4 protein-coding genes and 1 pseudogene are annotated in these 46,215 nt (G+C 74.6%); all 5 read right to left on the bottom strand.

Annotation, left to right across the window (positions count from 1 at the left end; all coding sequences use genetic code 11):
• The coding region (locus M4J07_RS18090) for a type I polyketide synthase (protein WP_255973122.1) at positions 1 to 7,229 on the bottom strand (7,229 nt) is incomplete at its 3' end.
• Positions 7,230 to 7,279: 50 nt separating this feature from the next.
• A pseudogene (locus M4J07_RS18085) lies at positions 7,280 to 12,808 on the bottom strand (SDR family NAD(P)-dependent oxidoreductase); the annotation flags it as partial.
• Positions 12,809 to 12,994: 186 nt separating this feature from the next.
• On the bottom strand, positions 12,995 to 23,890 hold the full coding sequence (locus M4J07_RS18080) for a type I polyketide synthase (protein WP_255973118.1): 10,896 nt from the start codon (positions 23,888 to 23,890) through the stop codon (positions 12,995 to 12,997).
• Positions 23,891 to 23,922: 32 nt separating this feature from the next.
• Positions 23,923 to 34,878 (bottom strand): type I polyketide synthase, encoded by a 10,956-nt coding sequence (locus tag M4J07_RS18075; protein WP_255973116.1) that lies wholly within the window; start codon positions 34,876 to 34,878, stop codon positions 23,923 to 23,925.
• Positions 34,879 to 34,910: 32 nt separating this feature from the next.
• Entirely contained in the window at positions 34,911 to 46,214 is an 11,304-nt protein-coding gene (locus M4J07_RS18070) for a type I polyketide synthase (protein ID WP_255973114.1), read from the bottom strand.
• Position 46,215 lies beyond the last annotated feature (1 nt).

The raw sequence follows: 46,215 nt of genomic DNA, 5'->3' as shown, positions 1-46,215 counted from the left end.
GCGAAGCTCGCGGGCTGCACCACGTCCACGCGCTCCAGCAGCTCAGAAGCCGCCTCCCCGCGCAGCACGTCCACCAACGACCAGTCGACATACGGCTCAAGCGCAGCCGCACACGCGGCGATCCGGTCCGCGAACACCGGCGACGAGTCGATCAACTCCCGCCCCATGCCCGCCCATTGGGACCCCTGCCCGGGGAACACCCACACGACCTTCCCCGGACCACCGGAGACGCCGACCCGGCCTGTGACCAGCCCGGACGGGGCCTCGCCGCGCGTCAGGGCCCGCAGTCCCGTGGCCGCCTCCTCGGCGGAGTCGGCGACCAGCACCGCGCGCTCCGCCAGCAGCGCCCGGTTCGCGACCAGTGCTCCAGAGACCGCCGCGAGCGACGTGTCCGCGTCGGCGTTCTCCAGCAGGGCCGCGAGCCGCTCGGCCTGCCCCGTCAGGGACGCCTCACTGTGCGCCGACACGACCAACGGCACCGGGCCGTCGGCCTCATACGACTCGGGCCGGGCCGTCGCCGGTCCGTCGTCGGGGGCCTCTTCCAGGATCAGGTGGGCGTTCGTGCCGCTGATGCCGAACGAGGACACGCCCGCCCGGCGCGGACGGTACTCGCGCGGCCAGTCGCGTGCCTCGGTCAGCAGTTCCACCGCACCCGCCGACCAGTCCACCTGGGACGAGGGTGCGTCCACGTGGAGGGTGGGCGGCAGCACGCCGTGGCGCAGTGCCTGCACCATCTTGATGACGCTGGCGACGCCCGCGGCGGCCTGGGTGTGGCCGATGTTCGACTTCAACGAGCCGAGCCACAAAGGCTGTTGGGGGTCGCGGTTCTTGCCGTACGTGGCGAGCAGGGCCTGCGCCTCGATCGGGTCGCCGAGCGCCGTACCGGTGCCGTGGCCCTCCACGACGTCGACGTCGGTCGTGGTGAGTCCGGCGCCGGCCAGGGCCTTGCGGATGACGCGCTGCTGGGACGGGCCGTTGGGGGCCGTGAGGCCGTTGGAGGCGCCGTCCTGGTTGACCGCGCTGCCGCGCAGGACCGCGAGGACCTTGTGGCCTCGTTCGCGGGCCACGGACAGGCGTTCCAGGACGACCAGGCCCACGCCCTCGGCCCAGCCGGTGCCGTCCGCGCCGTCCGCGTACGCCTTGCAGCGGCCGTCGCCCGCCAGGCCGCGCTGGCGCGAGAACTCCACGAAGCTGACGGGGGTCGCCATGACGGTGACTCCGCCGGCCAGTGCCATCGAGCACTCGCCCTGCCGCAGCGACTGCGCGGCCAGGTGCATGGCGACCAGCGACGACGAGCAGGCCGTGTCGACGGTGACGGCCGGGCCCTCGAAGCCGAAGACGTACGAGATGCGGCCGGACGCCACGCTCGACGCGGTGCCCGTGCTGGCGAAGCCCTCCAGTTCCGGGGCGGTGACCCCGGCTCCGTACCCCTGGTTGGAGACGCCGGAGAACACGCCGACGTCGGTGCCCTTCAGGGAGCCGGGGTCGACTCCCGCGCCTTCCAGGGCCTCCCACGAGGTCTCCAGGAGGAGGCGCTGCTGCGGGTCCATGGCGAGGGCCTCGCGCGGCGAGATCCCGAAGAAGCCGGGGTCGAAGGAGCCCGCGCCGCTGACGAAGCCGCCCTGACGGGCGTACGACGTGCCGACGCTGTCCGGGTCGGCGTCGAACAGGCCGTCCAGGTCCCAGCCGCGGTCGTCGGGGAAGTCCGACATGCCCTCGCGGCCCTCGTGCACCAGGCGCCACAGCGACTCGGGGCCGGTCACACCGCCGGGCAGCCGGCACGCCATGCCGACGATCGCGACCGGCTCGTCCGGGTCCGCGACCGCCGTCGCCTGCGTCGTCCTCGCCGTCGTGGCGGCGGCGCCGGACGTCGCCGTGTCCGCGAACTCGTCGCGCAGGTAACCGGCGAGGGCCTGCGGGGTCGGGTAGTCGAAGATCAGGGTCGCCGGGAGCTTGAGGCCGGTCGCCTCGCGCAGCCGGTTGCGCAGTTCGACGGAGGTCAGCGAGTCGAATCCGGCCTCGTTGAACGCCGTGTCCGCCCGTACGCTCCCGGCGCCGCTGTGGCCGAGCACGAGCGCGGCCTGGGTGCGCACGAGGTCGAGGAGCAGTGCCTCGCGCTCGGCCTCGGAGAGGCCGGCGAGGCGGCGCGGCAGGTCGGTGTCCTTGCCGGCCGCGGCCCGCGCCTGTTGGCGGCCCGCCGGCACGAGGGTGCGCAGCAGGTGCGGGACCGGGGTGCCGGAGGCCGCGCCCGCCCGCGCGCCGCGCAGGTCCATCTTGATCGGGACGAGCAGGGGCGGGCCGGACGCGAGGGAGGTGTCGAGCAGTTCCATGCCCTCGGCCGCCGAGATCGCCAGGACGCCGCCGCGGTCGGCGCGCGCCTGGTCGGCGTCGCCGAGGTGGGCGGTCATGCCGGCGTCCTGCTCCCACAGGCCCCAGGCCAGGGAGACGCCGGGCAGTCCGGCCGCGCGGCGGGCGCTCATCAGGCCGTCGAGGAAGGCGTTGGCGGCGGCGTAGTTGCCCTGTCCCGCCGAGCCGAACACGCCCGAGGCGGACGAGAACACGGCGAACGCGTCGAGGTCCAGGTCCCGGGTGAGCGCGTCGAGGTGGCGTACGGCGTCGACCTTCGGCGCGAACACCTTCGCCAGGCGCTCCGGGGTGAGCGCTCCGATCACTCCGTCGTCGAGCACGCCCGCCGTGTGGATGACGCCGCGCAGCGGGTGGGCGGCGGGTATCGAGGCCAGCAGGGCGCTCGCCTGGTCGCGGTCGGAGACGTCGCAGGCCGCGACGGACACGGTCGCGCCGAGGCCGGTCAGTTCGGCGGCCAGTTCCTGGGCGTGGGCGGCGGCCGGGCCGCGGCGGCTGGCGAGGACCAGGTGGCGTACGCCGTGCCGGGTGACGAGGTGGCGGGCCACGAGGGCGCCGAGGGAGCCGGTGCCGCCGGTGACGAGGACCGTGCCGTCCGGGGTGAACCGCGGTGCGTCGGAGGCGGGTCGGGCGGTGGTGCGGGTGAGGCGGGGCGCGGAGAGCGTCCTGCCGCGCACCGCGATCTGCGGTTCGCCGAGGGCGAGGGCGAGGCCGAGCACCGGTACGGCGCCGTCGTCGGCGGCCGGGTCGGTGTCGATCAGGGTGATCCGGTCCGGGTTCTCGGACTGGGCGGCGCGGACCAGGCCCCAGACCGCGGCGCCGGCCGGGTCGGTCACCACGCCGTCGCCGGCGGGCACCGCGCCCCGGGTCGCCACCACGAGCCGCGCCTCGTCCAGACCGTCGGCCGCGAGCCAGGCCTGCACCACGGCCAACACCCGTGAGGCGAGGGCGAGTACGGCATCGTCACCGTCACCGGCCACCGCCTCCAGGACCGCCACCGCCGGTACGTCGGCATCTGCGGCGGCGCCCAGGGCTGTCACGTCCTCGGGTCCGTCCACCGGCACCCACGTCGGTGCGTCGGATGCCAACACCCGCTGATCCAGGGGCAGTTCGGTCCAGTCCACCTGGAACAGGGAGTCGGTCGCCGCCGGGTCCGCCGCCGTCTCCAGCTGTTCGGCGGAGACCGGGCGGGACACCAGGGAGTCCAGGGTGACGACGAGGCCGCCGGTCTCGTCGGCCGCCTCCAGCGCCACGGCGCCGGGCCCGGCGGTGGTCAGCCGGATCCGCAGGGCGGGGGCGCCCGCGGCGTGCAGCTGGAGGCCGTTCCACGCGAACGGCAGGACCGGTGCTCCGGCCGCCCCGTCCTCGTCCTCCGTGTCCGCCGCGTCCGCCTCGGCACCGAACATTCCGGCGTGCAGGGCGGCGTCGAGGAGCGCCGGGTGCAGGCCGAACCGGTCGGCGCTGTCGCGGTGTTCCTCGGGCAGGGCGGCCTCGGCGAAGACCTCGTCGCCGCGCCGCCACACCGCGCGCAGCCCCTGGAAGGAGGGGCCGTAGCCGTAGCCGCGCTCCGAAAGGCCCGGGTAGAAGTCGTCGGTCCCGACGCGCCGGGCGCCGGGCGGCGGCCAGGCGGTGAAGTCGAAGTCGGCGGTGCGGTGGGGCGCGTGGGCGGACAGGGTGCCCGCCGCGTGCCGGGTCCAGGTCTCCTCGTCGCCTGGGGCGTCCTCGCGCAGGGAGTGCACCTCGACGAGGCGGGCGCCGGTGTCGTCCGGGGCGCCCACGGTGACCAGGACGCGTACGCCGCCGCGCTCCGGCACCACCAGCGGCGCCTCGACGACGAGTTCCTCCAGGATCCCGCAGCCGGCCTCGTCACCGGCGCGGACCGCCAGCTCGACGAGTCCCGTGCCGGGGACGAGGACGACGCCGCCGACGGCGTGGTCGGCCAGCCACGGGTGCGTCTTCAGGGACAGCCTTGAGGTGAACAACAGGGTGTCGGCCTGCGGGAGCCGGACCACCGCGCCGAGCAGCGGGTGATCGGCCGCCGTCTGCCCGAGGGAGGCCGCGTCGGTGGCCGCGTCCGCCGTCCTGAGCCAGTAGTGCTCGTGGTCGAAGGCGTACGTCGGCAGGTCGAGGCGCGTGGCAGGTGCGGCGCTCGCGGGCAGGAGGCCGTCCCAGTCCACGGGGGTGCCCCGCACGAACAGTTCGGCGAGCGCGGCGAGCAGGCTCTGCTCCTCCGGGCGGCCGTCGCGCAGCGCCGCCACGCAGGTCGCGTCGGCGCCCGCGGCGGTGGCCGTCTCCTCGACGAGGCCGGTCAGGGCGGCGCCCGGGCCCAGCTCCACGAACAGGGTGCCGCCGAGGCCGACCGCGGCCGCGATGCCGTCGGCGAACCGCACCGGCCTGCGCACGTGGCCCGCCCAGTACTCCGGCGTCGCCAGTTCGCCGGGTTCGGCGAGGCGGCCGGTCACGTTCGAGACGACCGGGATCTGCGGGTCGTGCCACTCCAGCCCGGCCAGTTCCGCGGTGAAGTCGGCCAGCATCGGTTCCATCCGCAGGGAGTGGAACGCGTGCGAGACGGTCAGGCGCTTCGTCTTGCGGCCCTGGTCGCGCAGCTGCTCCGCGGCGGCGACGACGGCGTCCTCGTCGCCGGAGAGGACCACCGACGACGGGCCGTTGACCGCGGCGACCTCGACGCCGTCGCCGAGCAGCCCGGCGACCTCCGCCTCGCTCGCCGCGACCGCGACCATCGCGCCGCCCGGCGGCAGGGCCTGCATCATCCGGCCCCGGGCCGCGACCAGCCGCGCCGCGTCGGCCAGCGACAGGACGCCGGCCGCGTGCGCGGCGGAGATCTCGCCGATGGAGTGGCCGACGACCGCGTCGGGGCGCACGCCCCAGGACTCCACGAGCCGGAACAGGGCGGTCTCGACGGCGAACAGGCCCGCCTGGGTGAAGACCGTCTGGTCCAGGAGCGCCGCGCTGCCGCCCAGCCGGCCGAGGACGACGTCCCGCACCGGGTGGTCGACGCGCCCGGCGAGCGCCGCGTCCAGGTGGGCGCACGCCTCGTCCAGGGCGCGGGCGAACACCGGGTGGCGTTCGTACAGTTCGCTGCCCATGCCGACGCGCTGCGAGCCCTGCCCGGGGAACACCCAGACCGTCTTGCCGGGGCCGCCCGAGCCGGCCGCCCTGCCGGTGACGACACCGGCCGGGCGCTCGCCCCTGGCCAGCGCCGCGAGACCGGTGCGGGCCTCCTCGTCGGAACCGGCCAGGACCACCGCGCGCTCGGGCAGCAGGGCCCGTTGCGCGAGCAGGGCCCGGGCCACGCGCGGCAGCGGCAGCGGCGCCCCCGCAACATCCTCGCCGTGGCTCTCGATGTAGGTGGCGAGCCGCTCGGCCTGTCCGGCCAGGGAGCGCTCGCTGCGCGCGGACACCACCAGGGGCACCACGCCCGTGGGCGCCGGCTCCCCGGAGACCGGCTCCGGAGCGGGTGCCGGCTGCTCGGGGGCCTCTTCCAGGATCAGGTGGGCGTTCGTGCCGCTGATGCCGAACGAGGAGACGCCCGCGCGGCGCGGACGGCCCTCGCTCGGCCAGTCCTTGGCCTCGTTGAGGAGTTCCACCGCGCCGGCCGTCCAGTCGACCTCGGTCGTCGGGACGGCGGCGTGCAGCGTCGGGGGCAGTACGCGGTGCCGCAGCGCCTCGACCATCTTGATGACGCTGGAGACGCCCGCGGCGGCCTGGGTGTGGCCGATGTTCGACTTCAGCGAGCCGAGGTACAGCGGCTTGTGCGGGTCGCGGCCCCGCCCGTACGTGGCGAGCAGCGCCTGCGCCTCGATGGGATCGCCGAGCGCCGTGCCGGTGCCGTGGGCCTCGACGACGTCCACGTCCGCCGGGACCAGTCCCGCGCCGGTCAGCGCCTTGCGGATGACGCGCTGCTGGGACGGACCGTTGGGCGCGGTCAGGCCGTTGGAGGCGCCGTCCTGGTTGACCGCGCTGCCGCGCAGCACCGCGAGGATCTCGTGACCCCGCTCCTGCGCCACCGACAGGCGCTCCAGGACCACCACGCCGGCGCCCTCGGACAGGCCCATGCCGTCCGCGCCGTCCGCGAACGCCTTGCAGCGGCCGTCGGACGCCATGCCCTGCTGCCGGGAGAAGACCACGAACGTGCCGGGGGTCGCCATCACCATCGCGCCGCCGGCCAGGGCCATGGAGCAGTCGCCCTGGCGCAGCGCCTGCGCGGCCAGGTGGATGGCGACCAGCGAGGAGGAGCAGGCGGTGTCCACGGAGACGGCCGGACCCTCGAAGCCGAGGACGTACGAGACGCGGCCCGACGCCACGCTCGACGCCACGCCGGTGCCGGTGAAGCTCTCCAGCTCGGGCGCGACGCCGCCGCTCCCGGACCCGTACCCCTGGCTGGACACCCCGGTGAACACGCCCACGTCGGTGCCCTTGAGCGAGACGGGGTCGATGCCCGCGTGCTCCAGGGCCTCCCAGGAGGTCTCCAGGAGGAGCCGCTGCTGCGGGTCGACGGCGAGGGCCTCGCGCGGCGAGATCCCGAAGAAGCCGGGGTCGAACTCGCCCGCGCCGCGCAGGAATCCGCCCTGGTCGGTGTAGGAGGTACCGGGGTGGTCGGGGTCCGGGTCGAACAGGCCGTCCAGCTCCCAGCCGCGGTCGTCGGGGAACCCGGACACCGCGTCGCCGCCCTCGCGCACCAGCCGCCACAGGTCCGCGGGGCCCGTCACGCCGCCCGGCAGCCGGCAGGCCATGCCCACGACGGCGATCGGCTCGCCCGCGTGCGAGGCCCCCTGCTTGCGCAGGTTGTGCAGTTCGGTGGTGACGCGCTTGAGGGTGTTGAGGAGTTGTTCGTCCGTGGCCATGCGTCAGTCCTCACGAGAATGTTGATGGAGCCGGATGCCCTGTACCGGATTCACACGAGCCCGAGTTCCTCATGGATGAAGTCGAGGACTTCGTCGGCCGACGCGGATTCCAGCTTCTCGGCCACGGTGGAGACGCCCGCCTGCTCGACGACCCCATTACAACGGGCCACCAGGCCCTGAAGACGGAGCGCGATAGTCGCGCTCATGGATTCGTCGAGGCTCACGGAAGCAATCAGCGACTCGACGTCTTCTATCTTTCCGGTGACGCGGGCCAGCACGTCGTCGCCGATGCCGAGTTCACCGCGCAGGTAGCGGGTGAGCACGACCGGGGTCGGCTGGTCGAAGACGAGCGTCGCGGGCAGTTTGAGGCCGGTCGCCTCGCGCAGCCGGTTGCGCAGCTCCACCGACGTGAGCGAGTCGAAGCCGACGTCCTTGAACGCGGTGTCCGGGCGGACGCTCTCCGGACCGCTGTGCCCGAGCACGACCGCGGCCTGGGTGCGCACCAGGTCGAGCAGCAGCGCCTCCTGCTCGTCGTCGGCGAGCCCGGACAGCCTGCGCAGCAGACCGCCGTCCTGCGCGCCGGCCGCGCGGGCCTGCTGCCGGCCGGCCGGTACGAGGGTGCGCAGCAGCGGCGGCACCGTGCCGCCGGCCGACGCGTCGGCGCGCACCGCCCGCAGGTCCAGCTTGACCGGCACGAGCAGCGACTCCGCGGACCCGACGGCCGCGTCGAACAGCTCCATGCCCTCGCCGGGTTCGAGGGCGACGACGCCGTCACGGCTCGTACGGCGGCTCATGCTCACCTGGTCGTCGCTGCTGAGGTGGCTCGTCATGTTGGTGGCGTACGCCCACGTGCCCCAGGACAGGGACAGACCGGGCAGTCCGGCGGCGCGGCGCTTGGCCATCAGGCCGTCCAGGAAGGCGTTGGCGGCGCCGTAGCCGCTGCTGCCCGCGCCCAGGAAGACGGACGAGGCGGAGGAGTAGACGATGAACGCGTCCAGGTCGAGGCCGCGCGTCAGCTCGTCGTAGTGGCGCACGGCGTCGACCTTCGGCGCGAAGACCCGGGCCAGCCGCTCCGGGGTGAGGGTGCCGATGAGCCCCGCCTCGAACACTCCGGCCGTGTGCACCAGAGCGGTCAGCGGGTGCGCCTCCGGAACCGAGGCGAGCAGGGACCGCACCTGGTCACGGTCGGAGACGTCGCAGGCCACGACGGAGACCGTCGCGCCGTGTCCGGTCAGCTCGGCGACCAGGTCCTGCACGCCGTCGGCGTCAGGTCCGCGGCGGCTGGCCAGCACGAGGTGGCGCACGCCGTGTCCGACGACGAGGTGCCGGGCGATGAGCTCGCCGAGCGAGCCGCCGCCCGAGACGAGGACGGTGCCGTCCGCCTTGAAGGGCTTCCCGAACGCCGCGCCGTCGTCGGCGAGTTGAGGAGTCGGGGCGGGGGTGACCCGGGTGAGCCGGGGCACGGAGAGGGTCGTGCCGCGGGCCGCGAGCTGCGGTTCACCGGTGGCGAGGGCCGCGCCCAGAACCCCGTCGACGCCACCTTCATCACCGGTATCGGTGTCGGTGTCGAGCAGGACGATGCGGTCCGGGTTCTCGGCCTGCGCGGCGCGGACGAGACCCCACACCGCCGAACCGGCCGGATCGGTCACCGTGCCGTCGCCCGCGGGCACCGCGCCCCGGGTCACGACGACGAGCCGCGATTCCGCCGGGCCGTCCGCGTCGAGCCAGGCCTGGACGACGCCCAGCACCCGTGCGGACAGGTCGAGCACGGCGCTCGCGCCGTCCCCGCCGACGGCGTCCACGACGGCGACCGCCGGTACCTCGGCGGCCGACGCCGCGACGTCGCCCGCGGTGGCCACCGGCACCCACACCGGGGCATCCGACACACCCTGGGCCTGCGGCAGTTCGGTCCACTCCACGCGGAACAGCGAGTCGGTGGCAGCCGAGTCCGCCGCGGTCTCCAACTGCTCCGCGGACACCGCCCGCGACACCAGCGAGTCCATCGTGACGACCAGCGAGCCCGTCTCGTCCGCCGCGTCGACCGACAGGGCGTCCTGACCGCTCGGCGCGACCCGCACCCGCAGCGCGGAGGCGCCCGAGGCGTGCAGGACCAGACCGTTCCAGGAGAACGCGAGCAGCGGCCGTCCGGCCTCGCCGTCCGCCGCGGCATCGCTCACGGCCCGGAACGAACCGGTCTGCAGCGCCGCGTCGAGGAGGGCGGGGTGGATGCCGAACCGCTCGGCCTCCTTGCGCTGTTCGTCGGGCAGGACGACCTCGGCGAAGACCTCGTCGCCGCGCCGCCACACCGCGCGTACGCCCTGGAAGGAAGGGCCGTAGCCGACGCCGCGTGCGCGCAGCTCGTCGTAGAAGCCGTCGACCTCGGCCGGCTCGGCGCCGGGCGGCGGCCAGGCGGCGAAGTCGAAGTCGGTGGGCGGGTTCGGGGCCGTGGCGGCGAGCGTGGCGGTGGCGTGCCGGGTCCACGGCTGCTCCTCGCCCGCGTCCTCGCGCTGGGAGAAGACCTCGACGGTGCGCGTACCGTGCTCGCCGGGGGCGCCGACGGCGACCTGCAGCCGCACGCCGCCCTGCTCCGGCACCACGAGCGGCGCCTCGATCACGAGTTCCTCCAGGACGCTGCACCCGGCCTCGTCACCGGCGCGCACGGCCAGTTCGACCAGGCCGGTGCCCGGCAGGAGCGGCAGGCCGCCGATGGTGTGGTCGGCGAGCCAGGGATGCGACTTGAGCGACAGCCGCGAGGTGAACACCAGGCCGCCGGACTGCGGCAGGCGGACCAGCGCGCCGAGCAGCGGGTGATCGGTCCCGGCGAGCCCGAGCGAGGCCGCGTCTCCGTCGGTCGCGGTGCCCTGGAGCCAGTAGTGCTGGTGGTCGAAGGCGTACGTGGGGAGGTCGACGCCGACGGTCGTGGTTCCGGCGGGCAGGGTCCCGGTCCAGTCGACGGGGACGCCGCGCACGAACACCTCGGCCATCGAGGCGAGCAGCCGGCGCAGGCCACCGTCGTCGCGGCGCAGCGAGCCGGTCACGACCGTTTCCGTGCCGCTCTCGTCGAGGATCTCGGTGACCGGCTGGACCAGCACCGGGTGGGCGCTGATCTCGATGAAGGTGCGGTGGCCCTGGTCGACCAGGTCGGCGACGGCCGGGCCGAACTTCACCTGGCCGCGCAGATTCCCGTACCAGTAGCCGCCGTTGAGGACGCCTGCGTCCTCGATCCAGCCGCTGGTGACGGTGGAGTAGAAGGGGGTGGTGGGGGCTTGGGCCTCGATGCCGGACAGGGTCTCGGCGAGAGTGGCCTCGATGTCCTCGACGTGGCGGGTGTGGGAGGCGTAGTCCACCGCCACGCGGCGTACGCGAATACCGTCCGCCGTCAGAGAGGCGAGCGCCTCGTCCAGTGCCTCGGCGTCACCCGCGACGACCACGGAGCTCGGGCCGTTGACCGCCGCGACCTCCACCCGGTCCGCCCAGCGTGCGAGACGGCCGACCGCCTCGCCCTCGCTCAGCGCGACCGACGCCATACCGCCGCGACCGGCCAACCGCTCACCGATCGCCTGGCTGCGCAACGCCACCACGCGGGCCGCGTCCTCCAACGACAGCGCACCGGACACGCACGCCGCGGCGATCTCACCCTGCGAGTGGCCCAGCACCGCGTCGAACTCGACACCCGCGGACGCCCAGACCGCGGCAAGGCCCACCATCACGGCGAAGCTCGCGGGCTGGACGACGTCCACGCGCTCCAGCAGCTCGGGAGCCGCCTCCCCGCGCAGCACGTCCACCAGGGACCAGTCGACGTAGGGGGCCAGCGCGGTCGCGCACTCGGCGATCCGCTCCGCGAACACCGGCGACGAATCGAGCAACTCCCGTCCCATGCCAACCCATTGGGACCCCTGCCCGGGGAACACGCCGACGACCTTGCCGGGGCCGGCCGAACCGACGCTTCCGGAGACCAGGTTGGCGCCGCTCTCGCCGCGGGCCAGCGCGCGGAAGGCGGTGAGGGCCTCCTCCTGCGAGTCGGCGACGACCACCGCGCGTTCGGCGAGGACCGCGCGGCCCTTCGCCAGGACGCCCGCGACGTCCGGCAGGGACACCCCGTCGGCGCCCTCGGTGAAGGCCGCGAGCCGCTCGGCCTGGCCCGTGAGCGAGGCGGCGTTGTGCGCGGACACCACGAGCGGCACCATGCCGCCCCGGTCCGCGGCGGGCTCCGGCGCCTCTTCGTCCGGTGCCTCCTCCAGGATCAGGTGGGCGTTCGTGCCGCTCACGCCGAACGAGGAGACACCGGCCCGGCGCGGGCGGCCCGCGCGCGGCCAGTCCCGGGCCTCGGTCAGCAGCTCGACGGCGCCCGCCGACCAGTCGACCTCGGTCGTGGGGACGTCCACGTGCAGCGTGGCCGGCATCGTGCCGTGCCGCAGCACCTCGACCATCTTGATGACGCTGCCGACGCCCGCGGCGGCCTGGGTGTGACCGATGTTCGACTTCAACGAGCCGAGCCACAGAGGCTGTTGGGGGTCACGGTCCTTGCCGTACGTCGCGATGAGCGCCTGCGCCTCGATCGGGTCGCCCAGGGCCGTGCCGGTGCCGTGCGCCTCGACGACGTCGACGTCGGCGGGCGAGAGGCCCGCGTTCGCCAGCGCCTTGCGGATGACGCGCTGCTGCGAAGGCCCGTTCGGCGCCGTCAGACCATTGGACGCGCCGTCCTGGTTCACCGCGCTGCCGCGCAGGACCGCAAGCACCTTGTGGCCTCGTTCGCGCGCCGCGGAAAGGCGTTCCAGGAGGATGACGCCGACGCCTTCGGCGAGGCCCATGCCGTCGGCGCCGTCCGCGAACGCCTTGCAGCGGCCGTCGGCGGCGAGGCCGCGCTGGCGCGAGAACGCCACGAAGTTGCCGGGCGTCGACATCACCATCGCGCCGCCCGCGAGCGCCATGGAGCACTCGCCCTGCCGCAGCGCCTGCGCGGCCAGGTGGATGGCCACCAGGGACGACGAGCACGCCGTGTCCAGGGAGACCGCCGGGCCTTCGAGGCCGAGGACGTACGAGACGCGGCCCGAGGCGACGCTGGTCGAGGCGCCGGTGCCCGCGAAGCCCTCGGACTCCGGGGTGACCACCCCGGCGCCGGCGCCGTAGCCCTGGCCGGAGAGACCGGAGAAGACGCCCACGTCGGTGCCCTTGAGGGAGACCGGGTCGATGCCCGCGCGCTCCAGTGCCTCCCAGGAGGTCTCCAGGAGGAGCCGCTGCTGCGGGTCCATCGCCATCGCCTCGCGCGGCGAGATCCCGAAGAACCCGGCGTCGAACTCGCCGGCGCCGCGCAGGAATCCGCCCTGCGTGACGTACGAGGTGCCGGCCTGGTCCGGGTCGGCGTCGAACAGGGCCTCCAGGTCCCAGCCGCGGTCCTCCGGGAAGGCGTCGACGGCGTCGCCGCCGTCGGCGACCAGTCGCCACAGGTCCTCGGGCGAGGCCACGCCGCCCGGGTACCGGCACGCCATCGCGACGACGGCGATCGGCTCGCGCGCCTGGTCCTGGACCTCGCGCAGCCGCCTGCGGGCGGTGCGGGCGTCGGCGATGGCCCTCTTGAGATAGTCGCGGAGTTCTGCCTCGTCGGCCACTGGATTCAACCCCCAGGAGTGGATGCGTGCGATTGCCGTGAATGGGTGTCCGCACCGTCCGTGCGGGGTCGTACAGGGGTGGTGCGAAGTCGTGCGTGCGTGGGTCCGTGCGGGCGGGCGAGCCACGGTCGGCCCGCCCACCCGCACGGACGCGGCTCAGTCGAGCCGCTCGAAGAGCGCGAACAGCTCCTCGTCGCTGGCGTTCTCCAGGTCCCCCTCGTCGGAGGCGTCGGCACCCGCCGGGCCGTCGGCCGCCTCCTCGGCGGCCCTCAGCAGTTCGCGCAGCCGCGCGGTGATCCGGTCGCGGGCCTCCGCGTCGGGACCCGCGGACTCGATGGCCGCCTCCAGGCCGGCGAGCCCGGCGAGGACCGTGTCGGCGGGCGACGCCTCGTCGACGGCGATCTCGGTCCGCAGGTAGCGGGCGAGCGCCTGCGGCGTCGGGTGGTCGAAGACGAGCGTCGCGGGGAGCTTCAGGCCCGTCGCCTCGCGGAGCCGGTTGCGCAGTTCCACCGAGGTGAGCGAGTCGAACCCGGCCTCGTTGAACGCGGTGTCGGGGCGGACGCTCTCCGGACCGCTGTGCCCGAGCACGACCGCGGCCTGCGCCCGCACCACGTCGAGGAGCAGGGCCTCCTGCTTCGCCGCGGAGAGCCCGGCGAGCCGGTCGGCCAGCTGCCGCCGCTCGCCGCCACCGGCGCCGGCCGACTGCGCCTGCTGCCGGCCGGCGCGGACCAGGCCGCGCAGCAGGTGGGGCACTCCCCCGCCCGCCGCCGCGTCGGCGCGCACCGCGCGCAGGTCCAGCTTGAGCGGGACGAGGAGCGCGTGCCCGGAGCCCAGTGCGGCGTCGAACAGCTCCATGCCCTCGGCGGACGGGAGCGCCAGGACTCCGCCGCGTCCCTCACGCCGGCCCATCCGGGTCCTGGTGACGTCGTCGATGTTCCCCGCCATACCGGTGACCTGCTCCCACGGCCCCCAGGACAGCGAGAGTCCGGGCAGTCCGGCCGCGCGGCGGTGGGCCATGAGGCCGTCGAGGAAGGCGTTGGCGGCGGCGTAGTTGCCGCTGCCCGCGCCCATGAAGACGGACGACGCGGAGGAGTAGACGACGAACGCGTCGAGGTCCAGGTCCCGGGTGAGCGCGTCGAGGTGGCGTACGGCGTCGACCTTCGGCGCGAACACCGTGGCGAGGCGCTCCGGGGTCAGCGCCCCGATCACCCCCGGGTCGAACACGCCGGCCGTGTGCACGACGCCGCGCAGCGGCCGGTCGTGCGCGATCGCGGCCAGCAGCGCCTCGACCTGGGTGCGGTCGGAGACGTCGCAGGCCACGGCGGAGACCGTCGCGCCGAGCCCGGTGAGGTCGGCGACGAGTTCCGGCACGCCGTCCGCGTCGGGTCCGCGGCGGCTGGCGAGGACGAGGTGGCGCACGCCGTTGCGGGCGACCAGTTGCCGGGCCGCGAGGGCGCCGAGCGAGCCGCCGCCCGAGACCAGCACGGTCCCGTCGGTCCTGAACACCTCTGCCGTACGGGCGTCCTCGGCGGCGACCCGGGCGAGCCGGGGCACCGAGAGGACGGTGCCGCGCACCGCGACCTGCGGTTCGCCGCCGGCCAGCACGTCGGCGAGCACGGCGTCGAGCGCCGGTTCCACGCCGCCGTCGGCAGCGGGGTCGGTGTCGAGCAGGACGATCCGGTCCGGGTTCTCGGACTGGGCGGCGCGGACCAGACCCCACACCGCCGAGCCTGCCGGGTCGGTCACCGTGCCGTCGCCCGCGGCCACCGCGCCCCGGGTCACGACCACCAGGCGCGACTCCTCGGCGCCGGAGGCGCCCAGCCATGCCTGGACCACGGCCAACACCCGTGAGGTCAGGGCGAGTACGGCGTCGTCGCCGTCCCCGCCGACGGCCTCCAGGACCACGGCGGCGGGGACGCCGCCGCCCGCGGTCAGGGCGGTCGTGTCGTCGGCCGAGGTCACCGGCACCCACGGCGGCGCGGGCTCGGGGCCCGCTGCCGTGGGCAGTTCGGTCCACTCGACCGCGAACAGCGAGTCCCGGTTCTCCCGCGCGGCCGTGGCGCCCAGCTGCTCGATGGACACGGCGCGCATGACCAGGGCGTCCATCGTCAGGACGGGGCTGCCGGTGTCGTCGGCCGCCGCGACCGTCAGCGCGTCCGCGCCGTCCGGTGCGACCCGCACGCGCAGCGCCGAGGCGCCCGCGGCGTGCAGGACGAGACCGTTCCAGGAGAAGGGCATCACGGGCTGCCCGGCCGACTCGTCGTCGGGGGCGTCGGCCGTGGCGAACGTCCCGGCCTGGAGGGCCGCGTCGAGCAGTGCGGGGTGCAGGCCGAAGCCGCCGGCCTGCTTGCGCTCGTCGTCGGGCAGGGCGACCTCGGCGAAGAGTTCGTCGCCGCGCCGCCACACGGCGCGTACGCCCTGGAAGACGGGACCGTAGGCGTAGCCGCGCTCCAGGAGCCCTTCGTACAACTCGGCGGTGTCCAGCTCCACTTGCTCGGCGCCGGGCGGGGGCCAGGCGGCGAAGTCGAAGTCCGTGGGCGGGTTGCCGGCCGTGGCCGAGAGGAGTCCGGTGGCGTGCCGGGTCCACGTCTCGCCGCTGCCGTCACCGTCGGGGGCGTCCTCGCGCTGCGAGTAGATCTCCAGGGTGCGCGTGCCGTTCTCGTCCGGGCCGCCGACGGCGACCTGGACGCGTACGCCGCCCTGTTCCGGCACCACGAGGGGCGCCTCGGTCACCAGCTCGTCGAGCACCCCGCACCCGGCCTCGTCACCGGCCCGCACGGCGAGTTCCACCAGGCCGGTGGCCGGGATCAGGACCAGACCGCCGACCACGTGATCGCCCAGCCACGGATGCGACTTGAGCGACAGCCGCGAGGTGAAGACCAGGCCGTCGGACTGCGGCAGCCGGACCATCGCGCCGAGCAGCGGGTGGTCGGTCCCGGCGAGTCCGAGGGACTTCGCGTCGGTCTGGTCGGGGGTCGTGTGCAGCCAGAAGTGCTGGTGGTCGAAGGCGTACGTCGGCAGGTCGAGCCGCGCCTGCCCGGCCGGGAGCACACCGCTCCAGTCCACGGGGACGCCGTGCACGAACAGCTCGGCCATCGAGGCGAGCAGCCTGCGCAGACCGCCCTCCTGGCGGCGCAGCGAACCGGTCACGACGGTGCCGGCGTCCGCGTCCGTGCCGTCGAGGATCTCGTTGACCGGCTGGACCAGCACCGGGTGGGAGCTGATCTCGACGAACGCGCCGTGCCCCTGCCCGACCAGGTCCGCGACGGCCGGGCCGAACTTCACCTGGCCGCGCAGGTTCCGGTACCAGTAGCCGCCGTCCAGGACGCCGGCCTCGTCCACCCAGCCGCTGGTGACGGTGGAGTAGAAGGGCACGAGCGGTGCCTGGGCGCTGATCGCCGACAGGGTCTCGGCGAGAGTGCTCTGGATGTCTTCGACGTGGCGGGTGTGCGAGGCGTAGTCCACGGCGATGCGGCGGACGCGGACACCGTCCGCCGTCAGGGCGGCCAGGGCCTCGTCCAGGGCTTCGGCGTCACCGGCGACGACCACGGAGGTCGGGCCGTTGACGGCCGCGACCTCGACCCGGTCCGCCCAGCGCACGAGCCGGGCCACCGCCTCGTCCTCGCTCAGCGCCACCGACGCCATGCCACCCCGACCTGCCAACCGCTCACCGATCGCCTGGCTGCGCAGCGCCACCACCCGGGCCGCGTCCTCCAGCGACAACGCACCGGACACGCACGCCGCAGCGATCTCGCCCTGCGAGTGACCGACCACGGCGTCCGGCAGGACACCCACCGACGACCACACAGCCGCCAGACCGACCATCACGGCGAAGCTCGCGGGCTGCAGCACGTCCACGCGCTCCAGCAGCTCGGGAGCCGCCTCCCCACGCAGCACGTCCACCAGCGACCAGTCGACGTACGGGCTGAGCGCGGTCGCGCACTCGGCGATCCGCTCCGCGAACACCGGCGACGAATCGAGCAACTCCCTGCCCATACCGGCCCATTGAGACCCCTGACCGGGGAAGACCCACACGACCTTCCCCGCAGCCCCGGACGCGGAACCGGACCCCGCCCCGGCCACGACCCCGGCCGCGCTCTCGCCGCGAGCCAGCGCCCGCAACCCGGCCAGCGCCTCCTCGCCAGAGCCGGCCACGACCACGGCCCGCTCCCCCAGCAGGGTGCGCCCGGAGACGAGCGACCCGGCCAGCGACGCGAGGGATGCCTCGCCCGCGTCGGACTCCACGAAGGCTGCGAGGCGCTCGGCCTGGCCCGCCAGCGAGGCGGCGCTGCGCGCCGACACCACGAGCGGCACCACGTCCGCGGACACCAGCGGCTGCGAGGTCTCCTCGGTGGCCGTCGCGTCGTCGTCCGGGGCCTCCTCCAGGATGAGGTGGGCGTTCGTGCCGCTGACGCCGAAGGACGACACGCCGGCCCGGCGGAGCGTGCCGGTGCGCGGCCAGTCGCGCGCCTCGGTCAGCAGCTCCACCGCGCCCGCGGTCCAGTCGACCTGCGCCGTGCGCCGGTCGGCGTGGAGCGTCGGCGGCAGGACGCCGTGCCGCAGCGCCTGCACCATCTTGATGACGCTGGCGACGCCGGACGCGGCCTGCGCGTGCCCGATGTTCGACTTCAACGAGCCGAGCCACAGAGGCTGTTGGGGGTCGCGGTCCTTGCCGTATGTGGCGAGCAGTGCCTGCGCCTCGATGGGATCGCCGAGCGCCGTGCCGGTGCCGTGTCCCTCGACGACGTCGACGTCGGCGGGCGACAGGCCCGCGTTCGCCAGCGCCTTGCGGATCACGCGCTGCTGGGACGGGCCGTTCGGCGCCGTCAGACCGTTGGAGGCGCCATCCTGGTTCACCGCGCTGCCGCGCAGCACCGCGAGCACCTTGTGGCCTCGCTCCCGGGCCACGGACAGGCGCTCCAGGAGCACGACGCCGACGCCCTCGGACAGGCCCATGCCGTCCGCGCCGTCCGCGAACGCCTTGGACCGGCCGTCACCGGCCAGGCCGCGCTGGCGCGAGAACGCCATGAACGTGGCGGGGGTCGCCATCACCATCGCCCCGCCGGCCAGCGCCATCGAGCACTCTCCCTGGCGCAGCGCCTGCGCGGCCAGGTGCATCGCCACGAGCGAGGACGAGCAGGCGGTGTCGATCGACACGGCCGGGCCCTCGAAGCCGAAGACGTACGAGACCCGGCCCGACGCCACGCTCGACGCGAGGCCCGTGCCCGCGAAACCCTCCACCTCGGGGGCGATGGTGCCGGTGCCGTAGCCCTGTCCCGAGACGCCGGAGAACACGCCGACGTCCGTGCCCTTGAGCGCGAACGGGTCGATGCCCGCGCCCTCCATGGCCTCCCACGACGTCTCCAGGAGGAGCCGCTGCTGCGGGTCCATGGCGAGGGCCTCGCGCGGCGAGATCCCGAAGAAGCCGGGGTCGAACAGGCCCGCGCCGCGCAGGAATCCGCCCTGGCTGACGTACGAGGTCCCGGCGTGGTCCGGGTCCGGGTCGAACAGGCCGTCCAGGTCCCAGCCGCGGTCCTCGGGGAAGTCGGAGATCGCGTCGACCCCGTCGACGACGAGCTTCCACAGCTCGTCCGGCGAGGTGACGCCGCCCGGCAGCCGGCAGGCCATGCCGACGACGGCCAGCGGCTCGTCCGTGTCGACGGTGCCGGTGACGGCGGGCCGCGCCTCGGGCTCGGGCGCCGCGACCTCGTCGAACTCGCCGCGCAGATAGCGGGCGAGGACCAGCGGGCTCGGGTAGTCGAAGACGAGCGTCGGGGGCAGTTTGAGGCCGGTCGCCTCGCGCAGCCGGTTGCGCAGTTCCACCGAGGTCAGCGAGTCGAACCCGGCCTCGTTGAACGCGGTGTCCGGGCGGATGGCGCCCGCGCCGCTGTGGCCGAGGACGACGGCGGCCTGGGTGCGCACCAGGTCGAGCAGCAGTTCCTCCTGCGCGGCGGCCGTGAGCCCGGCCAGCCGGTCGGACAGCTGCCGCTCCCCCGCACCGCTCGCGGCGCGGGCCTGCTGCCGGCCGGCCTTGACCAGACCGCGCAGCAGGTGCGGCACCGTGGCGCCGGCCGACGCGTCGGCCCGTACGCCCTTCAGGTCGAGCTTGACCGGGACGAGGAGTGCCTGGTCGGAGGCGAGGGAGAGGTCGAACAGGTCCATGCCCTCGGCCGCGGATATCTCCAGGACACCGCTGCGGCCGGCCCGTGCCTGGTCGACGGCGCTGAGGTGGCCCGCCATGCCGAGGGACTGCTCCCACAGGCCCCAGGCCAGGGACAGTCCGGGCAGTCCCGCGGCGCGGCGGGCGCTCATCAGGCCGTCCAGGAAGGCGTTGGCGCCCGAGTAGTTGCCCTGGCCCGCTCCGCCGGAGAGCCCGGCCACGGACGAGTAGACGACGAACGCGTCGAGGCCGAGGCCGCGGGTCAGTTCGTCGAGGTGGCGTACGGCGTCGGCCTTCGGCGCGTACACCTTGGCGAGGCGCTCGGGGGTGAGGTCCGCGATCAGTCCGTCGTCGAAGACGCCGGCCGTGTGCACGACGCCCCGCAGGTCGGGCACGGAGGCGAGCAGGTCCGCGAGCCGGGACCGGTCGGAGACGTCGCAGGCGACGACCGACACGTCCGCACCGGCCTCGACGAGTTCGGCCGTCAACTCGCTCACGCCGTCGGCCTCTTGACCCCGGCGGCTGGCGAGGACCAGCTGTCGTACGCCGTGCCGGGTGACCAGGTGCCGGGCCACGACGCCGCCGAGCGAACCGCCGCCGGAGATCAGGACGGTGCCGTCGGGGCCGAACGTCGCGGGCCGGTCGGCGGTGCCGCCCGTGGGGCGGGCGAGCCGGGGGATCGACATGGCCGAGTCGCGGATGGCGATCTGGGGCTCGGCGGTGGCCGTCACGGGGCCGAGGACGTAGTCGATGACCGAGTCCACGCCGCCGTCGGCGGTGGGGTCGGTGTCGAGGAGGACGAGCCGGTCGGGGCTCTCGGACTGGGCGGCGCGGACGAGTCCCCACACCGCGGATCCGGCCGGGTCGGTCACCGCGGTCCCGCCCGCTGCCACGGCCCCGCGGGTCGCGACGACGAGCGTCGACTCCTCCAGCGCGTCCGCGGCCAGCCAGGCCTGCACGACGCTCAACACCCGTGCGGACAGGGCGAGTACGGCGTCCGCGGAGTCCTCGGAGTCCCCGCCGACGGCTTCCAGGACGGCGACGGCGGGTGCGGCGCCGCTCGCGGCCACGGCCGCCACGTCCTCGGCCGACGACACGGGCAGCCAGGACGGTGGCAGGTCCGAGTCGGGCGGCGCGGGCAGCTCGGTCCACTCCAGCCGGAAGAGCGCGTTGGCGATCGCCGCGTCGACCGGGGTCTCCAGCTGCTCGGCGGAGACGGCCCGGGACACGAGCGAGTCCAGCGTCACCACCAGACCGCCGGCCTCGTCGGCCGCCCGGACGGACAGCGCGTCCGGCCCGTTCGGCGCGATGCGCACGCGCAGCGCGGCGGCGCCCGAGGCGTGCAGCACCAGACCGTTCCACGCGAAGGCCAGGACCGGCGCCGCGGACTCGTCCGCCGTGTTCCCGATCGTGGCGGCCTGCAGAGCGGCGTCGAGCAGGGCGGGGTGGACGCCGAACTTGCCTGCGTCCGTGCGGAGTTCGTCGGGCAGGGCGACCTCGGCGAAGACCTCGTCGCCGCGCCGCCACACCGCGCGTACGCCCTGGAAGGCGGGGCCGTAGCCGTAGCCGCGGTCCACCAGGTCGGCGTAGAAGTCGCCGACCTCGACCTGCTCGGCACCGGCCGGCGGCCAGGCGACGAAGTCGGCGTCGACGTCGGTGCCGGTGCCGGTGTCCTGCTCGGAAGGCGCGGGCGACAGGGTGCCGGTGGCGTGCCGGGTCCACGTCTCGCCGCTGCCGTCGCCGCCGTCGTCGGGGGCGTCCTCGCGCTGGGAGTAGATCTCCACGGTCCGCGAGCCGCTGTCGTCAGGGCTGCCCACGGCGACCTGGACGCGTACGCCGCCTTGCTGGGGCACCACGAGCGGCGCCTCGATCACGAGCTCTTCCAGCGCGCCGCACTCCGCCTCGTCACCGGCGCGCACGGCCAGCTCGACCAGACCGGAACCGGGGAGGATGACGACGCCGCCGACGGCGTGATCGGCCAGCCAGGCATGCGACTTGAGCGACAGCCGCGAGGTGAAGACCAGGCCGCCGGACTGCGGCAGCCGCACCACGGCGCCGAGCAGCGGGTGCCCGGCGGTCGCCTGCCCGAGGGACGCGGCGTCGGTCGCCGTCTCCGTCTCGTGCAGCCAGTAGTGCTGGTGGTCGAAGGCGTACGTGGGAAGGTCGACGCGCGCCGCCGTGGCTCCGGTGGTTGCGGCGGGCAGGATGCCCGTCCAGTCGACCCGGACGCCGCGCACGAACACCTCGGCCATCGACGTCAGCAGCCGGCGCAGGCCACCGTCGTCGCGGCGCAGCGAGCCGGTCACGACGGTGCCCGTGCCGCTCTCGTCGAGGATCTCGGTGACCGGCTGGACGAGGACGGGGTGGGCGCTGATCTCGATGAAGGTGCCGTGACCTTGACGGACGAGGTCGGCGACGGCAGGGCCGAACTTCACCTGGCCGCGCAGATTCCCGTACCAGTAGCCGCCGTTGAGGACTCCCGCGTCCTCGATCCAGCCGCTGGTGACGGTGGAGTAGAAGGGGGTGGTGGGGGCTTGGGCCTCGATGCCGGACAGGGTCTCGGCGAGGGTGGCCTCGATGTCCTCGACGTGGCGGGTGTGCGAGGCGTAGTCCACCGCAACCCGGCGGACGCGGATGCCGTCCGCCGTCAGGGCGGCCAGGGCCTCGTCCAGCGCTTCGGCGTCACCCGCGACGACCACGGAGGTCGGGCCGTTGACGGCCGCGACCTCGACGCGGTCCGCCCAGCGCTCCAGCCGGGTCACCGCCTCGCCCTCGCTCAGCGCGACCGACGCCATGCCACCCCGACCTGCGAGGGCGGCGGCGATGGCCTGGCTGCGCAGGGCGACCACCCGGGCCGCGTCCTCCAACGACAGCGCACCAGAGACGCAGGCCGCCGCGATCTCACCCTGCGAGTGGCCCAGCACCGCGTCGGGCCTGACCCCGGCCGAGGACCACACCGCGGCAAGGCCCACCATCACGGCGAAGCTCGCGGGCTGGACGACGTCCACGCGGTCGAGAAGTTCAGGTGCGGCGTCGCCGCGCAGTACGTCCACCAGTGACCAGTCGACGTACGGAGCGAGCGCGGTCGCGCATTCGGTGATGCGGTCCGCGAAGACCGGCGAGGAGTCGAGCAGCTCCCGGCCCATGCCCGCCCATTGGGAACCCTGGCCGGGGAACACCCACACGACCTTCCCGGCCGTCCCGGTACCGGCGACGACTCCGGCCGCGCTCTCCCCCTGGGCCAAGGCCCGCAGCCCGGCCAGCGCCTCCTCCCCCGACCCGGCCACCACGACCGCGCGGTCGGTGAGCAGGGCCCGCTGGGAGACCAGGGACCCGGCCAGCGCCGCCAGCGGGGCGCCACCGGCTCCGGACTCCACGAAGGCGGCGAGGCGCTCGGCCTGGCCCGCCAGCGAGGCGGTGCTGCGCGCGGACACCACGAGCGGCACCGCACCACCCTGGTCCGCGACGGGCTCGGGCGCCTCCTCGGCGGGCGCCTCCTCGGCGGGCGCCTCCTCCAGGATCAGGTGGGCGTTCGTGCCGCTCACGCCGAACGCGGAGACGCCCGCGCGGCGCGGGCGGCCGTCGGACGGCCAGTCGCGGGCCTCGGTCAGCAGCTCCACCGCGCCCGCCGACCAGTCGACCTGGGAGGTCGGGGCGTCGACGTGCAGGGTCGCGGGCATCACGCCGTTCCGCAGCGCCTGCACCATCTTGATGACACCGGCGACACCGGCGGCGCCCTGCGTGTGCCCGATGTTCGACTTCAACGAGCCGAGCCACAAAGGCTGTTGGGGATCGCGGTCCTTGCCGTACGTGGCGAGCAGCGCCTGCGCCTCGATCGGGTCGCCGAGGACGGTGCCCGTGCCGTGGCCCTCCACGACGTCCACGTCCGAGGCGGCGAGACCGGCGTTGGCCAGCGCCCCGCGGATCACACGCTGCTGGGCGGGGCCGTTGGGGGCGGTCAGACCGTTGGACGCGCCGTCCTGGTTGACGGCGGAGCCGCGCAGCACGGCGAGGATCTTGTGGCCGCGTTCGCGGGCGACAGACAGCCGCTCCAGGACGACGACGCCGACGCCCTCGGCCCAGCCGGTGCCGTCGGCGGCGTCCGCGTACGCCTTGCAGCGGCCGTCGGTGGCGAGGCCGCGCTGGCGCGAGAACTCCACGAAGGCACCGGGGTTGGCCATGACGGTCGCGCCGCCGGCGAGCGCCATCGAGCACTCGCCCTGCCGCAGCGACTGCGCGGCCAGGTGCATGGCGACCAGGGACGACGAGCACGCCGAGTCGATGGTGACGGCCGGGCCCTCGAAGCCGAGGACGTACGAGACCCGGCCCGACGCCACGCTCGTGGAACCGCCCGTGCCCGCGAAGCCCTCCAGCTCGGGCGTCACCACGCTGGCGCCGGGCGCGACGTAGCCCTGGCCGAAGAGTCCGGTGAACACGCCGACGTCGGCGCCCTTCAGCGAGACCGGGTCGATGCCCGCGCTCTCCAGCGCCTCCCACGACGATTCGAGGAGGAGCCGCTGCTGCGGGTCCATGGCGAGGGCCTCGCGCGGCGAGATCCCGAAGAAGCCGGCGTCGAACAGACCGGCCTCGTGGAGGAAGCCGCCCCGGTCGGTGTAGGAGGTGCCCGCGCGCTCGGGGTCGGAGTCGAAGAGTCCTTCCAGGTCCCAGCCGCGGTCCTCCGGGAAGCCGGTGACGGCGTCGCCGCCGTCCCGGACGAGCCGCCACAGGTCCTCGGGACCCGCGACCCCGCCCGGCAGCCGGCAGGCCATGCCCACCACGGCCACCGGCTCGCGGGAAGCGTCGATGAGCCGGCGGTTCTGCTGCTTGAGCGAACCGACCTCCTCGAGCGAAGCCCGTAGCGCCTCGACGACCTTTTCGTACGACGCACTCACTTGAGTTCCCCAATCTTTCCGGTGTCGTGGAGTCAGTTGTCGCCGAGCGCCAGGTGCACGAGGTCGTCGACGTTGAGGTCGGCGATCACCGTCTGCTCCCCGGCGTCGTCCGGCGCGGCGGCCGCCGGTTCGCCGTTACCGAGGGCGGCGAGTCCGACCAGGGCCTCCATCAGTCCGGCCTCCCGGAAGCGGGCCAGCGGAAGCGAGGCGAGCGCGTGGCGCAGCCGCACCTCGTCCACGTCGGTACCGTCCGTGCCGCCGTCCGGGACGAGTTCGGCGTGCAGGTGGCGGGCCAGGGCCTGCGGGTTCGGGTAGTCGAAGACCAAGGTGGCGGGCAGCTTCAGGCCCGTCGCCTCGCGCAGCCGGTTGCGCAGTTCCACGGCGGTGAGCGAGTCGAATCCGGTGTCCTTGAACGCGATGTCCGCGGGGACCCCATCCGCTCCCGCGTGACCGAGCACGACGGCGGCCTGGGTGCGGACCAGGTCGACGAGGACCTCTTCCTGTTCGGCGGCGGCGAGTCCGGAGAGCCGGCGCAGCAGTGCGCCGTCCCGGGCGGTACCGGCCTGCGCCTGCTGCCGTCCCGCACGGACCAGGCCGCGCAGCATGTGCGGCACTCCGGTACCGGCCGCGGCGTCGGCGCGCACGGCCCGCAGGTCCAACTTGGCCGGCACCAGCAGGGATCGACCGGATCCGACGGCGGCGTCGAAGAGCCGCATGCCCTCGGTCAGGCTCATGATCTGGAGGCCGCCGCGCCGTCCCATCCGGGACCGGACGAGGTCATCGGTGTCGGCCGCCATGCCGCCGCCGTTCTGGTCCCACAGGCCCCAGGCCAGGGACAGTCCGGGCAGTCCGGCGGCACGACGCTGGGCCATCAGCCCGTCGAGGTAGGCGTTGGCCGCCGCGTAACTGCCGCTGCCCGCACCCATGAAGACCGCCGACACGGACGAGTAGACGACGAACGCGTCGAGGTCCAGGCCCCGCGTCAGCTCGTCGAGATGCCGTACGGCGTCGACCTTCGGCCCGAAGACCCGGGCCAGGCGCTCCGGGGTCAGCGTCCCGATCACTCCGGCGTCCAGGACACCGGCCGTGTGCAGCACGCCGCGCAGGTCGGGTATCGAGGCCACCAGATCCCGGGCCCGGTCGCGGTCCGCGACGTCGCAGGCCACGACGCGGACCTCGGCGCCCTGTCCGGTCAGCTCGGCGACCAGTTCCGCCGCGCCCTCGGCATCGGGTCCCCGGCGGCTGGCGAGGACGAGCTTCCGTACGCCGTACTCGGTGACCAGGTGGCGGGCGGCGAGCGACCCCAGGGAGCCGGTGCCGCCGGTGACGAGAACCGCACCCTCGGACCCGAACACCTGTGCCGTTCCGGTGACTTGGGCGCGGGCGATGCGCGGCACGGAGAGGACCGTGCCGCGGACCGCGATCTGCGGCTCGTCGGCGGCGAGAGCCGATCCGAGGATGCCCGTGATCGCGTCAATGTTTGCAGTCGTGTTTGCGACCGTGTTTGCGTCACTGTTTGTGGAGCTGTTTGCAGCTGTAGTTGTGGACGGGTTTGTGTCCACGCTTGTGTCAGTGTTCGTGTCCAGGTTTGTGGATGATGCAGTGTCGAGCAGGACGATCCGGTTCGGGTTCTCGGCCTGTGCGGCGCGTACGAGACCCCATACCGCGGCGCCCGCCGGATCGGTCACCGTGCCGTCGCCTGCGGGGACGGCGCCCCGGGTCGCCACCACGAGCCGCGAGGCGTCGAGACCGTCGGCCGCGAGCCAGGCTTGTACGACGCCCAACACCCTTGAAGCCAGGGCGAGTTCGACGTCTTCGCCGTCGCCGCTCACGGCCTCCAGGACCACCGCGGCAGGCACATCGCTGTCGACGGAGGCGGTCAACTCCGTCACGTCCTCGGCCGTGGCCACGGACACCCAAGCCGGTGCCGACGCCGACGCCTTCCCCGTCACCTCCCCTTGCTGCTTGGGCAGTTCGGTCCAGTCCACCTGGAACAGGGAGTCCGTCACCGTGGATTCACCGGCGCTCGCCAGCTGCTCGGCGGTCAGCTCCCGCAGGGCCAGCGAGTCCGCCGACACGACCGGGCCACCGGCCTCGTCCGCCGCCTCCAACGCCACCAGGCCGGAGCCGCCGGCCCGCAGGCGGACCCGCAGGGCCGAGGCGCCGACGGCGTGCAGCACCACTCCGTTCCAGTCGAGCGCCTGGCGGACCGTGCCGCCGTCAGCCGCGCCGTCCGTCAGCGTGTGGGCGTGCAGCGCGGCGTCGAGCAGCGCGGGGTGGAGGCCGAACTCCCCCGCGTCCTTGTGGTGTTCGTCGGGCAGGGCGACCTCGGCGAAGAGTTCGTCGCCGCGCCGCCACAGTGCGCGTACCCCTTGGAAGGCGGGGCCGTACTCGTAGCCCCGCGCGGCCAGATCGGCGTAGCAGCCGTCGGTGTCGACGGTCTCGGCGCCGGGCGGGGGCCAGGCGGCGAAGTCGAAGTCCGTGGGCGGGGTGGCGGCCGAGGCCGAGAGCGTGCCGGTGGCGTGCCGGGTCCACGTCTCGCCGCTGCCGTCACCGTCGCCGCCTGGGGCGTCCTCGCGCTGCGAGTAGATCTCCACGGTGCGCGTCCCGTTCCCGTCCGAGCCGCCAACGGCGACCTGAACGCGTACGCCACCCTGCTCCGGAACCACCAGCGGCGCCTCGGTCACCAGCTCGTCCAGCACCCCGCACCCGGCCTCGTCACCGGCCCGTACGGCCAGCTCCACCAAGCCGGAGGCGGGGAGGATGACGACGCCGCCGACCACGTGATCGGCCAGCCACGGGTGCGACTTGAGCGACAGACGCGACGTGAAGACGACACCGTCGGACTGCGGCAGCCGGACCATCGCCCCGAGCAGCGGGTGGTCGACCGGCGCCTGGCCGAGCGAGGCCGCGTCGGTGGCGGCGCGGGCCGTCTGGAGCCAGTAGTGCTGGTGGTCGAAGGCGTAGGTCGGCAGCTCGATGTGCGGTGTTGTCGTTCCCGTGGTTCCGGCGGGCAGGGTGCCCGTCCAGTCCACGGGGACGCCGCGCACGAACAGCTCGGCCATCGAGGCGAGCAGCCGGCGCGGGCCACCGTCGTCGCGGCGCAGCGAACCGGTCACCACCGTGTCCGTGCCGCTCTCGTCGAGGATCTCGGTGACCGGCTGGACCAGCACCGGGTGGGCACTGATCTCGACGAACGCACCGTGCCCCTGCCCGACCAGATCCGCGACCGCCGGGCCGAACCCGACCTGGCCGCGCAGGTTCCGGTACCAGTAGCCGCCGTCCAGCACACCCGCGTCCTCGACCCAGCCGCCCGTGACGGTGGAGTAGAAGGGCACGAGCGGTGCCTGGGCGCTGATCCCCGAGAGGGTCTCGGCGAGAATGCTTTCGATGTCCTCGACGTGACGGGTGTGCGAGGCGTAGTCCACGGCCACGCGACGCACCCGGACACCGTCGTCGGACAGGGCCACGAGCGCCTCGTCCAGCGCCGCCGCGTCACCCGCGACGACCACGGAGTTCGGACCGTTGACGGCCGCGACCTCCACGCGGTCTGCCCAGCGCACGAGCCGGGCCACCGCCTCGTCCTCGCTCAGCGCCACCGACGCCATGCCACCCCGACCTGCCAACCGCTCACCGATCGCCTGGCTGCGCAGCGCCACCACACGCGCCGCGTCCTCCAGCGACAACGCACCGGACACGCACGCCGCAGCGATCTCGCCCTGCGAGTGACCGACCACGGCGTCCGGCAGGACACCCACCGACGACCAGACAGCCGCCAGACCGACCATCACGGCGAAGCTCGCCGGCTGCAGCACATCCACGCGCTCCAGCAGCTCGGGAGCAGCCTCCCCGCGCAGCACGTCCACCAGCGACCAGTCGACGTACGGGGCCAGCGCGGTCGCGCACTCGGCGATCCGCTCCGCGAACACCGGCGACGAATCGAGCAACTCCCGGCCCATACCGGCCCATTGAGACCCCTGACCGGGGAAGACCCACACGACCTTCCCCGCAGCCCCGGACGCGGAACCGGACCCGGATCCCGACCCGGCCACGACCCCGGCCGCGCTCTCGCCGCGAGCCAGCGCCCGCAACCCGGCCAGCGCCTCCTCCCCCGACCCGGCCACGACCACGGCCCGCTCCCCCAGCAGCGCCCGGCTCGACACCAACGCGTCGGCCACGCCCGCCAGAGAGACCTCACCGGCACCGGACCCCACGGACCCGGACTCCACGAACGCCGCGAGCCGCTCGGCCTGGCCCGCCAGCGACGCGGTACTGCGCGCCGACACCACCAGCGGCACCACACCGCCCACGTCCGAGCCCACATCCGGACCCGAGACGGGCTCGGAGCCCTCCGCGGCAGGCGGCGCCTCCTCCAGAATCAGGTGCGCGTTCGTGCCGCTGATGCCGAACGAGGACACGCCCGCGCGGCGCGGACGGGTCTCGCCCGCCCACTCGCGGGCCTCCGTCAGCAGCTCGATGGTGCCGTCCGACCAGTCCACCTTGGTGGTGCGCTGCTCGGCGTGGAGCGTCGGCGGCAGGACGCCGTGCCGCAGCGCCTGCACCATCTTGATCACACCGGCGACGCCCGCGGCGGCCTGCGTGTGCCCGATGTTCGACTTCAACGAGCCCAGCCACAAAGGCTGTTGGGGGTCACGGTTCTTGCCGTACGTCGCGATGAGCGCCTGCGCCTCGATCGGGTCGCCGAGGACCGTACCCGTGCCGTGCCCCTCGACCACGTCGACGTCGGCGGGCGACAGGCCCGCGTTCGCGAGCGCCTTGCGGATCACGCGCTGCTGGGACGGGCCGTTCGGAGCGGTCAGACCGTTCGACGCGCCGTCCTGGTTGACGGCGGAGCCGCGCAGCACCGCGAGCACCTTGTGGCCTCGCTCCCGTGCCACGGACAGGCGTTCCAGGGCGACCAGGGCCACGCCCTCGGAGAGGACGGTGCCGTCCGCGCCGTCCGCGTACGCCTTGCAGTGGCCGTCGCCGGCCAGGCCGCGCTGGCGCGACATGCCGAGGACGCCGATGGGCGAGCCCATCACGGCGACGCCGCCGGCCAGCGCCATCGAGCACTCGCCGTGCCGCAGCGCCTGCGCCGCGAGGTGCATCGCGACCAGGGACGACGAGCAGGCCGTGTCGACGGTGACGGACGGGCCCTCGAAGCCGAAGACGTACGAGACCCGGCCCGACGCCACGCTTCCGGCGGTGGCGGTCGTGGCGAAGCCCTCCAGCTCGGCGGGCAGGTGCGTGAGGGACTCGACGTAGTCGTGGATGGAGACGCCGGAGAACACGCCGATGCTGTCGCCGCGGGCCGCGCTCGGGTCGATGCCCGCGCGCTCCAGAGCCTCCCAGGAGGTCTCCAGGAGGAGCCGCTGCTGCGGGTCCATCGCGAGGGCCTCGCGCGGCGAGATGCCGAAGAAGCCCGCGTCGAAGAGTCCGGCGCCCTCCAGGAAGCCGCCCTTGGTGGAGTACGAGGTGCCCGCCTTGTCGGGGTCGGCGTCGAAGAGGGTGGCCAGGTCCCAGCCGCGGTCGTCCGGGAAGGCGGACATGCCCTCGCGGCCCTCCCGCACCAGGTTCCACAGGGACTCGGGTCCGGTGACCCCGCCGGGCAGGCGGCACGCCATGCCGACGATCGCGATGGGCTCGTCGGGGTCCGCGACGGCGACCGTGGCCGCGGTCGCGGCGGTGCCGCCGGCGGCGTCGGCGGCGCTGTCGCCGAGCTCCTCGCGCAGGTAGCGGGCCAGGGCCTGCGGAGTCGGGTAGTCGAAGATCAGGGTGGCGGGGAGCTTGACGCCGGTCGCCGCGCTGAGCCGGTTGCGCAGTTCCACGGCGGTCAGCGAGTCGAAGCCGATGTCGCTGAACCCCTTGGTGCCCTGCGTCAGTTCGGCGCTGGTGAAGCCGAGCACGGCGCCCGCCTCGGCCTGGACGACGGAGAGCAGGACGCCCTCCTGCTCGTCCTGGGTGAGCCCGGCGAGCCTGCGGACCAGGGCGCTGCTGTCCCCGGCGGCCGCCCGCGCGGTGCGCCGGCCGGCCCGGACGAGGCCGCGCAGCAGGTGCTGCACTCCCCCGCCGGACGCGGCCTGCCCGCGCAGCGTCTTGAGGTCCAGCTTGATCGGGACGAGGAGCGACTGGCCCATGTGCAGGCCCGTGTCGAAGATGCGCAGGCCCTCGGCCGGGGTCAGCGCGAGGACGCCGCCGCGGCTCATCCGGGCCTGGTCCACGGCGCTGAGGTGGGCGGTCAGGCCGTCGCTCTGCTCCCACAGGCCCCAGGCCAGGGAGAGGCCGGGCAGTCCGGCGGCGCGGCGCTCGGCCATCAGGCCGTCGAGGAAGGCGTTGGCGGCGGCGTAGTTGCCCTGTCCGGCCGAGCCCATGAGGGCGGCGGCGGACGAGAACACGACGAACGCGTCGAGATCCAGGCCGCGGGTCAGCTCGTCGAGGTGGCGTACGGCGTCGGCCTTCGGCGCGAAGACGGCGGCGAGCCGCTCGGGCGTGAGCGTCGCGATCACGCCGTCGTCCAGGACGCCGGCGAGGTGGACGATGCCCGTGAGGGGGTGTGCGTCCGGTACGGCGGCGAGGAGGGCCTCGACGTCGGTGCGCCGGGAGACGTCGCAGGCGACGACGGAGACCTCCGCGCCCTGTTCGGCGAGTTCGGCGACCAGTTCGCCGACGCCCTCGCTGTCGGGGCCGCGGCGGCTGGCGAGGATCAGGCGGCGTACGCCGTGCCGGGTGACGAGGTGGCGGGACACGAGGGCGCCGAGGGAGCCGGTGCCGCCGGTGAGCAGCACGGTGCCGCCGTCCGTGAACACGTCGAGCTCGTCCGGGACCTGTCCGGTGACGCGGGCCAGCCGTGGCGCGGAGAGCGTGCCGCCGCGCACCGCGATCTGCGGTTCGCCGAGGGCGAGGGCCGGGCCGAGCACCGGTACGGCGCCGTCCTCGCCGGCCGGGTCGGTGTCGATGAGGACGATGCGGTCCGGGTTCTCGGCCTGCGCGGCGCGGATCAGACCCCACACCGCCGAACCGGCCGGATCGGTCACCGTGCCGTCACCCGCGGGCACCGCGCCCCGGGTCGCCACCACGAGCCGCGCCTCGTCCAGACCGTCGGTTGCGAGCCAGGCCTGCACCACCGCCAACACCCGTGAGGCGAGGGCGAGTACGGCATCGTCACCGTCACCGGCCACCGCCTCCAGGACCGCCACCGCCGGTACGTCGGCACCGGCAGCGCCCAGCGCCGTCACGTCCCCGGGGCCGGCCACCGGCACCCACGTCGGGGCCGGCGTCCCCTGCTCCAGAGGCAGTTCGGCCCACTCCACGCCGAACAGCGAGTCGCGGCTGTCGTCGGCCGCCGCGGCGTCGAGCTGGTCGGCGGAGACCGGCAGGGACACCAGCGAGTCCATGGTCAGGACCAGGCCGCCGGTCTCGTCGGCGGCCTGGAACGACAGCGCGTCCGGGCCGCACGGAGCCACCCGCACCCGCAGCGCGGAAGCGCCCGCGGCGTGCAGCACGAGACCGTTCCAGGCGAACGGCAGCACCTTGCGGTCGTCGTCCGGGTTGGCGAAGGCGTTGGTGTGCAGGGCGGCGTCGAGGAGCGCCGGGTGGATGCCGTACTTGCCGGCCTCTTCGCGCTGTTCGTCGGGCAGGGCGACCTCGGCGAACACCTCGTCGCCGCGCCGCCACACCGCGCGCATGCCCTGGAAGTCGGGTCCGTAGGCGTAGCCACGCTCGGTGAGGTCGCCGTAGAAGTTGTCGATGTCGACCGGCTCGGCGCCCGGCGGCGGCCAGGCCGTGAAGTCGGCGTCGGCCTGCGGTGACCTGGCGTCGGCCGACAGGAGTCCGGTGGCGTGCCGGGTCCACGGGTCGGTGCCGCCCTCCCCCGCGGCGTCCTCGCGCAGGGAGTAGACGTCGACGGTGCGGCGGCCGGTCGCGTCCGGGCCGCTCACCGCGACCTGGACGCGCACGCCGCCCCGCTCGGGCAGCGCCAGCGGCGCCTCGATGACGAGCTCTTCCAGGACGCCGTGGCCGAACTCGTCGCCGGCCCGGACGGCGAGGTCGACGTACGCCGTGCCCGGGACGATGACGACGCCGCCGATCGCGTGCCCGGCGAGCCAGGGGTGCGACTGGAGGGACAGCCGTGAGGTGAACACCAGGCCGTCGGACTGCGGGAGCTGGACCACCGCGCCGAGCAGCGGGTGGTCGGTGGCGGCCAGGCCGAGCGACGCCGAGTCGGTGGCCGAGCCGCCCATCCGGATCCAGAAGTGCTGCTGGTCGAAGGCGTACGTCGGCAGGTCGACGCGGGCCGTGCCGGCGCCGGCGGGAAGGAGCCGGGCCCAGTCCACGGGCACGCCGCGCACGAACAGCTCGGCCATCGAGGCGAACAGCCGCCGCAGACCGCCCTCCTGGCGGCGCAGCGAGCCGGTCGCCAGGACGTCGGCGTCGCCGCCGGTCTCGTACACGATCTCCGTGATGGGCTGGACGAGGACCGGGTGGGCGCTGATCTCGACGAAGACGCCGTGGCCCTGGCCGATGAGCTCGGCGACGGCCGGGCCGAACTTCACCTGGCCGCGCAGGTTCCGGTACCAGTAGCCGCCGTCCAGGACGCCCGCGTCCTCGATCCAGTCGCCCGTGACGGTGGAGTAGAACGGGATCGCCGGCGCCTGGGCGGCGAGGCCGGCCAGCGACTCGGCGAGGGCGTCGCGGATCCGCTCGACGTGGCGGGAGTGCGAGGCGTAGTCGACGGCGATGCGCCGGACGCGGACGCCCTGGTCCTCCAGGGTGTCCAGGGCTTCGTCCAGGGCCTCGGCGTCACCGGCGACGACCACGGAGTTCGGGCCGTTGACGGCGGCGACATCGACGCGGTCCGCCCAGCGCTCCAGGCGGGCGGCCGCCTCGTCCTCGCTGAGGGCCACGGACGCCATGCCGCCGCGCCCGGCCAGCTCGGAGGCGATCAGTTGGCTGCGCAGCGCGACCACGCGGACCGCGTCCTCCAGGGACAGCGCGCCGGAGACGCAGGCGGCAGCGATCTCGCCCTGCGAGTGGCCGAGCACCGCGTCGGGTTCGACGCCCACGGACGACCAGAGGGCGGCCAGCGCGACGACGACGGCGAAGCTCGCGGGCTGCACCACGTCCACGCGGTCGAGGAGCTCGGGGTCGGCCTCGCCGCGCAACACGTCCGTCAGCGACCAGTCGACCCACCGCTCCAGTTCGGCGGCGCACTGCGCGATCCGCTCGGCGAAGACCGGGGAGGTGTCCAGCAACTCCCGCCCCATGCCCACCCATTGGGAGCCCTGGCCGGGGAACACCCACACGACCTTGCCGGGCGTGCCGGAGCCGGTGACCACGCCGGACGCGCTCTCGCCGCGGGCGAGTGCGCGGAGTCCGGCGAGCGCCTCGTCGTGGGAGTCGGCGACGACGACGGCGCGCTCGCCGAGGACGGCGCGGCCCGTCACGAGGGTGCCGGCGACGTCCGTCAGCGACACCGTGCCGGTGTCCTCGACGAAGGCGGCGAGGCGTTCGGCCTGGGCGGCCAGGGACGTGGCGGTGCCCGCCGAGACGACGAGCGGCACCACGCCGCCCTGGTCCGCGACCGGCTCGGCGGCCTCCTCCGCGGGCGCCTCCTCCAGGATCAGGTGGGCGTTCGTGCCGCTCGCACCGAACGACGAGACACCGGCCCTACGTGGGCGGTCCACGCGCGGCCACTCCCGGGACTCGGTCAGCAGCTCCACCGCGCCCGCCGACCAGTCCACCTGGGTCGTCGGCGCGTCCACGTGCAGGGTCCTGGGCAGCACGCCGTGCCGCAGCGACTGCACGGTCTTGATGACGCCGGCCACGCCGGACGCCGCCTGGGTGTGCCCGATGACCGACTTCACCGAGCCGAGGTACAGCGGCTGCCGCGGGTCGCGGCCCTGCCCGTACGTGGCGAGCAGCGCCTGCGTCTCGATCGGGTCGCCGAGGACGGTGCCGGTGCCGTGGCCCTCCACCGTGTCGACGTCGGCCGGGGTGAGTCCGGCACCGGCCAGGGCCTTGCGGATGACGCGCTGCTGGGCGGGGCCGTTGGGGGCGGTCAGACCGTTCGACGCGCCGTCCTGGTTGACGGCGGAGCCGCGGATCACGGCGAGGACCTGGTGGCCGCGTTCCTGGGCCACCGAGAGCCGCTCGACGAGGAGGACGCCCACGCCCTCGGCCCAGCCGGAGCCGTCGGCGCCCGCCGCGTACGACTTGCAGCGCCCGTCGGTGGCGAGGGCCCGCTGCCGGGCGAAGCCGACGAAGCCGCCCGGTGTCGCCATCACCGTCGCGCCGCCCACGAGCGCCATCGAGCACTCGCCGCGGCGCAGCGCCTGCGCGGCGAGGTGCAGCGCGACCAGCGAGGAGGAGCACATGGTGTCGACGGTGACCGCGGGGCCTTCGAGGCCCAGGGTGTAGGCGACGCGTCCGGAGGCGACGCCGCCCGCGGTGCCGAGGGCACGCTCCAGGCTGAGGAAGTCCTCGTAGCCGCTGAGGTCGGGGGCGTAGTCCTGGTGCACGAGGCCCGCGAACACGCCGACGTCGCTGCCGCGCAGCGAGTGCGGGTCGATGCCGGCCCGTTCGACGGCCTCCCAGGACACTTCGAGAAGCTGCCGCTGCTGGGGGTCCATCGCCATGGCCTCGCGCGGCGACACCCCGAAGAAGGCGGCGTCGAAGCGGCCCGCCTCGTGCAGGAAGGCGCCCTCGCGCACATAGGTCGTGCCGGGGTTGTCGGGGTCCGGGTGGTAGAGACCCTCGACGTCCCAGCCGCGGTCCTCGGGGAAGCCGGTGTAGACGTCGGCGCCCTCGGACACCACCCGCCACAGGTCCTCGGGGCTACGGATGCCGCCTGCGTACCGGCAGGCCATCGAGACGATCGCGATGGGCTCCGTGGCCGCGGCCGCGAGTTCGCTGTTCTCCTGCTGAAGCCGGGCGTTCTCCTTCAGCGAGGCCCGCAGGGCCTCGACGACCTGCTTGTCCGGCGCGGACATAACCATCCTCCACGGTTCGTTCACCATCACGGTCAGCTCGTCTTGCCCAAAGCCCGTTGCACCAGACCGGCAACGTCCAGTTCGTCGATCAGGTCCTCGTCACCGGCCGCCCCGTCCGCACCGTCGCCGGTGCCGTCGGCGCCGGTGGGCCCGTCGCCTTCGCCGTCGGTGTCGGCGAGTCCGAGGAGGGCGTCCAGGACACCGGCGTCCTTGAACCGGGCGAACGGGACGGACGCCAGGACCCGCCTGAGGTCGTCCTCGCGCGCGTCCGGCCCGTCCTCCGCGTCCTCCCGGAGGAGTTCGGCGCGCAGATGACCGACCAGCGCCTCCGGGGTGGGGTAGTCGAAGATCAGCGTCGCGGGCAGCCGCAGCCCGGTCGCCTTGTGCAGGCTGTTGCGCAGGTTCACGGCGGCCAGCGAGTCGAAGCCGACCTCCTGGAACGCCTGCCGCGGGCCGATGCCCTCGGCGCCGCCGTGGCCGAGGACCGTCGAGGCATGGCTGCGCACCAGGCGCAGCAGGATGCGGTTCTGCTCGGTGTCCGAGACGGCCCGCAGGGAGTCCGCGAGGGTCGCGGCGGCGTCACTGCTGTTCTCGCTGTCGGCCTGCGCCGCCTGCAACACCGCTTTCGCCTCAGGCAGATCGGCCAGCAGCGGGCTGCTGCGGACCGAGGTGAACGCCGGCACGAAGGCGGCCCAGTCCATGTCGGCGACGGCCACGAACTTCTCGTTGCCGCGCACCGCCTGGACCATCGCGGTCACCGCGGGCCGCGGCGCCATGGGGAGCACTCCGCGGCGGCGCAGCTGGGCCAGCGCCGCCTCGTCCATGCCGACGCCGATCTGGTCGAGCGCGCCCCAGGCGAGCGCCGTCGCCCGCAGGCCGCGGGCCCGGCGCCATTCGACGAGGGCGTCCAGGACGGCGTTGGCCGCACCGGACGGTCCTTGGCCGCCACCGCCCCATACGCCGGCGATCGAGGAGAACACCACGAACGCGTCGAGCGGCGTGTCCTCGAACTGCCCGTCGAGCCACAGGGCGTTGTCGACCTTCGCCGCGAACACCTCGGCGAGGTCGGCCGGTCCCGTGTCGTCGACGGAGCCGGTCCGGGTGATGTCGGCGGCGTGCACCACGGCGGTGAGCGGGTGGTCCGGGTGGGCGGCCAGGCGGGCGATCGCCTCCCGGTCGGTGTCCGGGCAGGCCTCGACGGTCGGCAGGGGGCCGGGTCCCGTCGCCGGGGCCGACTCGGCGAGCTCGGCGCGGAGTGCGGCGACGGCGTCGTCGGGTGCGTGCGCGGTCGTGGTGATCACGAGCCGGTCGGCGCCGGCCTGCGCGAGCCACAGCGACACGTGCCGGCCGAGCCCCTCGGCGCCGCCGGTGACGAGGACGGTGCCGCGCGGCTGCCAGCGGCCGTCGGCGGAGGTCGCCTCCGGCAGTGGCTTGCGGACCAGGCGGCGGCCGTAGACGCCCGACCGCCGGACCGCGAGCTGGTCCTCGCCGTCGGCGCCGTTGAGCACGCCGAGCAGGTGCCGGGCCGTCCGCGCGTCGGTGCTCGCGGGCAGGTCCACCAACCCGCCCCACCGGTCGAGGCGTTCGAGGGCGACCGCCCGGCCCAGGCCCCACAGCGCCGCCTGGGCGGGCGAGGTGAGGGTGTCGTTGATGCCGATGTTCACGGCGCCGCGGGTGAGGCACCACAGCGGCTGGGTGACGTTGGTGTCGGCCAGGGCCTGCACCAGGGCCAGCGTCGAGGCGGTCACGGCGAGCGGGTTCTGCGGGCCGCCCGCCGTCCGCTCGTCCAGGGCGAGCAGCGACAGCACCCCCGTCACGTCGTGCTCGGCGAGCACCCCGCCCAGCCGCTCGACGAGCCGCTCCCGCGTACGGTCCTGTTCGGCGACCTCGACACGGACCATGCCGAGCCCTTGAGCGGCCAGTTCGTCGAGGAGCGCGTCGATCCCGGTGCCGGTGTCCGCCGGGCGCTCGGACGGCACGACGACCAGCCAGCGCCCGCCGGGCACCCCGGCGCTCTCGCGGGCCAGCGGCTGCCAGGTGACGTGGTAGCGCAGTTTCTCGACGGACGACTGCTCGCGCCGCTTGCCGCGCCACTGCGCGAGGACGGGGACGAGCGCGCCGAGCGCGGTGCGTTCGTCGTCCGACGCCGTCTCCAGGAGCGCGGACAGGGAGTCCACATCGGCCTGCTCGACCGCCTGCCAGAAGTCACCGTCCGCACTCTCGGCCGCCGTCTCGCCGGGATCACCGGTGGCCTGGGCCTCCTGGAGCCAGTAGCGCCGGCGGTCGAAGGCGTAGGTGGGGAGGTCGACGGCGCGCGGTGCTGTCGGCCCGGCCGTGGTTGCGGCGGGCAGGGTCGCGGTCCAGTCGACGGGGACGCCGCGTACGAAGAGTTCGGCGGCGGAGGCCAGCAGCCGGCGCAGGCCGCCGTCGTCGCGGCGCAGCGACCCGGTCACGACCAGGTCCGCCTCGGTGTCGAAGGCGGTCTCGGTGATCGGCTGGACCAGGACCGGGTGGGCGCTGACCTCGATGAACGTGCCGTGACCCTGCCCGATGAGGTCGGCGACGGCCGGGCCGAACTTCACCTGGCCGCGCAGATTCCCGTACCAGTAGCCGCCGTTGAGAACACCCGCGTCCTCCACCCAGCTGCCGGTCACGGTGGAGTAGAAGGGGATGACGGGGGCTTGCGCCTCGATGCCGGACAAGGTCTCGGCGAGAGTGCTCTCGATGTCCTCGACGTGGCGGCTGTGGGACGCGTAGTCCACGGCCACGCGACGCACCCGGACACCGTCGGCTGTCAGAGCGGCGAGCGCCTCGTCCAAGGCTTCGGCGTCACCCGCGACAACCACGGAGTCGGGGCTGTTGACGGCGGCGACCTCAACTCGGTCCGCCCAGCGTGCGAGACGGTCGACCGCGTCGTTCTCGCTCAGCGCGACCGAGGCCATGCCGCCGCGACCGGCGAGGTCTGCGGCGATGGTCCGGCTGCGCAGCGCGACCACCCGGGCCGCGTCCTCCAGGGACAGCGCACCGGACACGCACGCCGCGGCGATCTCGCCCTGCGAGTGACCGAGCACCGCATCGGGACGCACCCCGAGCGAGGCCCAGACCGCGGCCAGAGCGACATTGACGGCGAAGCTCGCGGGCTGGACCACGTCCACGCGCTCCAGCAGCTCGGGAGCCGCCTCGCCGCGCAGTACGTCCACCAGTGACCAGTCGACGTACGGAGCGAGCGCGGTCGCGCATTCGGCGATGCGGTCCGCGAAGACCGGCGAGGAGTCGAGCAGCTCCCGCCCCATGCCCGCCCATTGAGACCCCTGCCCCGGGAAGACCCACACGACCTTCCCCGGCGCGCCCGAACCGGCGCTGCCGGTCACCACGTCGGACCCGCTCTCACCGCGGGCCAGCGCCTGGAGCCCGGTGAGGGCGTCCTCGGGGCGGGCGGCGACGACCACGGCGCGTTCAGCGAGCAGGGCCCGGCTCGACAGCAGCGCGGCGGCGGTGCGGGGCAGTGCCGCCGGGTCGGCCTCCTCGACGTAGGCAGCGAGCCGGGCGGCCTGTCCGGCCAGCGAGGCGGTGCTGCGGGCCGAGATCACGAGCGGCACCACGCCGCCCGCGTCCGGACCCGCGACGGCGGGCTCGGGGGCCTGCGCGGCGGGCGCCTCCTCCAGGATCAGGTGGGCGTTCGTGCCGCTGGCGCCGAACGACGAGACACCGGCCCTGCGCGGCCGGTCGACGCGCGGCCACTCCCGGGACTCGGTGAGCAGCTCGACGGCGCCCGCGGACCAGTCCACCTGGGTCGTCGGCTCGTCCACGTGCAGGGTCGCCGGGAGGGTCGCGTGGCGCAGCGCCTGCACCATCTTGATCACACCGGCGACACCGGCGGCGGCCTGCGCGTGACCGATGTTCGACTTCAACGAGCCCAGCAGCAGCGGCTGTTGGGGATCGCGGTCCTTGCCGTACGTGGCGATGAGCGCCTGCGCCTCGATCGGGTCGCCGAGCGCCGTGCCGGTGCCGTGCGCCTCGACGACGTCGACGTCAGCCGGGCCCAGTCCGGCGCCGGCCAGCGCACGCCTGATGACGCGCTGCTGCGAAGGCCCGTTCGGCGCGGTCAGACCATTGGACGCGCCGTCCTGGTTGACCGCGCTGCCGCGCAGCACGGCAAGAACCTGGTGGCCCCGCTCGCGCGCCACCGAAAGCCGCTCCAGGACGACGACGCCCACGCCCTCGGCCCAGCCGGTGCCGTCGGCCGTCGACGAGAACGCCTTGCAGCGGCCGTCGGCGGACAGGCCCCGCTGACGCGAGAATTCGAGGAAGGCGTCGGGGCTCGCCATCACGGTCGCGCCGCCGGCGAGCGCCATCGAGCACTCGCCCTGCCTCAGCGACTGCGCGGCCAGGTGGATGGCCACCAGGGACGACGAGCACGCCGTGTCCACGGTGACGGCCGGGCCCTCGAAGCCGAAGACGTACGAGACGCGGCCCGACGCGACGCTGGCCGCCGTACCCGTCATCAGATAGCCCTGGACGTCCTCGGGCACCTGATGGAGCCGGGACACGTAGTCGTGGTGGACGATGCCGGTGAAGACGCCGATGTCGCTGCCCCGGGTGGACTGGGGGTCGACGCCGGCGCGCTCCAGGGCCTCCCACGAGGTCTCCAGGAGGAGGCGCTGCTGCGGGTCCATCGCCAGCGCCTCGCGCGGCGAGATCCCGAACAGGGTGGCGTCGAACTGCGCGGCCTCGTGCAGGAACCCGCCCTGGCGCGTGTACGAGGTGCCCGCGTGGTCCGGGTCCGGGTCGTAGAGGGCGTCCAGGTCCCAGTCGCGGTCGACCGGGAAGCCGGAGATCGCGTCCCGCCCCTCCATGACGAGGTTCCACAGTTCCTCGGGGCTGTCGGCGCCGCCCGGCAGCCGGGTGCTCATGGCGACGATCGCGATCGGCTCGTCCGAGGCCGCCACCGCCGGGTCCGCGCCCGGCACCTCCGGTTCCACGCCCAGGAGCTCGGCCCACAGGTGGTGGGCGAGGCCGTCCGGGGTGGGGTAGTCGAAGACGAGGGTGGCGGGCAGGTCGACGCCGGTGAAGTCGTGCAGGCGGTTGCGGAGCTTGACCCCGCCGAGCGAGTCGAAGCCGAAGCTCTTGAAGGGCTGAGCGGCATCGAACTCGAAGCCGTCGCCCTCGCGGTGACCGAGCACGGCCGCGACGCTCTCCCGGATGAGGTCCATGACCACGGCGAGTTGCTCGGCGACCGGGCGGCCGGTCAGCCGTGCGGCGAAGGCCCCGCTCGTCCCGTCGCCGCGGCCGACGACGCGCCGGGCGGGCGCGGGGGTGGGGGCCGTGGTCCCTTGCTGCGTTCCGGCGGTCTCTCCGTGTACGGCGTCCAGGCTCAGCGGGCCCAGTACCGCTACGGGCTCACCGGCGTGGTCGGCCAGCTCGACGAGATGACGGCGCCCGTCGTCCACCGGGGTGACCCGTACGCGCAGCGCGGCGGCGCCCTGCGCGTACACCGTCAGGGCGGCACACGCGGACAGGTCGCGCGGCTCGTCGCCGCCGGATGCGGTGATCAGTGTGCGCAGGGCGCTGTCGAGGAGGACGGGGTGCAGGGTGAACTCCGCTGCCTCGTCGGCCAGTTCGTCGGGCAGTGCGACCTCGGCGAGGGTCCGGCCGTCGGCATCGAGGGTGGGATCGGTGGCGGGGCCGGTGGTCGGTGGCCAGGTGCGCAGGTCGAAGGCAGGCTGCGGCATCCCGGGGACGAGGAGGGCGCGGGCGTGGCACGTCCAGGGGCGGTCGGCCCCGTGCGCCTCGTCGGAGGCGCGGCCGTGGACGGAGGCGCGGCGGCGCCCGTCCGGGCCCGGTGCGTCGACCGCGACCCGGATCTCGGTCCGGCCGTGGGCCGGGACCGTCAACGGCGCCTCGACGGCGACCTGTTCGACGCCTCCGCAGCCCACCTCGTCGCCCGCCCTGACCAGCATCTCCAGCAGCGCGGCGGCCGGCACCCGGCCGGTGGCGGTGAACAGACCACGGCTGCGCGGCGTCAGGCGTCCGGTGAGGACGACGCCGCCGTCGCCGGGGACCTCGACGACGGTGCCGAGCAGCGGATGCCCGGCGCTCACGGCGCCCAGGGCCTCGGCGCCGCCCGCCACCGCGGTGTCGGTGTCGACCCAGTACCGCTGGTGCTGGAACGCGTACGTGGGCAGCTCGGTCGCGGTCACCGTCGCGGTCGCGGCGGTGGTCGCGGCGGTGGTAGTGGTCGCGGTGGTGGTCCGGTGGCCGAGGACGGCGGGCCAGTCCAGGGCCGTGCCGCGCACGTGCAGCTGGGCGAGGGCCGTCATGACGTCGGCCGGTTCGGTGCCGTCCTTGCGGAGGGTGGCGACGCAGTCCTGCTCCCGGACGCCGGGCGCGGCGAGGGCGAGGGCGGCCAGAACGCCGCCGGGGCCCAGTTCGAGGTAGGTGGTGGCGCCCTGGTCGCCGAGCGCGGCGACGGCGTCGCCGAACCGGACCGCGTGCCGCACCTGGTCGACCCAGTAGCCGGGCGTGGACAGCTGCCCGTCCCCGGCCGGCTCACCGGTCAGGGTGGAGACGACCGGGATCCGGCCCGGCCGGTACGTCAGGCCCTCCGCGACCGTGCGGAACTCGTCGAGCATGGGCTCCAGCAGCGGCGAGTGGAAGGCGTGGCTGACGGTGAGCCGCCGCGTCTTGTGGCCGCGGCCGGCCAGTTCGGCGGCGACGGCGAGCACGGCGTCCTCGGTGCCGGACAGGACCAGCGCGTCGGGGCCGTTGACCGCCGCGACGCACACCTCTCCCCCCGCTCCCCCCGCTCCCCCGGACCGGCCGAGCAGCGCCGCCACGTCGGCCTCGGTGGCCTGTACGGCGACCATGGCGCCGCCCTCGGGCAGCGCCTGCATCAACCGGCCGCGCGCGGCGACGAGCCGTGCGGCCTGGTCGAGGTCGAGGACCCCGGACACGTGCGCGGCGGTGAGCTCGCCGATCGAGTGCCCGGCGAGCAGGTCGGGTCGTACGCCCCAGGACTCGAAGAGCCGGAACAGCGCGGTCTCCAGGGCGAACAGGCCGGTCTGGGTGTAGAGCGTCCGGTCGAGCAGCGCGGCCTCGGGCGTGCCGGGCGCGGCGAACACGACGTCGCGCAGCGGGTGTTCCGCGTGCCCGGCCAGCTCGGTGTCCAGGGCGGCGCAGGCCGCGTCGAAGGCGTCCGCGAAGACCGGGAAGGCGTCGGCGAGCCCGCGTCCCATGCCGGCCCACTGGCTGCCCTGCCCGGTGAAGAGGACGGCCAGCTTGCCGTCGGCCGGGGTGCCGTGGGCCGGGGTGCCGGTGACGACGGCGGAGTTCGCGGTGCCCGCCGCGAGGTCGGTGAGGCCGGTGCGCAGCCGTGCGGCGTCGGTCGCCACCACGACGGCCCGGTGGTCGAGTCGGGCGCGGGCGGTGGCCAGCGCGTGGGCGACGTCGTCGAGGCGGGCCCCGGGGCGCTCGTCGAGGAAGCCGGACAGCCGCTCGGCCTGACCGCGCAGCGCGACCGCCGTCTTCGCCGAGAGCGGTACGAGGACGGGGGTGCCGGTGGCCGGGTGCGGTGCGGCGGGAACCGAGGCGTCGGCGACTTCGGAGACTTCGGAGACTTCGGGGGCCTCTTCGAGGATGACGTGCGCGTTGGTGCCGCCGATGCCGAAGGAGGAGACGGCGGCCCGGCGCGGCCGGGTGCCACGCGGCCAGCCGCGGGCCTCGGTGAGCAGTTCCACGGCGCCCGACGACCAGTCGATGCTGGTCGACGGCCGGTCCACATGCAGGGTTCGGGGCAGGACGCCGTGCCGCATCGCCATGACCATCTTGATCACGCCGGCGACGCCGGCCGCGCCCTGGGTGTGCCCGATGTTCGACTTCACCGAGCCCAGCCACAACGGCTCGCGCCGGTCCCGGCCCTGCCCGTACGTGGCGAGCAGCGCCTCCGCCTCGATCGGGTCGCCGAGGACGGTGCCGGTGCCGTGCGCCTCGACCGCGTCGACGTCCGCCGTCGACAGTCCGGAGTGCGCCAGGGCCTTGCGGATGACGCGCTGCTGCGAGGGGCCGTTGGGGGCGGTCAGACCGTTGGACGCGCCGTCCTGGTTGACGGCGGAGCCGCGTACCACCGCGAGGACCTGGTGGCCGCGGCGGCGGGCGTCGGAGAGCTTCTCCACCAGGAGGAGCCCCGCGCCCTCGGACCAGCCGGTGCCGTCCGCGCCGTCCGCGAACGCCTTGCACCGCCCGTCGGGGGCGAGGCCGCGCTGCCGGGAGAACTCGACGAACGTCTCGACGCTGCCCATCACCATCACACCGCCGGCCAGCGCCATCGTGCACTCGCCGCGGTTGAGCGCCTGCGCCGCCAGGTGCAGGGCCACCAGCGAGGAGGAGCAGGCCGTGTCCACGGTGAGGGCCGGGCCCTCGAGGCCGAGGTGGTAGGCGATGCGGCCCGAGGTGACGCTGCCCGAACTGCCGGTGAGCCGGAAGCCCTCGACGCCCGACGCCTGGTGCAGGCGCACGCTGTAGTCGTGGCTGTTGACGCCGGCGAACACGCCGACGTCCTGTCCTGCCAGAGTGGTCGGGTCGATCCCGGCCCGCTCGAAGGCCTCCCACGACGTCTCCAGGAGGAGGCGCTGCTGCGGGTCCATCGCCAGCGCCTCGTTCGGCGAGATCCCGAAGAAGGCGGCGTCGAATCCGGCGGCGTCGTCGAGGAAGGCGCCGTGCCGTACGTAGGTGGTGCCCGCGTGGTCGGGGTCCGGGTCGAAGACCCGGTCGGTGTCCCAGCCCCGGTCGTCGGGGAACTCGGTGACGGCGTCGACGCCGTCGGCCACCACCCGCCACAGGTCCTCCGGGCTGTCCACCCCGGCGGGGAAGCGGCAGGACATTGCCACGATCGCGATCGGCTCGTCCTCCGTGCCGACCACACCGGCTGCGTCGGCGTCCGGCGCGGCGGCCTCCGTACGCGACGACGTACTTGGCGACGTACTCAGCGACGTACTCAGCGACGTATCGCCGAAGAGCTTGGTCCGCAGATGTCCGGCGAGCAGCACCGGCTTCGGATAGTCGAAGACCACGGCAGGCGAGAGCGTGAGCCCGGTCGCGGCGACCAGCCGGTTGCGCAGTTCCACCGCGGTCAGCGAGTCGAATCCGGCGTCCTTGAACGTGCGGTCCGCGCGGACAGCGGTCGCGGAACCGTGCCCGAGGACCTCGGCGACGTGCGTCCGCACCAGATCGACCAGCGCCTCGGTCTGCTCGTCACCGCTCAGCGCGGCGAGCCGCTCCCCCACCCCGGCGGGCCCGGACGAGGTGACGGCCCTGGCCACCGGCCGTGCCGTCGGCGCGAGACCGCGCAGCAGCGCCGGTACCGGTCCGTCGGCGGCGGTGGCGCGCAGGGCCGTGACGTCGAGCTTCGCCGCGACCAGTGTGCCGTCCACGCCCTGATGGGTGCTCAGGGCGGCGTCCAGGAGCGCCATGCCCTCGGCGGCGGTGAGGCCGGTCATGCCGATGCGCTGGTTGCGTCGCAGGTCGGCGGCGCCCAGGTGCTCGGTCATGGCGCTGACCGTCGACCAGTAGCCCCAGGCGAGGGACACGGCCGGCAGGCCGAGCCGGTGCCGCTGCCGGGCCAGCGCGTCCAAGGAGGCGTTGGCCGCCGCGTAGTTGGCCTGCCCGGGGTTGCCGAGGACGCCCGCCGCCGAGGAGAACAGCACGAACGCGGCGAGGTCCAGGTCCCGGGTGAGTTCGTGCAGGTGCAGCGCGGCGTCCGTCTTGGGCCGCAGGACCGTGTCGACCCGTTCCGCGGTGAGCTCGGTCAGCACACCGTCGTCCAGGACGCCCGCGGTGTGCACGACGGCGGTCAGCGGATGCTCGGCGGGTATCGCGCGCAGCAGGGCCGCCAGCTGGTCGCGGTCCGCCGCGTCGCAGGCGGTGACGGTGACGGACGCGCCGAGCGCGGTCAGCTCGTCGCGCAACTCCTCGGCCCCGCCCCGCCGTCCGGCCAGGACCAGGTGACGGACGCCGTGCGCCGTGACCAGGTGCCGGGCGGTGAGTGCGCCGAGGGTTCCGGTGCCGCCGGTGATCAGTACGGTGCCCTCGGTGTCGAGCGGGCGCGCGGGAGCCGTGCCGGCCGTGCCGGCCGTGCCTGGTGCGGGAGACGTGCCGCGCACTCGCACGAGGCGCGGCACCTCCGCGACGCCGGCGCGCACCCTCAGCTGCGGCTCCTCGCTCTGGAGCACGGCCGGCAGGACGGACCGGGAGGCGTCGTCGAGGTCCACCAGGACGATCCGGCCCGGATGCTCCGACTGCGCCGACCGTACGAGTCCCCACACCGCGGCCGCGTCGAGCCCGTCCCGGTCCCCGGTGACCACGGCCAGCCGCGCCGACTCCAGACCGGGCTCGGCGAGCCAGGCCTGCAGCACGGTCAGGGCCGCACCGACCGCCGCACGGGTGTCGCCCGCGCCCGGCCCGGTCCGCGCCTCGTAGAGCAGAACATTCGGAGCGCCCTCTCCCGCGACGGCGGCCGCGGCCGCGGCGGCCACGTCCTCGCCGCTCGCGACGGACACCACACCGAGCGCGTCGAGCGAACCGGCACCGTCCACGGCGGGAAGCGGTACCTCCGTCCAGTCGACCCGGAACAGCGAGTCGTACGGCAACGCGCCGACGATCCCGGCCTGTTCGGGCACGAACGGCGTTCCGCGCACCCCTTCGACGGTCATGACGGGTCGCCCGGTGGCATCGGCCAGCAGGAACGCCTCCGTGCCGTCGTCCGACGGCTCCCCCCGGTGTACGCGCACGGTGTCGGCGCCCGACGCGAGCAAGGACACGCCGTGCCACACGGACGGGAGCATGCCGCCCGGGACGACCGTGCGGACGGCGGCGTCGAGGAGGGACGGGTGCACGCCGTAGCGGCCCGCGTCGCGCGACGCGGCTCCGTCCAGCGCGACGTCGGTCCCGCTGTCAGAACCCGGCTCCGGGTCCACAGGTGTCCCCCGGTCGGCGGCCGGCGCCAGTACGCCGTGCGCATGCCGGGTCCACTCCGCGTCCAACGGGGCGTCCGCGGCCCGCGAGTAGACCTCGACCGTGCGCCTGCCCCTGTCGTCCGGTCCGCCCACGGCGACCTGAACGGCACGACTCCCCCGCAACGGCAGCACCACGGGCGTCTCGACGGTCAGTTCGTCCAGGCGGGGCGCGGCGGTCAGGTCGCCGAGCCGGATGGCGAGCTCGACGAGTGCGGCGTTCGGCACGACGACGGCATCGGCCACGACGTGGTCGGCGAGCCAGGGATGCGACCTGAGCGACCACCTCGACGTGGCCATGACGCCCCCCGAGTCCGGCAGGCCGACCACT

Source organism: Streptomyces longispororuber (genome assembly GCF_024448165.1).
Taxonomy (GTDB): domain Bacteria; phylum Actinomycetota; class Actinomycetes; order Streptomycetales; family Streptomycetaceae; genus Streptomyces; species Streptomyces longispororuber_A.
This window is presented reverse-complemented; position numbering and strand designations above follow the sequence as displayed.

Coding starts and splice junctions, on each gene's coding strand:
- M4J07_RS18075 (WP_255973116.1), bottom strand. CDS start 34,878: ATGTCCGCGCCGGACAAGCAGGTCGTCGAGGCCCTGCGGGCCTCGCTG.